Origin of the sequence: Butyrivibrio sp. VCB2006, from assembly GCF_000420945.1 — a bacterium.
In the GTDB taxonomy this organism is placed as follows: Bacteria; Bacillota; Clostridia; order Lachnospirales; family Lachnospiraceae; genus Butyrivibrio.
The window spans coordinates 1-57671 of the sequence record NZ_ATVX01000019.1 but is presented as its reverse complement, the minus strand read 5'-3'; the positions used below and the strand labels follow the sequence as shown (position 1 = coordinate 57671).

Annotated in this window: 46 protein-coding genes (1 of these 46 running past the window's edge); 3 read left to right on the top strand and 43 right to left on the bottom strand. The window is 38.1% G+C overall.

The window, feature by feature from the left end:
• The 5 genes in view from G613_RS0115170 to G613_RS0115150 are tightly spaced (at most 23 nt apart) and all read right to left on the bottom strand, a layout consistent with a single transcriptional unit that may run on beyond the window.
• Positions 1 to 841, bottom strand: partial view of an MBOAT family O-acyltransferase gene (locus tag G613_RS0115170; protein ID WP_029233432.1) — the 5' portion only. It extends 554 nt beyond the left edge of the window; the window shows 841 of its 1395 coding nt (coding positions 1-841); the start codon lies at positions 839 to 841; its stop codon lies beyond the left edge, outside the window.
• A gap of 23 nt (positions 842 to 864) precedes the next feature.
• Positions 865 to 1839 carry a glycosyltransferase family 2 protein gene (locus tag G613_RS0115165; RefSeq protein ID WP_029233431.1) on the bottom strand — a complete coding sequence of 325 codons (975 nt, stop codon included), beginning with the start codon at positions 1837 to 1839 and terminating at the stop codon, positions 865 to 867.
• A gap of 21 nt (positions 1840 to 1860) precedes the next feature.
• Entirely contained in the window at positions 1861 to 3132 is a 1272-nt protein-coding gene (locus G613_RS0115160; protein ID WP_029233430.1) for a glycosyltransferase, read from the bottom strand.
• Between the two features lie 12 nt (positions 3133 to 3144).
• Positions 3145 to 5244 (bottom strand): adenylyltransferase/cytidyltransferase family protein, encoded by a 2100-nt coding sequence (locus tag G613_RS18845; protein WP_029233429.1) that lies wholly within the window; start codon positions 5242 to 5244, stop codon positions 3145 to 3147.
• Positions 5234 to 7660, bottom strand: coding sequence for a hypothetical protein (locus G613_RS0115150; protein WP_029233428.1), 2427 nt, complete (start codon positions 7658 to 7660; stop codon positions 5234 to 5236). The genes G613_RS18845 and G613_RS0115150 overlap by 11 nt, the downstream gene beginning before the upstream one ends.
• A gap of 191 nt (positions 7661 to 7851) precedes the next feature.
• Between G613_RS0115150 and G613_RS0115145 the strand changes: the two genes are divergently transcribed.
• Both G613_RS0115145 and G613_RS0115140 read left to right on the top strand, forming a co-directional pair.
• Positions 7852 to 9768 carry a DUF6020 family protein gene (locus tag G613_RS0115145; protein ID WP_029233427.1) on the top strand — a complete coding sequence of 639 codons (1917 nt, stop codon included), beginning with the start codon at positions 7852 to 7854 and terminating at the stop codon, positions 9766 to 9768.
• Positions 9765 to 11312, top strand: coding sequence for a hypothetical protein (locus tag G613_RS0115140; RefSeq protein WP_155828111.1), 1548 nt, complete (start codon positions 9765 to 9767; stop codon positions 11310 to 11312). The genes G613_RS0115145 and G613_RS0115140 overlap by 4 nt, the downstream gene beginning before the upstream one ends.
• Positions 11313 to 11340: 28 nt before the next feature.
• Here G613_RS0115140 and G613_RS0115135 read toward each other — a convergent pair whose 3' ends face one another.
• The 3 genes from G613_RS0115135 to G613_RS0115125 all read right to left on the bottom strand — a co-directional run bounded on the left by G613_RS0115135 (position 11341) and on the right by G613_RS0115125 (position 15669).
• A complete protein-coding gene (locus G613_RS0115135) occupies positions 11341 to 13497 on the bottom strand; it encodes a hypothetical protein (RefSeq protein WP_029233425.1) in 2157 nt (718 codons plus the stop codon).
• A 37-nt stretch (positions 13498 to 13534) separates the two neighbouring features.
• On the bottom strand, positions 13535 to 14632 hold the full coding sequence (locus G613_RS18840) for a glycosyltransferase family 4 protein (protein ID WP_196805071.1): 1098 nt from the start codon (positions 14630 to 14632) through the stop codon (positions 13535 to 13537).
• A gap of 68 nt (positions 14633 to 14700) precedes the next feature.
• Complete coding sequence (locus G613_RS0115125) at positions 14701 to 15669, bottom strand: glycosyltransferase family 2 protein (protein WP_155828110.1); 969 nt, start codon at positions 15667 to 15669, stop codon at positions 14701 to 14703.
• Between the two features lie 146 nt (positions 15670 to 15815).
• On the opposite strand from G613_RS0115125, the gene G613_RS18835 reads away from it, so the two are divergent.
• Positions 15816 to 17831 carry an adenylyltransferase/cytidyltransferase family protein gene (locus G613_RS18835; protein WP_029233422.1) on the top strand — a complete coding sequence of 672 codons (2016 nt, stop codon included), beginning with the start codon at positions 15816 to 15818 and terminating at the stop codon, positions 17829 to 17831.
• Positions 17832 to 17858: 27 nt separating this feature from the next.
• Here the strand turns inward: G613_RS18835 and G613_RS0115115 are convergent, their stop codons facing one another.
• The 35 genes from G613_RS0115115 to G613_RS0114940 form a co-directional block, all read right to left on the bottom strand.
• Entirely contained in the window at positions 17859 to 19682 is a 1824-nt protein-coding gene (locus G613_RS0115115) for a hypothetical protein (protein ID WP_155828109.1), read from the bottom strand.
• Between the two features lie 46 nt (positions 19683 to 19728).
• The gene (locus tag G613_RS0115110) at positions 19729 to 21069 is read right to left on the bottom strand and encodes a hypothetical protein (RefSeq protein WP_029233420.1); all 1341 of its coding nucleotides are present in this window, start codon (positions 21067 to 21069) and stop codon (positions 19729 to 19731) included.
• Positions 21038 to 22525 (bottom strand): MBOAT family O-acyltransferase, encoded by a 1488-nt coding sequence (locus tag G613_RS0115105; RefSeq protein WP_029233419.1) that lies wholly within the window; start codon positions 22523 to 22525, stop codon positions 21038 to 21040. Before G613_RS0115105 ends, G613_RS0115110 begins: the two co-directional genes overlap by 32 nt.
• Complete coding sequence (locus G613_RS0115100) at positions 22525 to 23481, bottom strand: glycosyltransferase family 8 protein (RefSeq protein WP_029233418.1); 957 nt, start codon at positions 23479 to 23481, stop codon at positions 22525 to 22527. The genes G613_RS0115105 and G613_RS0115100 overlap by 1 nt, the downstream gene beginning before the upstream one ends.
• 18 nt (positions 23482 to 23499) lie before the next feature.
• Complete coding sequence (locus G613_RS0115095; RefSeq protein WP_029233417.1) at positions 23500 to 24960, bottom strand: glucosyltransferase domain-containing protein; 1461 nt, start codon at positions 24958 to 24960, stop codon at positions 23500 to 23502.
• A gap of 112 nt (positions 24961 to 25072) precedes the next feature.
• On the bottom strand, positions 25073 to 27016 hold the full coding sequence (locus G613_RS0115090) for a hypothetical protein (protein WP_029233416.1): 1944 nt from the start codon (positions 27014 to 27016) through the stop codon (positions 25073 to 25075).
• Between the two features lie 6 nt (positions 27017 to 27022).
• On the bottom strand, positions 27023 to 27973 hold the full coding sequence (locus tag G613_RS0115085; protein WP_029233415.1) for a glycosyltransferase family 8 protein: 951 nt from the start codon (positions 27971 to 27973) through the stop codon (positions 27023 to 27025).
• A gap of 44 nt (positions 27974 to 28017) precedes the next feature.
• Positions 28018 to 28719, bottom strand: a complete 702-nt coding sequence (locus G613_RS0115080) for a PIG-L deacetylase family protein (protein ID WP_029233414.1) — start codon at positions 28717 to 28719, stop codon at positions 28018 to 28020.
• Between the two features lie 36 nt (positions 28720 to 28755).
• Positions 28756 to 29196, bottom strand: coding sequence for a hypothetical protein (locus G613_RS0115075; protein ID WP_029233413.1), 441 nt, complete (start codon positions 29194 to 29196; stop codon positions 28756 to 28758).
• Positions 29197 to 29240: 44 nt separating this feature from the next.
• Positions 29241 to 30998: an ABC transporter ATP-binding protein gene (locus G613_RS0115070; protein ID WP_029674989.1), complete on the bottom strand. Its 1758-nt coding sequence runs from the start codon at positions 30996 to 30998 to the stop codon at positions 29241 to 29243.
• 15 nt (positions 30999 to 31013) lie between these two features.
• Positions 31014 to 32123 (bottom strand): glycosyltransferase family 4 protein, encoded by a 1110-nt coding sequence (locus tag G613_RS0115065; RefSeq protein ID WP_029233411.1) that lies wholly within the window; start codon positions 32121 to 32123, stop codon positions 31014 to 31016.
• Positions 32120 to 33664: a hypothetical protein gene (locus tag G613_RS0115060; RefSeq protein WP_029233410.1), complete on the bottom strand. Its 1545-nt coding sequence runs from the start codon at positions 33662 to 33664 to the stop codon at positions 32120 to 32122. Before G613_RS0115060 ends, G613_RS0115065 begins: the two co-directional genes overlap by 4 nt.
• A 39-nt stretch (positions 33665 to 33703) precedes the next feature.
• Positions 33704 to 35563: a hypothetical protein gene (locus tag G613_RS0115055; protein WP_155828108.1), complete on the bottom strand. Its 1860-nt coding sequence runs from the start codon at positions 35561 to 35563 to the stop codon at positions 33704 to 33706.
• A gap of 18 nt (positions 35564 to 35581) precedes the next feature.
• Complete coding sequence (locus tag G613_RS0115045; RefSeq protein ID WP_035774814.1) at positions 35582 to 36739, bottom strand: hypothetical protein; 1158 nt, start codon at positions 36737 to 36739, stop codon at positions 35582 to 35584.
• 14 nt (positions 36740 to 36753) lie between these two features.
• Positions 36754 to 38493, bottom strand: a complete 1740-nt coding sequence (locus G613_RS0115040) for a hypothetical protein (protein WP_155828107.1) — start codon at positions 38491 to 38493, stop codon at positions 36754 to 36756.
• Positions 38490 to 39584, bottom strand: coding sequence for an acyltransferase family protein (locus G613_RS0115035; RefSeq protein WP_155828106.1), 1095 nt, complete (start codon positions 39582 to 39584; stop codon positions 38490 to 38492). The genes G613_RS0115040 and G613_RS0115035 overlap by 4 nt, the downstream gene beginning before the upstream one ends.
• A gap of 61 nt (positions 39585 to 39645) precedes the next feature.
• A complete protein-coding gene (locus G613_RS0115030; RefSeq protein ID WP_155828105.1) occupies positions 39646 to 41190 on the bottom strand; it encodes a hypothetical protein in 1545 nt (514 codons plus the stop codon).
• Between the two features lie 5 nt (positions 41191 to 41195).
• Entirely contained in the window at positions 41196 to 42146 is a 951-nt protein-coding gene (locus G613_RS0115025) for a glycosyltransferase family 2 protein (RefSeq protein ID WP_029233403.1), read from the bottom strand.
• Between the two features lie 86 nt (positions 42147 to 42232).
• Positions 42233 to 43384, bottom strand: a complete 1152-nt coding sequence (locus tag G613_RS0115020) for a hypothetical protein (protein WP_029233402.1) — start codon at positions 43382 to 43384, stop codon at positions 42233 to 42235.
• A gap of 38 nt (positions 43385 to 43422) precedes the next feature.
• Positions 43423 to 44415 (bottom strand): NAD-dependent epimerase/dehydratase family protein, encoded by a 993-nt coding sequence (locus G613_RS0115015; RefSeq protein ID WP_029233401.1) that lies wholly within the window; start codon positions 44413 to 44415, stop codon positions 43423 to 43425.
• Entirely contained in the window at positions 44412 to 45338 is a 927-nt protein-coding gene (locus G613_RS0115010; protein ID WP_029233400.1) for a glycosyltransferase family 2 protein, read from the bottom strand. The genes G613_RS0115015 and G613_RS0115010 overlap by 4 nt, the downstream gene beginning before the upstream one ends.
• Before the next feature lie 7 nt (positions 45339 to 45345).
• On the bottom strand, positions 45346 to 45687 hold the full coding sequence (locus G613_RS0115005; protein WP_029233399.1) for a multidrug ABC transporter: 342 nt from the start codon (positions 45685 to 45687) through the stop codon (positions 45346 to 45348).
• Positions 45684 to 45977 carry a transporter gene (locus G613_RS0115000; protein ID WP_242826159.1) on the bottom strand — a complete coding sequence of 98 codons (294 nt, stop codon included), beginning with the start codon at positions 45975 to 45977 and terminating at the stop codon, positions 45684 to 45686. The genes G613_RS0115005 and G613_RS0115000 overlap by 4 nt, the downstream gene beginning before the upstream one ends.
• A gap of 99 nt (positions 45978 to 46076) precedes the next feature.
• The gene (locus G613_RS0114995) at positions 46077 to 47219 is read right to left on the bottom strand and encodes an ATP-grasp domain-containing protein (protein WP_029233397.1); all 1143 of its coding nucleotides are present in this window, start codon (positions 47217 to 47219) and stop codon (positions 46077 to 46079) included.
• A 46-nt stretch (positions 47220 to 47265) separates the two neighbouring features.
• Positions 47266 to 48399 (bottom strand): dTDP-4-amino-4,6-dideoxygalactose transaminase, encoded by a 1134-nt coding sequence (rffA, locus tag G613_RS0114990; RefSeq protein WP_029233396.1) that lies wholly within the window; start codon positions 48397 to 48399, stop codon positions 47266 to 47268.
• A gap of 64 nt (positions 48400 to 48463) precedes the next feature.
• Positions 48464 to 48889 carry a GtrA family protein gene (locus tag G613_RS0114985; RefSeq protein WP_029233395.1) on the bottom strand — a complete coding sequence of 142 codons (426 nt, stop codon included), beginning with the start codon at positions 48887 to 48889 and terminating at the stop codon, positions 48464 to 48466.
• A 5-nt stretch (positions 48890 to 48894) separates the two neighbouring features.
• Positions 48895 to 49947 (bottom strand): DegT/DnrJ/EryC1/StrS family aminotransferase, encoded by a 1053-nt coding sequence (locus tag G613_RS0114980; protein ID WP_330361467.1) that lies wholly within the window; start codon positions 49945 to 49947, stop codon positions 48895 to 48897.
• 44 nt (positions 49948 to 49991) lie between these two features.
• Positions 49992 to 50558 carry an acyltransferase family protein gene (locus tag G613_RS0114975; protein WP_029233393.1) on the bottom strand — a complete coding sequence of 189 codons (567 nt, stop codon included), beginning with the start codon at positions 50556 to 50558 and terminating at the stop codon, positions 49992 to 49994.
• Positions 50527 to 51039, bottom strand: coding sequence for an acyltransferase family protein (locus G613_RS0114970; protein WP_029233392.1), 513 nt, complete (start codon positions 51037 to 51039; stop codon positions 50527 to 50529). The genes G613_RS0114975 and G613_RS0114970 overlap by 32 nt, the downstream gene beginning before the upstream one ends.
• Positions 51040 to 51056: 17 nt before the next feature.
• Complete coding sequence (locus G613_RS0114965; protein ID WP_029233391.1) at positions 51057 to 52109, bottom strand: hypothetical protein; 1053 nt, start codon at positions 52107 to 52109, stop codon at positions 51057 to 51059.
• An 11-nt stretch (positions 52110 to 52120) separates the two neighbouring features.
• Positions 52121 to 53536: an MBOAT family O-acyltransferase gene (locus G613_RS0114960; protein ID WP_029233390.1), complete on the bottom strand. Its 1416-nt coding sequence runs from the start codon at positions 53534 to 53536 to the stop codon at positions 52121 to 52123.
• Positions 53537 to 53581: 45 nt separating this feature from the next.
• Positions 53582 to 54133 carry a GNAT family N-acetyltransferase gene (locus tag G613_RS0114955; protein ID WP_029674987.1) on the bottom strand — a complete coding sequence of 184 codons (552 nt, stop codon included), beginning with the start codon at positions 54131 to 54133 and terminating at the stop codon, positions 53582 to 53584.
• On the bottom strand, positions 54120 to 55046 hold the full coding sequence (locus G613_RS0114950; protein WP_029233388.1) for a glycosyltransferase family 2 protein: 927 nt from the start codon (positions 55044 to 55046) through the stop codon (positions 54120 to 54122). The genes G613_RS0114955 and G613_RS0114950 overlap by 14 nt, the downstream gene beginning before the upstream one ends.
• Before the next feature lie 2 nt (positions 55047 to 55048).
• On the bottom strand, positions 55049 to 55471 hold the full coding sequence (locus G613_RS0114945) for a sugar 3,4-ketoisomerase (RefSeq protein WP_029233387.1): 423 nt from the start codon (positions 55469 to 55471) through the stop codon (positions 55049 to 55051).
• 80 nt (positions 55472 to 55551) lie between these two features.
• Positions 55552 to 57405 (bottom strand): DUF2079 domain-containing protein, encoded by a 1854-nt coding sequence (locus G613_RS0114940; RefSeq protein WP_029233386.1) that lies wholly within the window; start codon positions 57403 to 57405, stop codon positions 55552 to 55554.
• Between the last annotated feature and the right edge of the window lie 266 nt (positions 57406 to 57671).

Genomic DNA, 57671 nt, shown 5'->3' with positions numbered 1-57671 from the left:
TATAGTCTCTAAGCCAGCTACTAAGGGAGATATGCCATCTTCTCCAGAACTCAGTAATAGTCCTTGCCATATATGGATGATCAAAATTCCTGTCGATATCAAAGCCAAGCACTTTGGAGCATCCAATAACTATATCTGAATATCCCGAGAAATCCAGGTATAGCTGAAGAGAATAAAAAATAGCTGCCGTTATCACTGCTAGTCCATGTACATTTCCCAGCGCAAACTGTTCATTGACGCTCTGAATATATAGGGCCAGATTGTCAGCCAGAACCATTTTCTTGAACAAGCCCAAACAGTACAGCTTCATGCCATCTGTCACCCTGTCATATTCGAAATCCTTAGGAGCTTTTAGCTGAGGAATTATCTTGGACGATCTTAGAATAGGTCCGGATGAAACCGCAGGGAAAAATGATACAAAGACAGCCACTGTCAAAAAAGATCTCTCCGGCTCTGCATCCTTCTTATAAACAGAATTAAGATAAGAATAGGCCTGTAACGTAAAAAATGAGATTCCAAGGGGAATGATAAAATCTCCCTGATTCCATTGCAAAAACTTGTAAGCTACTAATGGTGCAAACAGCAAAGTGCAAAATAAAGGAAAGAGTTTCCCCCTCTTACCAAGCAAAAGTCCGCCCAAATACGTAACAACAACCACATACAAAAGCGCCGGAAGAAAAGTCACTCCCGCATAAGCATAGAACACTAAGTCAGCACACAATAACAAGACTCTGCTAACCACAGACCTGTTAGCAGAATCTTTGATCAAATAAGCCAAGCTATAAAAGATCACACATATAGTCAGGAAAAACAATCCGTAAAGCTTAGTATAAACAGGCATACTTACCTCGCAGTCTCGATATTTTACTTAAGATACATCCTGATCAGCAGGTATTTTAGGTATAATGCCAATTTGTTCCCATTATAATAATTCATGGCTGATTGGCGCACTTTAGCACCATCAGCTGTAAAAATCTCATTCCATCTATACTTGTGGAAAAAGCCACTCTTAAAGCCTGACTTTACGTCAAGGCGTATCTGATCGTACATCTGCATTAGCATTCTTAGAGAAGCGTAATAATCGCCCTCTTTAGCTAATCCGTTTTGATGAGCTCTGTCACAAATCTTCCTTATTGTAGTTTTAAAATTACCAAGCTTAACATCATCAATGGTATGCACTACTGAGCCTGACATCTGATAATAGTCATAGATCTTATCAGGCACAAAGCTCACTCTACCACATGCGGAAATCGCACAGTACCACAGATACATATCAACAAAAGCCTTCTGCTTCTCTGGATATCTCAGGTCATTCTCCATAAGGATTGATCTTCTGACAAGCTTGTTCCAGGAAAAGCCCTCAATATTATATGTAGTGAGAAATTCTCTCTGTGCTCTCTCAGAATCAACACTATCACGGACGAGGGAAGGCTCACTCCATCCCAGCTTATTTCCCTGCTCATCTACATAGTTAAAAGAGCAGCACGCCATATCCGATCCGTCGGCGCAAATTGCACCATACATCTTCTCCATGAAATCAGAATGCATGTAGTCATCACAGTCCATAAAGGTTATGAATTCTCCGCAAGCTGCCTCAAGTCCTCTGTTTCTGGAATGGGCATGGCCAACATTCTCTTTATGAATCACCTTGACTCTCACATCAGCTACAGCATACTCATCCAATATCCCCGGTGTTCCGTCCGTAGATCCATCATCAACCAGAATCACCTCAAGATTCTTATAGGTTTGCTTTAGGATACTATCAACACACCTTCTTATGTACTTTTCTGCATTATAAATCGGCACAACCACCGATATCAGTTCATTTTTATTGTTCATATCAGATTTCTAATCTTTTCTTTATTTCGCTTCATATATTTCTTCAATCCACTGAGTGTATTCAGCAAGGTTTTTCCTACGATTTTGTACCTTGGCCAAATTGTCCTTGAACTTTGCTGCCACATCCGGGTTATCCCACAGATACTTGATCGTATCAGCAAGCTTCTCAGCATTTCTGCTTTCAAACAGCATTCCATCCTCGCCGTTTCGAATAAGCTCAGGGATTCCGCCGATATCAGCACCAATTACCGGCACAAGCCTCTCCTGGCTCTCCATGACAGAGAAAGGATTGTTCTCATACCACTCAGATGGATAAACCGTACATACAGCATTTCTTATCAAAAGATCTAAATCCGCCCCGGTTCTAAATCCAACCTCAGTAGCATACTGAAGCCCACGGATTTCCTCAACGTAATCTCCCTTACCTGCAAAGACGAAATCTATCTCAGGAAGCATATTGCAGGCTTCAATCATGGTTTGAATGCCCTTTTCAAGAGAATACCTTCCAAAGTACAGAACATATTGCGGTGGAAGCTTGGTTCCATCACTTAATACCACATCTCTATTTCCTGAAGCACTAAAAGAGCTATCATTTTGGTCCCCATTACCTACATGCTCCACAAAATTATGCTGTGCTACAGTCTTCCCTGCAAATAGCGGATTCCTATCCATCTGCTTCTTCATAAACTCAGAGGGACAGATAATCTTATCAATATACTTGTAAGTTCCGCGCTTCTTCCAGTAGGTAGCCTCCATAGCACCTACTACCGACTTGGCAGTAGAACCGTGAATACACTTATTCTTGACACAATTGGAGAACTTACCGCCTACACAGGCATCACAGTTTCGACCTGTTGATGGAATATTCATCATATGATTAGGGCAAATAAGCTGATAATCATGTGCTGTAAAGACAATCTTGCAGGCTTTCTTCTTTTCTTCTCTCCACTTCACCACTTCCAGAATAATAGAAGGGGTCAGCTGATAATTGAAGTTGTTGAGATGCACCACATCAGGCTTGAAATCTTCCAATACAAGACGAATCTTCTCCCTGGCCTCTTTGCTGTATATGGTCTTTATAGGGTAAGTTAACTTGGAAAGCTTACTGCCACCATGAAAATCCATGTCTGAAGTATAAGCATTTACTGCATTTCCCACGCATCTGCCTTCATGCTCCATGCCAAAATACTGAACTTCATGACCGCGCCTTATAAGTTCTTCACCCAATTTGAATATATATGTCTCTGATCCCCCATTGGGATACAGAAACTTGTTAACTATCAATACTCTCATATCTCTTTATTCTCATCCTTCAACAAGCTGTAATACATCCGCTAGATACCTGTATGTAGTCTCCGGTACAATCTTCTTAACACCCTCGTAGTCTTTCTCTTCTATGAGTTTTCTAACTCTGGATGCACTGATGACCACATCTGTGCCTGTTTCTACTGTTTTCCTTGGAATCTCTACAAACTCCAGGCCATACTTTGGTAGTATCTTTCTCATATTGTCATTGTACTGCCTTGTATAAAGATCTATAGGCTCTTCGCCAACAAACCTCACACTAATGCCAAGAGTTTCTGCCACCTGCATAAATAACTCAAGATCATCACTAGCGTTGAGATACGTATCTTTGAGTTCAGATTTATTAAAGTACCCAGGTAGCGTCTGCGCAGATAAGACATATTTCCCACTAGGAAGCACTTCAACATTTGGCAAATCAGCAGTCCCTTGTTTTACCATCTCAAATCTATCCTTGAATTTGAAAACGGACTTGTCTTCTTCTACTACGAACACATACAGATAATCTACCTTTTGAGCGGCTGTTTCAATTAAATACCTATGTCCCAATGTAAATGGGTTGCAATTCATTACAATAGCGCCCTTTTTTCCGGATCTTTTATTGGTGCTAAGCTCATCAAGATACTTGATAAAAGAACTATCGGCATTAAGTTCTTTACCGGGTATCCTCTTAGGGAGCTTACCAAAAGAAACATAACTCTTGCTATTGAATGAAGTATCTAAAGTCGCAGCCTTTGTTTGTTCTGCATCGAATTTCACTGCCTCTTTTACCGCAGAAACAATCTCCTTTACAACCTCATTCTTAACTGTCCTATCATAATGATTGATATCATCAAAGATATGCTTATGAAGCTCAGGGACTCTCCTGTAGGCCCCAGTCAGATCACAGTAGTGAGAATCCGGGAATATCTTATTCTGCTTCTTGATACTATCAAGAGACCACCATATCACCACGTCTCCTGGTTTGTAGTCCAGCGTTCTCATAATCAGGTTTGTAGCATGAATCTCACTGCCATAATTATGAACATTATAATCATCACCAATTTCCTTCTTGATAAGTGATGCCAGAGTGTTGTCGTCATCAGCCCCCAGGTCTCTGACAACACATGCGCCAAACATATAAATATCATGCTTGGCACCAGCCTTATTCCCTGTGGTAACTCTGAAACCATTCAGGAAGTTTATGTACTCACCATTACCGTGCATCTGAGAATAGCCCTTAACATAGCTATGAGTAAGGCTCTTCTGATTAGGCAAAAGATATGTTGTCCCCCTGGCCTCATGTCTCTTACGATTAAACTCTTCAGAATTCTTCTTGCGAAGTTCATTCCAGGAGTCTATTGTAGCCACCAGGTCCTTGTCACCCTTAAAGTCGTTGTAATCCACAGAGCAAACAGTAACAACTGTTACTCCATTATCCTGAAGCCTTTTCAAAATATGCTCTATATCAGCCCTATATGTCTCAACAGGCTTATAAAAGCTTCTAAACATGTTGTCTACAAAAAATGCATTAGCTTTTTTATCCGTATCACCATATACCACATCAAATTGAGGTATTGGATCCATTACCATAACAAGCTCGTCTACATTAGGTTCTGCATTCAAGTGATAACACTTATTATCAAAAGAGATGGCAGATCTATCCATCAGTCTTACATTAACACTCTTATTATCCCGGTAGTACCCCTTCATTTCCTTGGCAAAAGCAGAATCGCCAACTACGCAAATGGATGAATAGCAATTCTCCAGCGTGTTGTACACCTGAGTCTTTCGAACTAATCTCTCATCCTCTAACCTGAAAAGATCCACAAAGTCAGTTGTAGACATAGCATTTAAACCTTTTCCGGCAATTATCTCAAGTGACGCTTCAGATGCGATATACAATGTACTCAGCTGCGTATTTTCTCTAGATTTAACTCTCTCCACTGAGCACATATGAATCTTTATTCCAGCCATTCCCAGAACAGTCTTAATATAGCCAAAGATTAGCTTTTCCTTAAGGCTATCGTCGCATAAAGCCACATCTGTTATCTGAAATAAATCCATGTACCATTTCAGCTTATATGCACTTGTTTTCTTTATGTTGTCGTATCTACCTAGCATTAAATCTTCTCCAAAAACACATAAGTCCCACAAAACCTATAATAGAGATTATCTCACTTATTCTCCATAGCAAAGGTTCTTTATAGAACACACAGACTTCTCCATTATATCCACCACCTACGCGGAGGTTAGCAAATCCATCGTTATTCTTAACCACTTCTACAGCGCCATTGGTTACCACATCCTTCGCTCTATAACCTCTGTAGTAGATAAATGGCACTGAAATCTCAGCTATATCAGAAGACGGATTAGATACATTAACGTATATCTTACCTTTTTCCCTTCTCCAACCATTTACCACAGCTGTATCAGACGATGTTTCATTATAATTTGAATCGTAATCCACCGCTGTTCCACTTGGCAGATACTCTGCTCCCATGATTGTATCATCATTAAAATCATCCGCTATGATTGTGTAATCATCAGTAGTACCACGGTTTGTGTAGTAGTAACTAGCTGATACTATGCACATCATAACAATCGCCATGCTAAATATCGCTTTGAAGCTACCGATATTCTCCGGCCATAATTCAATCATGAGACCTGTTAAAAGAGCTATGCACAATACCGCAACACTAAGGAACCTGAATGGAAACTGGATATTTGTAACAATTGAATTAGTAACGCTTGATATACGTTTTATTCCATCCCATGGGAAATATGGCGATGCCATAAGAAGTGTTATCAATGACACAACAAACAGCTTATCAGCAATACCTATTCGCTTATTCTTAGATCTATTTTCATCTGTATTCCCAATCATTTCGATAGAAAGAAGTGCGTACGCTCTCATCAGTGCATATGCCCCAAGTACAATAACACCCGCTCCGATTGTTACCACCATCTCTTCAGTTCTGGCAACGCCTATTATCTCCTCAGAGCTGAGAGAAATTCCTGTTCTAGGGAACAATGATAACATCTGCCACAGATAGGTTCCGTTGGATCTAAATCTTCCATTCTGTCTAAGTCCCATAGCACCGATGCCATCCAACATAACCTGGACAAAAGGCACAATGTACCATAGGTTAATCAGCAGAACTGTTACAGCCGTAAATCCGTATTCACCTAGAACTCTCTTAGTAAACGTCTTTCTGAAATTTATAAGAGCAAAGCCTATGATAAAGAGGGCTAAGATAACGCCGGATAGAACATGACAATTAGTAATTCCTGTCACTCCAAGTATAAGTGGCAAGGTTCTACCTATTAAACCTGCCACTCCTGGCAGAAATCCAACTTTAGCTTTTTCATCACTGGATTCGGCATTAGCACCTTCATAGAGCCTCATAAGTCCCCAAAATACTAGCGGATAAAATACAATAGCTGTATATTCGCCAACTGCTGCCCTTGTATATAAACATACAAGTCTGTAAGGAGAAAGCACAAAAATCACGGTTGCTACTATTGCAGCCAATTGACTTCTGCCGCTCACTTTTCCCTCTGTAATACCATCTGTAGAATTCTTACCAAAATTCCACATTCCAAACACTCTTCTGAAACAGAAAAGGCTTACACAAGCGGTTGCAAGATTGATCAAGAATATATAAATCTTATAAGCAAACTGCACCGAACTGCCAAGAAGCCTTAAAAGCGCCGGAATTACAAGGAACAAATCTCCATAGAAAATGGAAGCCGCATATCCCTTACCATCAAGCCAGTAAGATGAAACTCTAGATGGAATCTGTCCATTTCTAAAACTTTCTGCCAAAGCCTCTATTCTTCCCAAATGGAAGCCAAGGTCATGTCCCCACATAAGATAAGGATCAAATAGCGGAAGTGAAGCGAAAAATGTCAGCAGCACAACTAATACCGCATCTCCCTTGAGCCTATTATCATTAGACTCAGTAATAGCAGTACATACATTAACAATCAAACTCAAACATATCACTACTAACAATAAATATACTTTCCACCAGTTGGTCTCCTGTATTTCCAGACCATATACATACAGATAACCATCACCGCTAAAATTGTACTGTACCTGATATCCACCCACATTCAAAGCTGAATTAAGGGTGATTACCATTGGCTTACCGGTATTATCATTTCTATCAAGCCCGTCCTTGGTTCTACCAAGCGTAACAGGCATTGTATTCCAGTCAGATACGCAAGAATAACTATTTCCGGTATTACTTGCAAGATATTTTAAAGTGACATTATAGCTGCCAAATCTAAGATTTGTAGCCGGAGTAACAACAACTCCCTCTGCTCCTGATTCTGCCACAGAATTATCTATATAAAATCCAGGTTCAGTCACATCCATCATGCTATCCATAAAGATTCCGCTGGGTGATTCAAGTTCACTACCTTCGTAACTATAATGTGATTTCGGAAGCACAAAAGATATCAAGCATATAACTATAGCTACTAATTCTATTCCGAAAATATATGTCTTCTTACTAACCGCCTTATATTTCAAAGTCCATCCCCCTAATACTCGTGCTATTAGTTTTTGGCAAACTAAACCAAATTAAATTATAGCGTTTTTGAGTGCTTATAGCTACCACAAATCCCTAATACTTCAATTTTACTTGCTTATAAAGTATACTGATATAAGGTCATCAGATAATTACTGACTTTTAACACGAAATAGAAGGAGCAATCCCTATAATGAACAAGAAAATTTGCAAATCCATCATAGCTGCGCTTTTTACTGCGTCAGCATTTTTCATAACTTTAGATACCCCGGATCCATATGAAGCTCATATTACCCGTTCACTAATCAATGCAATATTCAAGTTCTTCGAGCAGGTAAAGTATACTTTTGCAGGTAATGGCTTCTACATTCTTGTTGTTGCCAGCGCCCTTGCATTTATCTATTACAGATTCATGGAGGATTCAGAGCATACGCTTGCCGCAGTCAAAGGCGACAGGATTCTCGCCGGATTCCTTTCCATTATGTACGCCGGAGGCCGCGCATTTGCTTATAACGATAGCCTCAGCTCCATATGGACTCCCAAGTTTAATCTAATTAAGACTGCCATATTGGTCATCGGCTTCTACTTCCTGTATATCTTGGTAATTCGAGGCCTTAACTACATTTTTAACACCTACAACCTGGCTAAGCCCGCTGCCACAGAACCTGGTGCTAAGGTACATTTCACTAACCTCAAAAAGATGTATCACGCTCACCCATGGCTCTTTTCATTCGTCTTGATATATCTCTCCTGGATAATCCACCTGATCATGCGATATCCGGCGGCTCTAAGCGCAGATAACTGGTACGAGCTCAATCAATATTTCGGTGTTTATAGATACGACAACGCTCAGCCCATCTTCCATACCTGGATTACAAGCCAGTTTGTCCTCTTTGGACGAAATGTCTTTGGAGCAGGAAATGTGGGTATTTTCATCTATGTCTGCATCCAGTCAGCCATTATGGCCCTGGTGCTTGGATTTACTCAGGTCATGCTATATAAATGGAAGTCTCCCAAGTGGCTTAGGCTCCTTGTATTCTTCCTGTATTGCTGCACCCCGTACTTTATGGGCAATGCAGCCTGGGCCATCAAGGACTATCCTCACATGATAGGCTATGTCATTATCGCCCTGTGCCTTATCAGCATCGTAGTAGAGCACAAGACCTCATTTAGCGTAAAAAGAGATTGGAAGCTGATCCTGGTCTGGATAATAGGAACATTGATGCTCACTCTCTTTAGAAAGAACGGTCTTCACATCTACTACGGTACCTGCGCTGTTCTGGTGATCACCTACATAGTTCTTTTGGTAAAAAAGAAAGCGAAGTTCAGCCCAATCCCATTCGTTGTTATGGTTGTGGCCCTTCTGCTGTCAAACACAGCAGATCAGGCCGTAATTGTAAGCCACAACGTAACGATTGAGAGGCAAAAGGACGCTTACTCATTCCTCTTCCAGCAAACTGCCAGATATGTAAGAGACTATGGAAGCGAAGTTACCGAAGAGGAGCGAGCAGCAATTGATGGAATCATCGAATACGATAAGCTTGCTAAGGCCTACACTCCGCACTGTTCAGATAATGTTAAGAGCTTATTCCGCTCTAAATCTACTGACGAGCAATTAAGTGCCTACTTCAAGACCTGGTTTAAGATGTTCTTCAAGCACCCCATGTGTTATGTGGAAGCCACCTGGAATCAGAGCTATTACATCTTCATGCCGGATTTTGACAATATCGTGTATAATCAGGACGTTGACGCCGGCAAGGGCATCACAACCCCGGAACTCATAGATTACCTGCAGCTCTACGTGCCGGAATCCATGCAGGGTCTGCCTATTATGATATGCAGCTTCTACCGTATGGTTAACAGCCTGCCAATCATTTCATCTCTGAACAATCTGGCACTGTACGTAATCGTAATGCTGTCAATCATGCTATTTATGCTAAACAACAAGCTTGGCAGATACATTATCACCTTCGTGCCGGTACTACTGTGCATCGCCTTTATTTTCCTGGCGCCAATGATCAGAGACCAGCCAAGATACTCATGGGCAGTGTTCTACATCATGCCTACCCTGGTGGGAATGTATATGCATCTACTTAGGACAAACAAATGAAACTACTAAGAACTTACTTTAGCAAAGACAGGTTCATGGAGGACCTTTTCTGTATTCTGGCACTGATAATGCTAGTTCCCTTATTTTATCTGTGCCTTACGAAAATCGGAACCAATCCTGATCCGTCAATTGAATATATCACCATTAGTGATACACCTTGGCAAAAGAACCTTCTAAAGCTGGCACTTGCCCTTGGAGTCATTATTGTAATCGGACTTTTTTATGACAGCTTCCTATATCGCATTCCGGACCGTATACTTCTTACAATATCTTGCGTTATTGTTACAGTCATTGCTATCACCTGGGTTGTCCTAACCAAGACTTCACCGGAAGCTGATCAACAGGCTGCCTACATTTATGCAACTATGTATCTGGAGGGCGACCGTTCAATGCTTGCCCAGGGCGGTTATATGAGCCTTAACAGCCAGAATCTTGGCCTGATGTATGTATGGATGATACTAATCCGCCTGTTTGGCGAAGAACCTTATCTTCAGTTCAAGATCATTGTAGCTGCCATGCTTCCAGCCCTTGTGATCAGCGGCTACCATATCACCGGCTTTTTATCAGAACACAGTCGTAAGGCACAGTTCTTTTACCTGCTGTTTATGGTGACCAACTTCCCAATATACGGATACACGCCCTTCCTGTACGGAGATCTCATCTCCACCATACTGATCATGTGCAGCCTGTGGTGCTTTATGAGCCTTCTCCATAAGCCCAGAGTTTATAAAGCACTATTACTGTTCCTTCTATGCGCACTTGCAGTTTTCATGCGCATGAACGCTGTGATCATGCTGGTTGCTTACCTTGTAGTCATTGTAGGGCTATTTATTCGTAGTATCCTCAAAAAGAAAAATCACAAGCACACCTATTTATCCTTCATTCTGGCCACTATCGCCATAATATGTAGCATCCTTGCTTCCAAAATAGCTATTAACAAGCTTTTTGACATACCGGAGGATGCTCCCGCAACGCCGGCCCTTGCCTATATCTATATGGGCAACTACGACTGGGATTATCCCGGCTGGTGGAACGGAAGTCACGTTCAGATTTTTAGCTCCAATAATTACGACGTCAAAGCGACCAATAAGGCGGCGGTAAAAGAGCTGCAAGAGGTTTTCGAACATTGCAAGGAAGACCCGGAGTTTTTCAAAAGCTTTTATGGTTACAAGCTTATAGCTCAGTGGGAAACACCTATGTATCAGTGCCTTCCAATGTCCAGGCTCTACAACAAAGGCTCTTTTTCCTGGGTTTCAGACATATATAACAGACAGGGAATCGGCCTCCTCATAGAAAAATACATGAAGCTCTACCAGCTGCTCCTGTACTTTAGTTTGCTGGTATTAATACTAATAAGGCTATTTAAAAAGCAGTTTGACCTCATCTGGTATACGCCTCTTATCGGTGTTTTCGGAGGCTTTTTGTTCTCACTAATATGGGAAGCCAAGGGCAGATATGTTTTTCCTTACTTCGTATACGCTATTCCTTATATGGCATGTGTATGCGGCAGTATATTCCGTTACCAAAAAAATCGAGTTGGATAACCCCAACTCGATTTTTTCACTTTATATATCATAACCAGCTTTTCTTGGATTTACGTAACATAAATCCAAATCCCAATAAGCTCACAAGGGAAATAAGCTCACTTAGGCGCCACAGACTACGAACTCTGTATTTCACTGTAATATTCCCCTTATATTGACCAGACACATATATGCTGATTCTATTATTATCTCCGGTGTATACGTCAAGCTCATTGCCATTATCATCTACCGCAACATAACGGGGATATGCAAATCTTGGGATAACTATCTCCCCTGCTTGTGGCATATCCACAGCCAGCACCAGATCTGTGCCTCTCTCACTGGTTATCATGGCAGTACCTACATCAGTAATAACCTTGCTATCCAGCTTATCCACATCAGTTCCGGTTAGGAGATATTCGGCTCCTCCAACCAGAGGAATGCTTCCTCCGGTATGGGTCGTAAGTTCAGAAGTATCCAGGTAATTCACCTGTCTGGTAGCTTCACTATAGTTACTTACAAAGCTGCCCAGGCCTATCACAATACCAATTCCAACTACAGCACTTAGCTTCACCACATCATACCCATGCTCTACTGCATACTCCATGAGAAGCCCCAGCAATATCGCAAGGAAAACAGTCGAATATCCCACATATCTCCAAGGAAACTGAATAGCAGCAAAAGTATTAAAAAATGGAACTCTCAGAACCATCTGATTCCAAGGAAAAATATCAGTGGACACAAAAAGGAGAACGCATGAAGCTATAGTCATGGCCTTGATCTTACCCGTAGCCTTACATGCAATCATCATAAAGATTCCCACAAGAAGCGCAATCATAAGAACAAACCCGGGGCTTATCTGCATTCTCTCACTGGCATAAAGAGAATTATCTCCAAATATACCCCTGAAGAATGCAAAATAGTCGCTAATAAATGCCCCGCCTTCCTGGATATATTGCTTCTCACTTCCTAAAACCTTAATATAAACATCGGTATTAAGGTAATAATCCAGAAATGGCACTATAAAGGCAAGACCCACAAGGACAAATATCCCTATGGCCTTGACATAAACCAAAAGCACTTCTTTCTTAAAAGTCTTCTTATAGCACACAAGAGCTATTACAAGGAGCACTATCACCGTCATCTCAGTAGACAATACGTGTGAATACAAGAGACCCAGCATTCCAAAGGAAAGAGGAATAAAGCTGCGCTTAAATGCCTTGTCACCGACATCCAGTGTATAGATATTCCACACAGCCATCGCTATTACAGGCAGAAAAGCCATAGCAGTATATTCACCAAGGGACTGCCTTCCCCATACATTCACAAGTCTGTAAGCTGACAATGTGTAAGCTGCAGCTACAATCATAGCTATCTTGTCATCGGTAAATATACTGCAACCCAGTAAATAACTAAACACAGTCGTCAGAATGCTGATAAATATTATGTACGTCTTATAAGCTGTGGCAATGGAAAAGCCAACCACCCTCAGAACCGCCGGAATATATAACAAGAGATTTGGGTAAAAGACATCCACCGGATATCCATAGGAATCATTAAAAACAGTATTCATGATAACCGGAAACTGCCCAAGCCTTAGCCCCTCAGCAATTCCCTCTATCCTAAGAAGGTGAAAGCTCGTATCATGCCCTGTTCCAAAGCCATACATAAAAGCCGGAAGTGATGCTCCAAAGGCGATCGCCATCAGTATCATTATTGTCTTCTTGTTATACCTGCTCCAAGGGCAGAAAAGACATGCATCTACGAGAAGTGATAACAAGGCCATTACAAATATAAGAATGCGTAGGTTATTGTTATTCTCAGCTATTACTACCTTCTGAATGTTATACTCTCCTTCGGCAGAATTCGTAATTGAAAGCTTCAGATCATCTATAGCATGTGTCACATAGAAATCATAGGACCCCAAAGTTTTATTGTCACTAAGAATAAATGAGTTGGCATGAAGAAAATGGCTGCCATATTTAGAAGACAAGGTGGCATTTAACTGATCCTCAGACTCATAGTCAATAACAATTGTATAACTACCGGCCACTACAGAAACCTTTCCCACACAATCTTCAGAAAGGGCAATGTCATATGATTTTAAGTGGCTGCCATGCACAATAAGAGCTAAAATCACCGCTATTATCGCAACAATTTCCAGGGCTATGACCAATACTATCTTTTTATTCTTAGAACTCTCCATATTTATGTTCTCACCCAACTTTATACTCAAACTATCCTTAAACAAGCGCTTCCAGCTCAGCTACTGATTTCTCTATGCTAAACTCAGATGCCCTTGAAATAATCGCATCTCTATACTCCTCGTAAGCGCTACATCTCTTCTGGGCTTTCTCGATGGCATCAGCTAGAAGCTCCGGATCTCCTTTTTCAAAGAGAATTCCCTGATTATCTTCTGTAATTATCTCAGGAATTCCGCCAACTCTTGATGCAACGCACACAAGTCCCTGGCTCATAGCCTCGATAATTGAAATACCAAAGGCCTCCTGCCAAACAGATGGATAAACAAAGATTCCATCCCTGTCAAAATACTCCTGCTTGTCCAGTACAACCCCATGAAAAGAGACCTGCTCAGATATTCCAATATCCTCTGCTAATTTCTGCAGAGGTTGTCTAGCTTCTCCATCTCCAAGAATGTCAAGATAAACATAGATACCTCTGTCTTTCAAAAGAGCTATAGCCCTTATGAGCACATCAACTCCTTTAACATCTACAAGTCTTCCGATGTACAAGAGCCTATTCCCATCTAAGCATTTCTTAGTCGCAAGCTCAGCTATATCTCCAGTCTCTATTCCATTGTAGATGACCTTAATCTTGTCTTCATCAATTCCAAACTCATCCTCATAAGAACGTTTTGCGAACTCAGACACAGCTACTAGATTATCCGAATCTTCCAAAGTCTTCTCTAGTAAATAATGATGAAGCAAATCCACAATCTTATTTCCGGTATAGAAGTCATTCTCATCAAAAGTACAATGAAGATACTTGATAAAAGAAACATCAAGCATTTTTTCTCTCTCTGCAAATCTAATCAATGACTCATATAATAAATAGAGCTTAACGCCCTCATGGTGCACCACTACTGCATCATACTTACCATCTGCAAATATCTCTTGTAGCGCTCCAAGCTTCTTCCAGATAGACTCTCCGGTCAAATCATATGTAATTAATCCATTTTCTTTCATCCTGTCCGCTATAGCGCCCCCGGAAAAAAGAAAACAAAACTCGTGCCTATACTCTCCTCGGAGCCCTATCTGTTCGCACAAAATTTCTATTCCACCGGCTCCGCCGCCGCTAAGTAAATGAAGAACCTTCTTCATAGTAATCCTTTCAAAACTCATTTATCAATAGCCCGCAGTATTACTCTATCTTAATGCTGTCTGTATCTTCACTTTTGCTTAACAAGCATTCTCTTTAATCCAGGTGCATAAATTTCAAGGAAAAGAGATACCTTTTTCTTGAAGCTAATACTATCTGCACCAAACACCTCTTTAGCATTAACTTTCAAGTTCTTACTGATATCACCTATATACTTCTCTTTATCCTCTATATCTGAGTCCTTAAGTTTTCTCAAAGCCTCTATTTGCGTAGTACAAAGTCCCAATTTAGCTAACTGATATAGCTCCTTCTCACCAAGTTCCTTAAAGAACTCACATCGTTCCTGCCTTGCATACATTGCATCAAGGCGTTTTAAACTATACCCAGAATGAGTGATACTGCCTTTTCTCTTGGATCTGTAGTGATACACAATTTTATCAGTAAGGGCCACCTTACCCGAGTTCCAGTACAGCTTATAAACCAGATACTCATCCTCATGAATGTGTCCAAGTGGAAACTCCAGGTCATCAAAAAGGCTCTTATCGAACATCTTGGTCATGACGATTCCCCAGCCCATCTTGTACTCACTCATAAGAGTCTTGCACATATCATAGCCGCTCTGTACACTTCTCTTATCCTCTGATACGAAGCCTGCAATGTCCTCTTCCTTAAAAAAGTTCTTGGACCTTCCCTGGGCCATTCTGGCGCCGCTCTTAAGTATACAGTCATACAGAGTAGACACATAATCAGTTGCTATCATGTCGTCAGAGTCGATAAAAGATATATATTGGCCCTTAGCTACTCTGATACCTGAATTCCTTGCTCCTGACAGGCCCTGATTCTCCTGATGAATAACGCGAACTCTAGCATCACGCTGCGCCCACTCATCGCACTTTTCCCCCGTTCCATCAGTTGCTCCATCATCCACAAGGATAATCTCGATATTCTCGTAGTCCTGATGGCAGATACTATCTATGCACTTGTCTATGTAGTCCTCAACGTTATAGGAAGGAACTACAACTGAAATCAAATCACTCATCTGATACCCTACCGCAAAAAAGCCCACTTTGTGGGCTCATAGTTAAGATAAATTATAAAACACTTTATGCATAATATCTATGAAAACCTGATAATAAACAGTATACTAGTATAATCAAAAGATTAGATAATTGACCGGGAGTCCAAATGGGTATTAGATACAACATTTATAAATACTTTGCAGATAAAAAAGAACTAAACGAAATCACTCAGGAAAAGCTTGATAACCTCAAGACAATAATGACCCGTTTTGATATTAGAGAGATATCTTTTTCTGAGAATTACAAGGAAGGCCAGGCCCTTAAAAAGGCCCTTAATAGGCTATCTATTCCAACTAATTCTGACGGTAACAAACGTATTGTCATCTCTGGTGGAAATACAACAAGCTCTGGCACAGACTATCCCTACACAGCCAAGGAGTTCCTCTCTTTCCTGGATACTCCCGATTACATCGTGGAAACTGAAATTCCGCGCATATTTAGCACCTTAGAAAATGAGAACGATAGATTTCTTATTGTTGGAAATGGCGCCTATACAGATACTCTATACAACTATCTGTCTGCAAACTCAAATATAACTGTAACCAGAAACACAGATGACACTTTTAATCTCGACGCACTCGAACCCGATACCTTTATAATATTCGCTGACCTTCGTCCATATCAGGAGGTAAGAAACTCTGCCGGTACGCAGCTGCGTACCTTCTACCTCAGGAGGTTATATGCGCCCTTTAGTAAGACCTCAGAGTACCTTCTGGACCTCAATACCTTTATACTTCCAAAGCTCCGGGAGGGCGGTGTTAAAGTCATATGGATCTATATTCCAGACGAGAAAAGACTCACCCGCTATAGTGAGGTTCAGAAAAAGCTCCGCTACTGGGAGAGACTTCGCCGCTATACTCCGGATCTCTTTGACCGCATAAGGGCCAGACACGAGAGCAATCAGTATCTCCAAGCTGAGCTTAAGTCAATTATCAACGATAACACTCGTGGCTATAGCACCAATTATCATAACGGGCAGTACATCAATTTCGATAACGGTTTTAGACGCACTGTGGGCAACACAAGCTCCAAGACTAATAGCGTATATATCTACGGGCCATGCTTTGTAAGAGGCTCCAGCTATGAGGATGCAAAGACTATTCCATCACTTATTAAGTCGCAAATAGATGACCGCTACAGCGTCTACAACATGGGTAGTACCTTCAATACCATCAGCTACATCATGCGTGAAAAAGAGTACAAAACAGGCGATATCGTAGTAGTATTTAGCCCATCTACAGTGGCTTCTTCTACTACAACAGCGTTTGATGCTGCCATTGACCTCACCGATGTGTATAACGAAATTAGTGATGTAGAGAACCATGTATTTGATATCGCTGTACACTTTGATCACGTGATAGCAGAAAAGATATCCGAGAAAATAGCTGACGTTATCAATGAACTTGACACTAGCTCTGACGCAGCTACAGATCCAACCCTGGTTACCTTTGGCCCTGCTCTCAAGCGAATCACCTCAGTCAAGTCACTTCCTGATAAATCACTTATCTCCTGGCTTGAATCACAAAAATCCAATATCAAGACCGGAAGCGGCCGAAATGGCGCCATTGTCATGAACTGCAATCCATTTACCAATGGCCACAGATACCTTATTGAACAGGCCAGCAAACAGGTGGACAACCTATACATTTTTGTAGTTGAAGAGGATAAATCAGAATTTAAATTTGCAGACAGAATAGAGCTTGTTAAGCTGGGAACCGCAGACCTTGGAAACGTAACAGTACTATCAAGCGGCAAATACGTAATCTCAGCCCAGACTCTTCCCGGATATTTTGACAAAAAAAATCTGGGCAAGATTGACCTAAATGCCCAGAATGATCTTGAATATTTCCTTAGTATTGCTCAGTACTTTGGCATATCCGTGCGCTTTGCTGGCGAAGAACCAATAGATATGTTCACCAACCAGTATAACGTCAATATGAAACAGACCCTGCCTAAGTACGGCGTAGAATTTGTAGAAATCCCCAGAAAGCAAACAGGGGATATGGTCATCAGCGCATCTGCCGTTAGAAAAGCCATGCACGAAGGCAATTGGGAACTGGTCAAAGAACTAGTTCCGCCAACCACCTATGAATTCCTAAAGACAATGAATAACTCTAAATAATCATAAGCCAGATTATCCGTAAGGACATCACTCTACAGGTGATGTTCTTATTTTTCCGTTTACATTCTCTACTTTGTAAAGTTTACCAAGAGCAATTACGTCGGAGCCTTCAAAGGCATCAGAATATCTATCTATAAAGTCATCCTCGTAGGAAAAGAAGTATATATAGTCATGCTCTGCGCATTCCTTAGCAAACTCCTCTACACTATATCCGTCATCTAATCCTGTATCCACATCTGAATCAGAAGCAAATATACCCTCAGTAATTTCTATATTTTCACAATAAAACTGTACTCTTGACCCTGCATTTACATCTGCCGATGCGCTAACAAATAAGAGATCTGCCCCTTCAGGCAAGGTATTATTCAAATACTCAATATGGCCCTCATACCATATTTCATCATGGGTAAGTGTTCCTGGTAATAACTGCCCAGCCCCAAAGAAAACGGCTATATTCTCAACAAGGAATATCGCTGCCAGATACGGAGCAACCTTTCGACCGGCAGACATATAAAGCGAATAAGTAACTACGACAGCATATAGAGCCATCAACACATAAGTGGACATATACCTCTCAAGCCCCACAAACTCTACAGCTTCGCTTTCCACAATATTATTCTTGTAAACAAAATACATAATTACAGAATAATAGATGCCTGTTAAGAATACCCAAAGTCCTATCAGTACAACCTTTCTCCTATTATCCTGATTGTCTTCTATAAGGGCAAATATGATAAATAATACTGCCAGTGCTACCACAATCCATAAGTAAGATACATGAGCTACTATGCCCTTCATGGCTATAGCCTTCCAGTAAGAAGCTGTAATATCATTCTGATAATGAGGTGCTACGTTAACACCCTTAGCTCTGAGGAACGCTTGATATAAAGCCCATGGAATAACTGAAACAGCAGCTACTACGAATGAACTAATCCAAATTCTGATCCTGGAAACATTTTTATCACTAGCCAAATGATGCCATGCCCCATAGAACAAGAATAGAGCAGGTACAAAAGCAATTCCAACATTCTTGCATAACATAATTATGCTAAGTGTTAAACCTAGTAACCACAGGCTGTAGCCGTCAAAGTCCTCTGATATGGTTATCCAGATACAGTAGAATACAAGTACCCCCAGAATCAAATCCATATACAAGGTATGATAAAAAGGAACCGCAGAAAAAAGCGGAAGTGCCAAAACAATAAACAAATTCACCACAAACATTGCTATTTTGTGGCTCTTACGCTCTAAATTCTCCGATATTTTATTGTATATCCCTAATACTACCGGAAGAAGCATAGATATCTGCAGCATCTGAATTCCACGATAAGCATTTGGTTCGCTATATCTAAGGGATAATCTGCACCACAATGTTTCAAACAGAGAAACTCCCGGAACATAATCTTTATGCTCAAATGCTTTTGTAGAAATACTATATAGAAAGTCATTATTATAGGACTCTCTAACAAACCATCCCCAATGCGTGAACTCGCCAGACATGTTGAAATGTTTGCCGGCATTGAATACGAAAATAACTAAATATGCCACCACAAACAGACACACATCTACTCTAAGAAATTTACCAGGCAAAACAAAAACTGTAGACAGACTTGCAAGGGATTTCTCTCTGACGCAGAAGTAAAAAATAGCTCCTAAAGCCACAATAAACCCAATCCAAATCCCTACAGACAATCTGCCTATAGTTATCCCTGTTAACAGCATTAGTAGTATCTGCAGGAAAAAAGCAGGTGCCAAAGAATCAATAAGCTTTCTCTTAAAAACAAGGCTATATGCAGTTCCAACTGTCACGCAATAAACAAAAGGTAACAGAATCCTAACAATACTCATCATATAATCACTTACAATCCCACTATTAAGTCATCTTGCATTTCACATATCAAAATGACTTCTCTTCAACAGTTCTCTGATTCTTTGAATCATATACGGTTACTTTTGCTCTATAGCCTTCACTTGATTCAGAGATAACAGTATACTCTGCTTCAGATCCGTCTCTTAGAACTATCTCTGTGCCATCTGATATTCTACTAACATCTACCCCAAGATTTTCCAAGATAGGCTTGTTAGCTCCCTCCTGTAAAAAGGCTTCATCATAAATATCTACGGTAATGTCATAGTCCCAGCCATATAGGAGCTCTAAGTATTCATCAAAAGAGCTTATACCCTTTAGTGTATCTTCGATATAGCCGACATAGCTATTATAGTCATCGTGCCACTTAGCACATGAAGGATCTTCTCTATGATCTTGTATCTGATAGTTATTAACCAGTACATCCCCTATAAATTTGGAGAACTTAACACCGCCTGAAGCATTGACATGTGTATTATCACCCGTAGTCTGTAGATCACAGTCGAAGTTTATCAGATCCATATTAGTAAAGTCATAATACTCCAAGTTATATTTATCCGCTATCTCAGGCACAGAATCTGCAAACAGCTTGGCTGCTTCATTACAATCATAGCCTGTATTAACCAGCAGAACCTGACATCCTTTTTGACTGCACAACTCAATAATCTTCTCCAAGTACTCTTTAGAAGTTTCATCATACTTGGCATCTATTACTTCCGGATACACCTTGGCTTCTCTTACAGCAATCTCAGTAAGAGGCTTGGCACCTTTTCTTACCTCAGACTGTTCTTTAATCATCTGGTAAGTGTCAAAATCTGTAGGGCCAAGCTTGGACCATCTTTCATGATATTCAGCAATTTTGAATACCATATCCCACTTAACCTCTGTAGGTTCGCCCATTCCATCTACCCATTCAGGATTTCTTGCAAGGTCTCTGACCATCCTGATCTTATCAAGGCTAATCGGAAAGGCACCTGTAGAATCATGCACATGTTCCCATCTGTAGACAATTGCATTAGGCGCACAATCATACACATCAAGGACTATTACCTTGGGTACATGATAATGAAATGCCTGCTTCAAAATCCAGTAATCTACAGGGAGCGTACTAGCGTCTCCTGCAAGATTATATGAGGTGATTCCATATTGTTTCCATAACTCCATCGGATAAAAACCATATCTCACATGGCTGGATCCAACAAATAACACATCATAGTCCTCTTCCTTGGAGAAAAAAGATGCATAGTTCTTGTAGGAAGTCTTGTTTTCCAGTATAAAAGATATTTTTGAAACCATAAAAAGCGTGATAGCCACTACGGCTATCACACTTACAATGCGTTTAAAACTGGAAGTAAATAAAGTTCGCTTCATTATAACTTGGTCCCCATATTCCAAAAACTAAAATAAAACAAATTATAACCGGAATCACAATCCATCTAACCCAGTAATCCTGTTCTAATATAACCTTTCGGATCACGATTCCCTTCCTCTTGCACAAATCTGCTACAAACAAGATAAATATCGCAATCAGCATCATTCTGAAGTTCACATCAGATAGTCCGCACTGATACAGGGACTCGTGATCAAACAATATCCAGGGATTTCTAACTGCAAATATCTGACGCACTATAGCAAATGCATCACTAAGGCTATCTGCGCGGAAGAAAAGCCATGCGAAATCAACAAGCGCAAATGTAATAATAGCTCCTGCAACCTTGTAGCCAATCTTATCCTTGCTGATTCCTAGAATTCTACGTAGCTTATCTCTAATCGGCATGAGAAGGCTTCCAATCACCTGATATAAGCCATTAAGTCCGCCCCACAGCACAAAAGAAAGGCTGGCTCCATGCCACAATCCACTTACCAGGAATACTATCATGATGTTGATATATTTGCGAAGCTTACCCTTTCTGCTGCCGCCAAGTGGAATATACAGATAATCTCTAAACCATGAAGTAAGAGAAATATGCCATCTTCTCCAGAACTCAGCTACATTTGTTGAAAGATATGGTGCATCAAAGTTCTCCATAAGTCTAATTCCAAGAATCTGTGCAGCACCCATGGCAATTACAGAATATCCAGCAAAATCACAGTAAATCTGAACTGCGAACAGCATTGTTGCAACAACAATATACATTCCGCCAAACTGATCGTAGTCCTTATAAACTGTATCAACAAAAATAGCGATTCTGTCTGCAAGCACGAGCTTCAGGAAATATCCCCAGAGCATTAAAAGAAATCCATCTCTGAAATCCTCATAATTAAACTTATGAGGCTGGAGCTGCTTGAGCAAATTCTTACTTCTCTCAATAGGTCCAGCTACAAGCTGAGGGAAGAAGGATACAAACAAAGCGTATTTAAAGAAGTTCTTTTCTGCGTAAATATCGCCTCTGTATACATCCATGGTATAGCTAAGAGCCTGGAAGGTATAAAAAGAAATACCTACAGGAAGCACTATATCAAACACCGGAATGTTTACGCCTACTCCAACTCTGTTAAGCAGGCCTCCCATGAGTCCCAGTGCAAAGTTCGTATATTTGAAATAAAAAAGGATTCCAATATTAAGTATGAAGCTTACTGCAACTGCTAATTTAGCCTTAGACCTCTTCTCATTATCAGCTTCTTTGGCCTTTTCAATAACCATTCCGCTTCCAAAGGTAATAATGGTCGTTGTAAGGATCAGCAGTGCATATTCTGCATTCCAGCACATATAGAAATAATAGCTGGCAACAAGTAATAAATAGTTCTTGAGTTTATCCGGGCATACAAAATACAGTAATACCACTATTGGGAAAAATACCAAGAACTGAGCTGAATTAAATAACATTAGTTCCAGTCTCCCTCAACATAATGTACACTTCTGATCTCACCAAGGCTCTCTCTTACCCAATCCTTGAATATATAGTAGATTCCCTTAATTCCAGACTTCTCAACCTGCTCTCCAAGGTAATCCCAGTAGCTCTTTCTCTTAAGAGGCATATCCTTGCATGGTGATTTCTTGTAATACTCATACCACACATCATCATAAAGAAAACAAGAATACTTCCAAGGCTTAGCTGCTCCATCAAAATGGATTACAACAGCATCTTCAACGATCTCCTTATGGTTCTTGTAGTTAGTTCCGTAGAACTTATTAAGATCAGCAACCTTGTAGTACATTCTCTCGTAAACAAGCTTTCTGATAGGAAGATCAAATTTAATAGGCATCTTCTTGAAGCCATCTTTCAGATACTCATTGAATGTAGTATTATCCATGGATTTGCGATTACCAAGGCTTACTCTATAGTCAATAAGCTTCTGAGGAATATCATCCTCTATCATCTTCTTGGAATCATATACGTATGCTCCAGTAAGGAACTGTCCCTTTCCACGCACAATATCTACCGTGTTCTGAGGACCACCAAGATAGAAACCAGTCAGATCTTCCATGAAGAACTCTGTCAGATCCTGCATGATAAGTACATCTCCATCTATATAAAGGAGCTTATCATACTCAGTAACCAGCTGAGGAAGATTAAACTTAACAAGTGATGCCTGAGATACATGTGATACCTGGCTAATGCTAGCATACGCAGACATATCAGCATTTCTGAAATGAATATCTACATTTTTCTCATTTCTAAATGCCTCAAGACAGCTAAGGTCAGCATCTTCACAGTCAACACCAATAAGGAAGATATCGTAAAATGTATCTTCGTTCCTATTCTCAAGCATTGAAGTAATAGCAACACTTGTTGGCATTATAAAATTCTTGTCATATATGAAACAAACCGGAATAATCATCATTCTCTCCATATCAAATTAAAACTTAACTACTACAACCCCGTCGATAACCTTGATGGATCCATCATCAGGGTAATTTGGCATATTATCAATTTCAGTAGCATCACCTACTTCAGAAGCATCCACCAGCTGAGGCCTATATCCACACCAATTCTGCATAAAATCAAGCCATGCGTAATTGTTCACATAGGTCTGAACATTCCAATAAGGAATCTGATTGACATCTGCAAATGCCTTTTTCTTGACTGATTCTACACCAACAAGAGTTGCATCGCTTATCTGACATTCATTTACAAATGCTACAGGATACTCATCATCATAGCCTTCAGCACTCTTTATTCTAGTAATCAAGGTTGTAAAGTAACTAATCGCCTCTTGCTGAGCAAAATTGGCCAGAAGATAACATTTATTATCATATCTAGCGTACATCACAAGAAGCATACAACAAAATGCTATAAACACACGCTTTATAAGATTCTCAGCATTTACTTCACTACCTATTTTTTCTACCAGATATGCCGTCAAAACAAATGGCATAACAGCCCCATACATCATGTAAGAATGAACTTCACTTGTTCCTGTCATGACAATGATGAAATTCGTCGCAAGAGGAACTATTGCGTATAATGCCAATAAAGCTGCACATAACAATATGGACTGCTTACCCTTACGGTATATGCTATAGCCAGCTAGTATCATACCAAATATTCCAAACACATAGTACAATACTCGCACATTTGAAGGATACATATAAAACGAGGTGTCCTTAGATGGAAGAAGGAACTGCTTATATGCCACTAGCACTCTTACAAGGTATTGCACAAGAGAAACATTTCCAACCTGATCTACTCCCTTATAGCTAGACATCTCTGCCCCAAGAAAAGCTAAGTAAATCTTGTTTATAACAAAATACACCACCATAAAGCCAACAATATATATAGGCTTAAGCAGAATCTGGATTATCACTTTCTTTTCTTCATTCTTATCTGCCTTCAACACCATATGAATGCAATAAAAAACAATAAAAGAAAGCATCATAGGTATAAAAGCCTGGTATACTCCGACCGACGCTGCTGCAAGGAATACTCCGACTAGTCTCCACCATAAGTTATCACCAGCACATATCAAATATGCTCCCAGTATTCCAATGAACAGACCAAACATAATAATATGGGCACCGTAGATAAATCCAAATGCAGTAGTCACTGTTGGGAAGCACGCCATTACTGCGCCTATAAACCCACTTATATAAATGTTGTTAATCTCAAAAGCCCTAACCATAAGGCACGCAGTCAGCGCAATCAAAACCAAACTCAGCATTCCGTTATATAGAGGCAAACTGCAATTAACGCTTCCAAAGAAGGCCTGCTCCAGCTTGCCAAGAAGATCCAAAGCCCAGCGTCCAACATTAAACGTAGCTCCAAGTGCGAATAGGGAATTTCCATCATCGTGGACAGAATATTTATTAAATAAGCCCATCCCCTGGGATAACACTCCGACTATAATGCAGGAAAAAAAAGTTACTTTCTCCTGTATACTTATTTGAATCCTATTTTTATCTTTGTTCATAATTCTTACCTTTTACCGGTTCTCAATACGTAACACTATGAAGAGTTATATTATCATCTGTTTTATCCACATAATATAAGCGTCCATCTACAATCTCATCTGCAAACACAGCCCCATAGTCCCTTGCAAAGTCCTCATTAGTAGCTGCCACATATACATATGTGCAACGCCTTAAGGTGTCTTTAAACTCATCAAGGGTCATGTATCTTTCCTCAGCGCCTTCTCCCAATGTAAAATGGTTAAGCTTCATATCACTGTAGTAATAATTCAGCATATATCCTGGAGAAATATTGTAGTTGAAGCGAGAATAGTCTACACTGCCAGCTTCATCTATGCAATAAAAAACATCTGTATATTTAATATCAATGTAGTTTAATGCGCCGTATTCAAAATAATCATCCTGCGCTTTTACCTGCCCCACTAATCCGGAAACATTAGATATCATAAGTATAAAGACCAGTAAAAAAGAAAGTATAATCTTATAGATTTTAACATTAATCTTTTCGAAAAAGACAATCATGTAGACACATGTCAGAATATAAAAAGTGATATATGCCAGAATATATCTCTCACATTCCTTGGCTCTTGCTGCCTGGCTAAGATCTCTGGTCAGATAATTGGACAGGAATAAAAAAGCTGAAAATAGAATAAGTCCAACATTTATATATATAATTGTATGATTTGCCCTAGAATCCCTTTCTTCGGAGGTTATTACCATGATCAGCCAGACGAACACCAGTAGTGCCAGAGTCGCTGCATATGGAATCAGGAATCTATATCCATAGCCAAAGTCCCTACTGGGAGCATATGTGGAAAAAAGCACATTTACAAAATTCTTAACCGCATCCATGCGTATTTCTGCCGGCATGATAACAAAAGTTAAAGCAAATACAAATGCCGCACCAAGTATCAGAATAGCGATATATATACCACTATGACCATTATCTGCGATCCACTTAAATCCCCAGACTAGCAAAGCAATTATCAATACACATACAATTCCCAGATACCAATGCTTGGTAAGTATCCCAATTGCCTTGTAGGCAATATCTGAAAATCTCTCAATTCTTCCGTGTAACTTAACGAAAATAGTCCATGAAAGTTTAGCAATTAGAACAGCACATGTACATTTAAGAATATATGCCATTGATTTAATGCTTAGTTTCTCACTTTTTGAAACTACATCGATTCCAAATAGCATCAGGATTAGAATGGCAGCCAGTACCATTCCTGTTACCTTTGTAAGCGTCAGAAAAGCAAATCCCATGTATGAAGCATATTCATAGAACTTATCTTCATACTTCCTGGCTTTCAAATACATGCACACGATATAGGCCATGGTAATTCCCATGACAAAATCATTTTGCAAAACAAAGTATACTTCTCTAATCTTGGTACTAAGTGGGAAAAGAACTACAAATAGAGTTACAAACACGTATTGAAGCTTAGTCTTCTTTTCTTTGGATGAAAAAATAGCCAGCATCATGCCTACACACAGCATGGCCATAGCCCAGAACAAAACACTATCAGAAAAAACTCTCCAGAAACGCTCTGACAGATATTCCCACATCATCATGCCGGGAATATAGTCAAACCGATAAATTTTGTCTGCATGATAAAAATCAGATACATACTTGGCATATACCTGAAGATCATCCTGTTCTCCGACCATTCTGCCCCTGGCAGCCAGACCATAATATGCTCCAAGAATTACGTAAAGAACACCTCCAAAAGTTAGATATTTTCTAACAGAATGCTCTCTTACAATCCCCCAAGCGCAATAGCCCAAGCTAAGTGCAGCCAGAACACTAACCACAACAGGCGAAACTGTCAAAAAGCCAAACAAGCCGCATAGGTACGTAACAAAGGTAGCTATAAACATAGCTATCGGAATGCCTTCTTCTATTTTCTTGTCAAAAGCATATGCTATTGCTCCAGCAATAGGTAAGCACACCAAAAAGGCCATTTCCCGTTACTCCCATTTTTTTCTATTCTTATCTTTCTCTCTTCTCTTCTTCCTGTCAGCAACAATATCAAACATTCCGGCTAAGCCCTTATCCTTGATGTTCCTGCGAAGCTTATCAAATCTGTAGCTCCAGATGCCCCTGAGCTTAAACTCAACATTCTTGTAAGGAGACATCATGTAATATTTGTACCACTCTTTAGCCCAGGGTTTGAAAGTATACTTCCAAGGCTTTTCTCCGGAAGCATAGTGTATGATAACTGCCTTATCTACCACATCCTGAAGGCTTGTATAGCTGCTGCCATATAGTTCATTTATCTTAGCGACATCACTTTCCTGCATAGCAAGTACTCTTGGTGGTACGCAGTTATAACGAATATCCACATACTTATAATTCTTGCCAGTGGCTATATTGTAAGTCTGCTGATCCATAGAGGATCTGTCCCCGAGACTTCGTCTGATCTCACGCATCTTGATATTGAGCTTCTCATCACGGATGCGCTTTGCATTAAATAGCATTATGCCTGCGTTAACATTCCCTGTTTCCTCAGTGATGTTGTTAAGCTCCTTAACTCCGGCAGCGTAGCTGTCTCCAAGCTCCACATTATAAAGATCACTAAGGTCGCCCCTTACTATAATGTCGCCATCCAGATATAGAAGCTTATCGTAATTGGGAACAAGCTCACTTACATCAAACTTAAGGAGGCACGCTATAGATATATGCGCAAGCTGCTTGATATCTCTATATTCATCGAGAGATGCCCTTACAAGATTAACCGGAGTCCCCAGATCATTTAACTCTTTAATCTTGGCATAGGACTCATCGGAGCACTCAGCCATAATAATGTAAATATCATATTCCGTTTCGGGTTTCTTATTAACGATAAGTGATGTAATTGCCACACAAGTTGGCATTATGAAATTATCATCACTAATTAGTACTACAGGTATCTTACTCATTTTGTTATTACTTCCAATCACTAATCTTATTGCACATCGCAAACTCACCGAAACATAAGTGCAACGCTCTTTCCAGTGTTTCTGATAGAATCTTTCACTTTACTCTTAAATAGCGCAGTTCCAGATGGTTCCTGGTAAAAAAGCTCCGCATACTGACACTTCTTATCAAAAGTCTCAAGGACTCTGTAATAATCTCTTGCCTTTATTCTCTCGCAGTAAGGGATTCTCTCCTCCTGGCTCTTATAGCACAGCATTAACTTTTCTTTGTCTTCCATTACATCTGAAATATCAAGATAGTGCGTAGCACCTGGCATTGCTCCCCACATCTCATACTGGAGAACTATTGCGTTCTTTTTAAGTGTCTTGGCCTGTTTTACTGCCTTTAACACGCAGCTGTGATCCGGGTGAATATCCCTCTTATTCGGCAGAAATACATAATCATACTTAGAAAAATCCAAGTGGGAAATCTCCCTTAAATTCTCGTCAACCTTCTTGTTTGGAATTCCAAGCTCTGCCACAATCGTAGCTCCTGCCATTTCCATGGCAGTCCTGAATTCCTCCCGTCTGACGCGAAGTGTCCTATCCTTGGTCCAATTGGGATTCCCGGTCTCGCCATAGGCTAGCAGAACTACATCACACTGGCCTCTATGCTTTAACAGCACTCCTCCGCAGCCATAGGTTTCATCATCTGGGTGAGGTGCTATGATCAATATTCTGCTGTCTGAACTTATCTGTAGCTTCTCCATACCGTAGACACCTACTCCCCCATAATTCGTTACTACTTAATTTTCCTCTCCATAGAAAACATCTTCTATGGATACACTCTTTATACCTAACTTATCCAGCTTCTTTTCCCACTTTGCAAATCTGGAAATATCTGAAACCAGAACAATTTCGGCACCTTTACAGGCCTCAACCTCTGTTTCAGCTCTATAGGACACGCCTGCCTTATCAAGCTTACTCTTCATTACCTGAGCAATCGGATTATCCCCCAGGATAACAATATCCTTATCCATAGCCTTTATCTTATCAGCAACAGAAGCCCCATTTTCCTCAGCTTCCATCCACTTGCCCATGAATTTAAAGAGCCTTTCAAACTTATCGCGTTCTTCTCTTTCTATTTCCAGCTTCTTGTGTGTTCCGCTATAAGCCTTAGCACCTACAATAATAGATACCAATAGCAACATAGCCAGAACAATTATCATAACCATGCTAGTATTCATAATCGTCACTTTCCAATACTCACGCCACACCTATAACCAACAGATTACTGCGCGTTGTTCTCAAAGAGGTCTGCCTTATTCTTCAGTTCAATCTTGCCATCACCAACCTCATAGATATAGTCGCAGTTACGGATTGTAGAAATTCTATGAGCTATGATAATGAGTGTTGTCTTACCCTGCAGGTAATTGATTGACTCCATAACAGCGTTCTCTGTCTCAGTATCAAGAGCTGATGTAGCTTCATCCAGGAATAAAACTGATGGCTTAGTATAAAGCGCTCTTGCAATACCCACACGCTGTCTCTGACCACCGGATAACTTAACACCTCTGTCGCCAACAACAGTATCTAGGCCTTCAGGAAGTGACCTTACATATTCCTCAAGTCTGGCCTCACGAAGGGCTTCCCAAACCTTATCATCATTATCATTACCCTTATCGTTACTAAAAGTAATATTCGTCCTTATTGTATCATCAATCAGATAAATATTCTGCGGGATATAGCCAACAGCCTTATGCCAAGCCACATCATTTTCAAAAACATCCTTACCATCAACAGTAACTGTTCCATGATATGGTTCCAAAAGGCCAAGCATAATATCTGCAAGTGTAGTCTTTCCTGCTCCTGACTTTCCAACAAAAGCTACAGACTTATTCTTCTCTATAGTCAGATTTGCATTTTCAAATATGCTCTTAACGCCTTCAGGATACTTAAACGAAACGTCCTTTATTTCTATAGACTTTTCAAGTTTCAGCCTTTCGACTTCACTCTTATCAGTAACGGTACCAAAATTGAGTTTCTCGATCTGACGAAGATCCTCATATAATGCGTCTACAGAGGCCTTACCATAAAAGACATTTCCTATATACTCAGTGATTCTGTTAAAGCTCGGAAGCATCCTGATCGCCGCCAATGCAAACACAGAAAGCGTTGCTGCAAATTCAGTAACGTTGACTCCCATCAGCATTCTGATACATATAGTAATGAGAAGTCCTGACATCGCCAGCATCTCTGTAATATACTTAGGTCTAAAAAGATACAGCTTGTAATTCTTATTAGCTGTAGCATTTACATCAAAGGTCCTACTGTAATTATCCAGGAAGAACTTCTCACGTCCAAGAACCTTCAGTTCCTTGATTCCGCCAAAAGACTGAACAATCCATCTGTTCATCTCCGCATAAGACACTCGTTCAATCTCCCCGGCCTCGACTTGTCTCTTCTTATTCATCTTGTACATCACCACAAATGAGACACCAAAAAGTAATCCGACTAAAACCGTGGTAAAAATATCATTAACAAGAAGAAATGCCATCATACAAACACAGGTAAATGCCTCTACCACTATGCTTATAACCGCTGATATTACTGCCATGAAATTACCGGTGTCATTGTGGACATTTCTCTGTAAGTCAATTGGATTATGATCCACATGGAAAAGATAATTCTGCTGAAGGTAACATTCCATAAGCTTAAAGGATAGCTTTTTGCGATTATTGTACATAAAGTTCAGCTGAATTTTGTATCTCCATATCAGATACAAATTCTTGAGAACATACAAAACAATCAAAACCACCGAGAACAATACTACAAACTTGGTAACAGAATGAGCATCAAATGTATCTGCAAACAATGAATAATACTTATTAGCATCAATAGCTGTTGGATCCAAAATAACATTAACAAGTGGTAAAAGAGCTGACACTCCAAGTAGCTCGAATAAACCGGCAATCAGTGCCAGTAGCACATTTAATACCAGTTCCCATTTTTGTTTTCTATCAAAAATATAATTTAGCTTCTTTAACATTTTCATACACCTTTATTACTTCATCAAATTCAGCATAGCTTCTGCTCTGGATTTCCAGCTGTATCTAACCACGTCACCCTTAGCTCTTTCAGCCCTATCCACAGCATCACTCCCCTGCGCCTTAATCTCGTTAATGCATCTAATCCATTCACCTTCATCGGATGAACTTGCGAGATAGGCATTCTCTTCACTTAGTACTTCTCTGATAACAGGCAGATCCGATGCAATAATGCACCTTCCACTAGCCATATATTCAAAAAGCTTAAGGGGCGATGTGAACTTACCTATATCCTCCCCCATATTCATGAGCTTATCTTGGTTAGGAAGTATCAGCACATCCATACCGCACATAATCTCAGGAATTTCCTTGTTGTTAACCCTTCCATGGAAAACAACATTGTCAGAGAACTCAGCCCCTGTTTCCTTCACGGCTTCTTCCAATGTTCCGCCATAAATATCGAATACATCAGCCGAATCAGCAATAGCCATTCTCCTAATTAGGTCTATGCCCTTACCAACTAGTATTTTACCAAAATACCCTATATGTAGGCTATCTTTATTTAAACTAAGTTCCCTATCAGCAAAGGGTTCAAAATCCTCAAGGTCTGCCCCATCAGGAAGAACCGTTATACACTCAGCAGATAGTCCATAGCTTTCTACATAATAATCCTTAAGCCCCTGAGATATTGTCACAAGATGAAATTGCTTGTTATTCACAAACCATTTCCATTTCAGCATTCGGTATAATCTGCCTGTGAGGTGCTTAATATCTCCATGCAGGTCCAGCACCGCATCCAGGCCCCATATAACCGCTATCAACGCACAGAACGGATCTCTTGTTACTATAGCCTTGCAGCCCTGTTTCCTGGCAAGTCCCACTGCCTTTCTTGCCCATTTAATCTGGCTAAGTCTTGTATCCTCTCCCTTATCTATCCTATAGATAGGGAATTCATTTCTGACACCATAAACCTCACGCAAAGTAGCCTTTGTACCTCCTTCAAAGACTATAAGCCTAAAGTCTTCTGAAAGCGATGCAAAGGCGTCTGATATCTTGGCCACATGTATGCTGTTAGTTGAGCCGGAAGGCACTGTAGCCCTGGCTATATATGCTATTCTCGTATTCATATCTTCTTTTTGCTCTTATACATCATAACAGAGCAAAGCCATTCCAGTCCAGAAATAGCAATTATTATAAACACTGGGATAAAAACAATAAGATATCTTGCTCTTGCTTCAAATATCAGCACAAACAAAAACATCCCTATTGCCGAAGTTATAAACGCTGTATTAAGCTTACTCTTCTTAATAAAGGCACATAAACTCATAAGTGCCAGAGTTCCCAGCCACAATATCTGTTCTACCAGGAGTAAATACTTATAGTTACTTCCGGTATCGTAAAAGAGGTCACGAAGTCTCGGACACATTTTGCCATTCTTTTCTTCCAAAACAACGTTGTAGAAATTACCTTCAACTCCCCAGGCAAAAGAACCATCATTAAAATCAACCATTGCTTTTCTGGCTAAATGCCACAAAAAGCCTGACATGCCATAGGCTTCCATTCGCTCTTTTATAACTTCTATTTCAGCCCTCTCTCGTTCCTTGGGATCCTCGATAGATTTGGAAAATTTGACGTCATCCCAGAGATATGCACCATCTCTGCCATAATTAAGCCCCATCATTATCATGTGCATGGGTCCGAGTCCCTTACTATCATCCACTTCTATTCCAGTCCTGGCAAATGCCTTTGTAAAAAGAACTGATGAAATGGCAAAAATGACAACAAAAATCAGCGCCACAGATAACGCGCCTATCATTTTCTCTTTAATTCTATCCTTATCAAATCCCTTGATCACGTAAAGCAGTTCAGCAATTACAATGGCAATGGTAGCAACCAGTATCATAGGCTTAAGCTGGTATCCAAAGTATGAGAGTACCGCAATAGCTACCCACCCAACTAGACGGACTGCTCTTTTCTTCTCACCCATCACCTGATAAACTCTGAAAACCAGAACTGGCAAAAGTATACCAAGCTCATCTGTATATGGAACCACTACCCAGCCTGATATAGCAAACATCAGAACGAAAAGTCCCCATCCAGTCCAAGCAAAATAAACAATACCAAATAAATCGCAAATTACTGCATATAATACTCTTCCTGTAACAGCAAATAGAATACACTGAACAAGAACAATCATCATGAGTCCGTCCCTACTATCAAGGACTCCAAAATAATAATTCACCCTGCATATATAGTAATCAACTAACAGGAGCATCCGCTGATTGGGACACATGGAATAATAATCTCCGTCAGGTATTACGCCAAATATCATTTGCTTAGCATCATCTAATACCGCACCGGAATCCCACCCGGGAATAAAATATATGCTCAATGAAATATACAAGAGAATCAAAAAAAGCAACACTGATGCCATATTGATCCACTTGTTACTCTTACTGGTCACATTCTTGGACTTCAAAATAAAAGCAACAAGTATTATCACTAATGCAGCAATAATGAGCATCACTATTTCAGGTAATGCAAAACTCTTCTTGGCAAAATATGTTACTCTCTCCGCAACAAATACATTAAGAATAATTGCAGTAAACACCATTAACGCAAATAGTACATGTATGAAATTCAGTAAAAAATATGAAGCTTTTCTCATAGCCTTCTGATTAATGATATCCCTTCTACAACTGGCAGATCACCTGATTGGAATTGTTTCAATCAGTCCATCAACTACACCAATCTGATATAGTCCGCCTATCTGTATGTCCTCCGGATTCAAAAATGCATCCGCATAAATATCGTAAAAATCTTCTTCCATTGAAAAGAAATATATATAATCAAATTCTGAAACTATATCTACAAATTCCTCCAAAGAGACATCTGCGGAATATAAATCATCCTCATACTTCTTCTTGCCAAAAGCATATTCGCTAACTGATATAGCATCACAGTTATAAGTCACTCCAAGATCAGATCCCAAATCTTCCAATGCGATAGTCATTATAAGACTCGATCCGTCAGGAACATATTCATTAATAAGCGCAGTACAATCCTTGTAGTACTGTCCCTCTCCCGTTATAAAACTGGGAAGGAACTGGTCCATACCACTAAACATAACTATATTTTGCGCCAGCAATACCACCGCTAAATATGAATAATAAATATATCTACCTGAATAATATAAAAATAGCATAGCCTCAATAAGGAGTGCTACCAGAACGTACGTGGACATGTATCTGCCAAAGCTTGCAATTCCCGTTGCCTCATATTCTGAGAACATCAACAGATACATGAAGTACATCATGATCCCATAGTAAATCGCAGCAAGTCCCATCCAAAGAGTAGTTATACGTACGCGCCTTCTGTCCCTCTTATCTTCAATCATCACAGATAGTAAAATAGCCAAAACAACGCAAACAACAATTATCCACACATAGGATAATTTACCAACCAAAGAGTATGAAAAAAGCGCATCAAAATACTTACTTTCTACTTCAGACTGATACGCGATACTTCCGTCATGCTTAATTGCTCCAATTATAGACGCAAAACTCAATGAGCTATAGCTCTGTCCTCTTGACTCTCTGCTCATATATTTGTCGATGTAGGCATTATATATGCGCCAAGGTACTATAGACACAGCTGTCGCCAGCACGCCTCCAACAATAATCTTCCATTTCTGTATAGAAGCTTCAGAGTAATACATATGATATACAACATAGAATATGAGTAATATAGGCAAAAATGCGATTGCAGTCAGTTTGCACAGAATAAGATTGGCCATGGCCAAGGACACCGTAACCAAACTGAACTTATCAAATCCTTCTGAAATCGTTATCCATATGATATAAAAGACAATCACACCCATGATCAGATCCTGATATAGAGTATGATAAAACTGCAATGAAGAAAACAATGGTATGGAAAACATAATTGCAGTATTAATAATAATCTTTGCTACCTTCTGACCTGTAGTAGTCTCTTTGGTATTCTTCCCAAGAAATCCTACAACTACGGGCATTATCATAGATGCCTGCAATATATGCATTCCTCTGTAAGCATTGGGTTCACTAAAGCCAAGTGATAACCTGCACCACAGAACCTCAAATAATGAAATTCCCGGAGGATAATCCCTATGAATAAAATATTTATCTGAAGTGCAATATAAGGCATCCAGATTATATGATTCTCTGACAAACCATCCCCAATGTGAGAATTCATCCCACATATATAGAAAACTACCTATATTGGTCAAGAAAATGAATACATAGATAAAGACAAATAACCCAAATCCGAGATCAAATCTATCCGTCACAGATGCAAATGATTTCTTCTTCCAAAACGAATGTAACAAAACTATAACTGATACGAGAATACCAATATATAGCCCTATGGAAATCTTTTCAAACAAACACCCTGTTAGAGACATCAAAATCACCTGCATGAAAAATGCAGGTGCCAAAGAAACTATAAATCTCTTATTAAATACTATGCCAAAGGCCATTCCTATCAAAACACAATATATGAATGGCAATAGGGCGCTTACAACTATCATAAAAAACCTCAATCAAGCCTAGTTAAAATGTAAAAACATAAGAAGTCCAAAAACAGTCTGTGTACCAAGTAACAAATTACTTACCCAGTAGACTATCTTATTCTTATCCGCTAATGAATAAGCAACGCCTGCGGATGTAAAAAACAAAACATACATTGCTATGTTATATCCCCATAATGTATCAAGCGTCCACTTCTGCTCCGGAAAAATAAGAATGATCCATTCCAAAAGTCCAAATACAAAAGTCAGCGCACCAAGAGCATATATTCTCAATTGTTGGCCGCGGTTCTCTCCACCAATAACTAGTACGGCTACCAGAACAAATATCGCATATATTACTGCTCTGATTATTATAACGGGAATGCTGGTTCCATCAGTATTGTATAACATTACGCTCTCAAATGGCGAAAAGCCCAGTGGCGTTACATTATATGACATAGAATAGACTACCCATATAGTTGTTGGAATAAATGCAAGTGCAATAGTTATGCACCTGAGAAGTTCCTTGCATTTCTTATTAAAGAAAAAGCCAATTGTAAAGAATGTGCCAGCTGGTGCAAAACACTGATAAAAGCAGGGCTTAGCCAAGACAGACAAAAGCATTGCAATAGCCAATAGTATTGCCATTTTAATCTCCAACTTTTTGTCTGACCTCAATATAAGCACAAACAGAATCACAGAAACAATAGCAAAAGGCTTGACACATAAATATGTCAAGTTGTGGTAAGGAGCTGTTGCTCCGGATGTCAGATAAATCCCCAGCATCGTACTAGCATAACTTCCACCTGAACCAAATACCTTAAGCGTAACCGGCCAGATAAAACTCAGGGCTGATCCAGCCAAACATGCATACCAGTCAGATGTATCAAATATCTTCTTAATTCCTAGAATCTGAAGAATATTAGAGCATAAGGCAAATATAACCACATAAACAACAGTAGCAACAGTAAAGTCATTAAACACCTTAACCAATGCTGCTATTATATAAAAAAATAGCGGGTACGATCTTCTCGCAAACGGCAAATGCCCCTCATCTAAAAGCCTTCTAACATTATTAAGATGATCAAAGGTATCTCCCGAATCAGCAGTAATAAACGGATAAAAGTTATACACATATATCGTGGCAACTATAAGCGAAAATATTAAAGCCTTAATCGCAAAAGCATTTTTCTTCATAAAAGCTATTCCTCTCACGCGCTCTCTTTCATTTCATCATGTTTATCAACGAAAATAAACATTCCTAAAACTATACATGCCATAATCAAACTAATCACCAAAGATACTTTCTGGATCCATGTACCATTATAGCGTATAATCACATTTCCCACTTCGTATGGTGGAATAATATAAGATACCATTCCATCTTCATCTGCAATAATATCATATCTCTTACCATTATCTGCATTAATCGCAGAATAGCCCTCATACATCATGTACGGAACATGTATAACCTGGCTATCAGAACTATTATTTTCTGTAATGGACACACTAATCTTTCCATTATCATCATCTATCTGATACTCGTATACTATATCTTCACTGCTGCAAGTAACTGTTCTCTCTCTATTCCCTAGTTCATAAGGATTGATATTCTGGGGAACATATAAAATATCAGTAGTTTCAGATTGGTATTCATACCCTGCTGCATCCTTGCCCATCATCTGCGTCAGAGTATCCCTTACAAAAAAGTAACCAAAGCAAGTAATCAAAACATAAACTGATGACACAATAGTTATTAGCACTACTGCCATACTATACTGTGAATCGCGCTTAATAATCTCTGCCATAAAAGCGGTGCCAGCCAATGCACCTATAAAATATATTCTCCATGTAAATTGCATGAAACCGAATATCTTTTCAACAGGGCTCCAGATAAATCCAACACACATAAGTGCTGATAAGACAAGGAATACCGTAAGAAACAATATTTCTTTCTTAGACATGCTCCTAATTTTACCTTTTACAGCAAGGAATACTACCGCAAGCACAATAACAATTGGTGCTCCTCCCACCTCTGATAGCGGTATATCTCGCCCTGTTATTGCTGATAGTGCAATAGACACATGCATAGGAATAAATAAAGCAAAGAGATTCTGAGGAGCATGTGATAATGTACTGCCAATCTGCCCATGATACGTATACTCAACAAGCTGTTCCAGCATCGGCAAAATGTACCACAAAGATAAACCCGCACATAAAAGCGCTGCCATCACAGATCCCAAGATTACCTTGCTTCTATTGTTCACTTTTATCATGTCTACAGCAAATACAACAACCAAAGCGCATACTATCATTATTGTAGATATAACATGTGAGCAGATTACTCCGTTCATTCCTAGAGTCAAAAGAATTATCCCAGTTGTAAAATCTTTCTTTCTATCATATCTCTTTGATATAAGCATATAACCTAACACTATTACAGGAACAAACAAAAATGCAAAAGCCTCTCCTATAGATGCCTTTACAAATAAATCCATCAAAAAATATGGCTGCACGGCATAAATAAATGCTATTCGAAAAGCAAGTTCCTTATCATTACTCCAATACACGACGCAATATTTGCAAACAAAAAATGTCACCCACAAAAGAGTTAATACCATAATTTTGTAAGCCAGCACCGCTTCCAAACCACACCAAACTAGCGCAGCAAACGGATATAGGAATAAAGCGCAATAAAAGATAGGTATCGGATATCCATAGTGATAATAAACATCCCTGTACATATAAATCGGAAAATCCTTCAAGCTCCTGATTCTGCCGAGTTCCTTTCCCAGTTCGCCAATTCTCATAACGTGGAAATCCATATCCACGCCCCTGGGTGAGCACACCAAATAAGCAACGCTGATAAATAACATAAACAGCGTTGCTATTAGTTTCTCTTTACAAATTATTCTACTATTGCTAGTTACTGCAGTGTTCTTACCACTCATTTATTCTTATGAGTCCCCACTCTTTCTTTGGCCAGAACAGATAAAACAATCGTAAGTACCAATGATATCAAGCACCAAACATATAAGTTTACTGTCCCGAATCTCTTATATACGCCATGGACAAGATTGATTACCGGAACATGAATCAGATATGCATACGCTGATAAATTCCCTAAAATCACAATGCTTCTAAGGGCTTTATTCTTGCTAATCAAACCCTCAATCTGTTCATTCAACATTGTAAGAGAAAATATCAAAAGGACCGCTGGAATAGTAAAATAGAATCCACTATTTATAAACCATCTGATTGGTGACTCTTTTACCTGGCCAACACATAATAGCGCAAGCGAACCTATAACTCCCAGCCCCAGTAAAATCCATCCTTTACTAGTAGCTGCAGTGCTCTTCCCCTCTATACTCCAGCCAGAAGCATACAAATAGCCCATTTGTATACCGATCATATAATCACTGAGCCTTAATATCGGACATTCGTAAATATACCAAAATGCACTATCTGTTCCCAGAAAACTCACCAATAAAACATCAATAATCATGGTAAGTAAAAAAAGGATGCCTGAAATCAATAATGGTTTATTTATCCGCTTAGTTATCTTCACCAAAGCAGGTGTCAACAAATAAAAAAAGAAACTGGCAGACAAATACCATGACACTATATTATATTCGCTAAATATCTGACCTATAAAGCCACTACTTGGCAAAAAATCTGATATCAGCAATAGATTTGTTGCCAGCTTAATCACTGACAATACCACTTCCTTGGCCATATTCGCCAAATATTTATCTAAATCACTAATAACCCAAAGGAACAATGCTATAAACGTCATGATAACATGGAGTTTATATATCTTCTTGACCTTCTTAGTTGCATACTCAAAACTACTCTTTGCACTAATAACATCATCTTTACCAACATCATGTAAAGCATTCAGAAAGCCGCTAAGAATAAAGAAAATAGCAACTCCCCACCTTGAAAAAACGTCATCAGCAATAAGATTATGGGATGCAAATACACCTAAAAAGGCAAAAGCTCTCAGGAATTGGAGCGAAACGTATGTATTCTTTTTTTTCATATCAGTATTTATAACGCTCACTCTTTCCTAGTTCAACCTCCATTACATTTATAGCTACGCTCTACTGTCTCTCCATCATCACAAAATATTCATCCTGAAAAACAATATCATAATCAGCTTCAAGATTAGCCAAAAGATCGCTATAATCTAAGTTTTCAGTTCTAATGACCGCATATTTCATTCTACTATCAACCTGCATATTGTACATGTAGTTGATTCCAGAACCACCTGGCACAGACAAACACATTCTGTCAATTACACCATAATAAGCAACAGTATTGTCATATCTGTCCTTACTTTTAGAAATATCAGTCAGCTCATCAAATTTGTTTCTCTCAGCCACCAAATTTTCTCTAATTTCGTATGTATGCCCACCTTCTACCAGAGCATTTTTGTACATCTTCCATGCCCCACTTATAGCCAAGGTGCTCACTATAACAAATACTATCATCGTGCCAAGAGTTCTAGTATCTCCATTTGCTTCTTTATCTTTTAATATGCATTCTGATAATAATCCCATTATCAAACCTGTATTAATTAATCTAGCAACAGAATTTGGTTCCCCAGTATCCAAGAGGCATATACCTACCAAGAATCCCACAATATAATACATCGGTAAAAATGTTGAATACTTTGGCACTCGCAAAAAATTATATACAGTAACAGCCACCATCACAATGTAAACTATAAAAAACCAAAACATAGGTTTACTATCGTAATGAATAACATTGAACAAGTTTACTACTTCAAGATTATTGACCAGCCCATTGATCATTGACTTAATTAAAATCCAAAGCCCCATATTATCCGTGGCTTCAGCGACTCCAAATGGTGCCGAAGTAAAATGAAGTCCCGTCATAGCTATTAAAGTGCACACCGCACAAATACTGATTATAAAGCAAACTTTTATTATTATATTCCACTTACATCTTTTAAAATAGTCGTACATCAATAACGGAAGTACAATTAAAAACGGTAAAAAAACAGTTGATGAAAAAATAACAGCAATAAATATTCCAACTTCTTGCCAAATTATTCTTTTTCTCCCATTAGTTCCAGAAAAAATCGACTCATTCTTATGAACATATAATACTATTCCAACAAGTATCATTCCCAACGCATATCGTTCCCCCTCCGATGTTGCATACATGGAATAACCTACTGTATAAAAAGAGCACATATAAAAAGCTACTACTTTTACAATGTTAGCCTTTGTAGCGTTAGTTAATGTAAGAAAAGCAAACATAGCTACAGATAACATTGCCACGTTTGCCAAAGTCATAGAATATAATTTCCAGCCAAAAAGCTTTCCAAATACAAAGTAAGGAAAAAGCGGTGCTGCTCCCCAATTATAAAAACCGCCAAACGGTGCCACAGATCCGTTAAATCCGTAGTAACCGTGAATTCCCCCATAGTTAACTAGCGCATCTATCTGCATCCACCAAAAGGCTGAATCTCCACCTGAAGCGCATAATGTCCTAATAGAAACTCCATCTCCAATTATACTTGTCAATAACACTGGAAAGATAATAGGTATTAGTGAAATAATAAATACTATGAATATCTTTTTTATTTTGCATAAAAAAAAAGTTCCCTTTTTGTCCAATTTCATCATTCTTCCCTTGAAGTGCCTTGTTCGCGATTATCTATTACCTCTCTAATTATATACTGGGGAGCTTTATTTAACGAAATATAAATACGTCCGATATACTCTCCAATTATCCCCAGCATTAGTAAATTCAGCCCGCCTATGAAAGTTATTACTGCCATAAGCGCACTAAACCCCATAACATAATTTATCCCAACTATCTTCATCACTATGGTAAAAATACCATATAGAAAGCTTATCAAAGCCATTATTCCACCAATTGCAGTAGCCATTCTGAGCGGTTTAACACTGAATGCAGTAAAACCATTCATCCATAAAGCTATAAGCTTTCTAAACGTGTACCCGGATTCACCCTCCATCCGATCTTTATGGTTTATCTCAATATTGCTTATACTTTTGGTAGATCTCAGCACCAAACCTATTACATATGGAAACGGATTAGTATACTTAATTACTTCATCTGCAATTAACCTTCTCATAGCAAAATAGCTGGAAACTTCCAATTCTTTAGGCTTATTAAGCATAAATCTAAGCATCCAATCATTCACTCTACTCCCAAAATTCCTAAAATTGGAATGCTTTTTGTGAGTGTATTTTGCATACACAACATCCTTTCCACGTTTAATTTCATCTATAAGCTTAAGACATTCATTTGCTGGAGTCTGCCCATCATCGTCAAGGCAAACAACTATGCTACCATGTACGTGATTAAATCCCGCCATCAATGCCGCATGTTGCCCAAAGTTCTCATTTAGATTTATTCCTACGATGTATTTATCCTTACTACACAATTTGGCAATAGTACCAAATGTATCGTCAGGAGATGAGTCATTTACTAACACTATTTCGTAATCGTAATTCGCCATAGTCTGCTTAATTTCATTAACAACTATTTCAATAGTCTTGCTAGATTTATAGCAAGGTATGACGAAGCTAATCAATTCTCTGTCCATATAAAATCCACCATAAATAAAATATTCTCTTGTTTTACTTCGTTAGCCTATACAATTGTATCCTGCTAACATTCTCAGCAAATAAGCTACCCCCCAAAAACATGCCAACAGTATATTACATTCCCAACCATATATACTATCTTATTAATATTCTTTGTTTTATATATGTATATCCATTCTGTAATAATAATCAAATATAGAAGCATTCCCATTCCATATACTCCCCAAGCAAAATTACCATCTAATTTTCTAGGCCCATCTTCAGCCAAAAACAATTGCTGTAAATGAGAAATAACAAACATTAAAAATGCACATGTTATCCTAGAAAAATCAATATTATTTTTTTTACCAAAATGAAGATATAATAGGGTAATTAGTACAAACATCGGAAACAGAAGATTGCAAAACTCGTATATCAAAAAGTTTCCTTGGACATTTCCAAAAAGATAATCTACAAAATTCTCTGCAGAGATGACTATTGATGCCTTCTCACTTTCGTCAAATACAACTCTCGTTTGAAAGAATACAGGTACCATCGAAAGAATTCCCATCAATGAAACTAATAATACACTTCGTATGCTCTTGCCATGACTAACTAGCAATACATGGATAAACACAAATGCCACCATTGGAGCAAACGCCAGCACGAAATTTGGCTTACTCCAATTACACATTATCAAAAGCACCAAAAATAGCAGCAAATATCTAGCTCTCAACTTTTTCGACATTTGAATATCATTAAGTATTTCAAACCACAAACATAATACACCAATGCTCCATAACCGCATAACCAAATACGTAATATTGTGCCATGGTTGCGATACAACTGTATAATGAGTATAAAAATAAGGAAAAACTACTGGCACATACAAGCTATTCACAAAAATACTCGAAATAGCCACGAACAATATCACACTACTATCTAATATTGAATTAAGTCTTCCATATACGTATATATATGAAGCGCCAATAGTACAAGCAATAATTACCACCATTACTATAGTTAGTACTTCATTCGTATGACCGCTTAAAGAACATATCTTAATTATCAAATGCGCCAATGAATATCCCTTATTTCCGGATATTACGGTGCTTATATGCGCCACGAAATCACTTGAAAACTTACCAACAATAAAATTAAAAAACAAGCTCCCAGATAATACGCAAATTAAACTGATAATTATTCCATCTATTATCCATAAACAATTGTTTTTTCCTGTAAAAGTCCCTTTATTCAAATCGTTTTTCCCCTATTTTTTTCGACCATATAATACTGTCATTTCCACAACATATCATATTTTTTCTTGTCACGCTCTATCATGTAATCCATCAAATACTCTTTATATCCATACTGCGGATCATACCCTAATTCCAGCCTTGCATTTTCTATATCCATAACAAAGCTAACAAAGTTAGCTTTCTCAGGCCTGTAAATAATTTCTGATTTACGAGAAGCTGGAGAAAAGACATCTATGATTCCTTCTATCTGTTCCTTTAATGTGGTCTTAATACCCGTTCCCGCATTATAAAGGCCGCAATCTCTCTCAACAAATAATGCTTTAAACATCATTTGACACAAGTCCTTAACATATAAAATATCTTTATACGCATCTGGTGATCCCCATAATTCGATTGGCTCTCCTTTTATTGCTCTTTCAATCATATATCTATAGGCAATAACATGCTTCTCACCATCAACATAGTACTCTGTTTCCGGATTATATAGGTATACATTGGGCAATCTAAATACAAAGCTTTTAATCCCAAATTCCTGCCTATAGTATTCCATGGTTTCAACCACCGTTGTTTTTGTAATCGTATAAAAAGCATGGTCACCAGTATATAACAGCTTTCTAGGCATATCCGGGGATAATATATCCTTTTTCCCCCAATACCCTGCTTGCTCTGCCCACGTTTGAGAATAAAGAAATCTATCAGCATTATTTTTTCTAGCATATTCAAGCATTCTCAACGAGCCTAGAATATTAGTATTCGCATAAACAAAAGGATTATTATCTTTTAAATAAGCAGGCAAAACCCCCGCCAAATTAACTATTGCATATATATCATCTGCTGGAAGGCTATTGAAATCCTCATCTTTGGTAATGTCTACTCTGCAATATTTTATGCCTTTATTCTTGTAATAATCAGTTTCTTTTCGGCCAACCGCAATAATTTCATATTTTGAAGAATCTAAATGTTCTATGCAATAATCAACAAAATATGCACCAATATTCCCAGTAGCTCCAAAAATAATTATTTTCTTCATTCTTTTTCTCCGTTAATAACCTGTCTAATGACATACAGAGGCCTTTTCTTCACTTGAACAAAAATGTTTCCAACATACAATCCAAGTACTCCAATTACCATTATTTCAATGCCACCTATTAATACGGTCGTAGCTATAAGGCTAGTCCATCCTACAGAAACTTGAGCTACTTGATGGTAAATTACCAGTATGATAATCGAAATAAATGCCACTGCACTCATAAACATTCCCAATTTAATGAATAACTTTAGAACTTTGTCAGACTGCGATGTTAACAATTCAAGTGCCAAATCAATACGCTTTTTCAGTGTATACCCCGACTTTCCAGCATATCTTGCATCATGCTCTACGTCTATAGCTGTTTGTTTGAAGCCAAGCCATTTCAAATACATCACATATGCTCTATGTTCTTCCCTCATTTGGCAATAACTATCTATAACTTTCCTATTAACAATACTAAAGTTACATAGCGCTCCATCGTAATTACCGTCAGTTGCAAAACGATAAATACCATAAAAAAGATTTGCCAACAAAACCTTGGTTTTTTTATCCTTTCTGTCTTTTCTTCTGCCAAATACGATATCATATCCTTCTTGCGCCTTATTCCACAATCTTATTATTTCTTCAGGTCGATCCTGCAAGTCGCAATCCATTACAACAATCCATTCTCCAGAAGCAAATTCTAATCCTGCCAAAATAGCTTTCATCTGCCCAAAATTTCTGGACAACTCTATACCTTTAACTTTACCATCTTTTTTGCACAGATTCTCGATTTCTTCCCATGAATTCTGTGGACAATTATCGTTTACAAGTACTATCTCATAATCATCCGTTATCTTAATGAGTGTATTGCTCAATCTTCTGTATAATTCTGGCAAAGCCTCTCTGCACCCATAAACAGGTATTACTACAGATAATCTCATTTCTTATTCACCCCAACAAAGAATATACACATATTCCCAAAATAATAACTGCTAAAGCCAGCAATTTCTGAACATTAACCTTTTCCTTAAAAATCACCACACCAAAAACAGTAACATAAAAATAGCTTGAAGCTTCCAAAACTGGTCCCATCGACAACGGAATTCCCTTGTATGCTAGTATAGACATAAAAGTAGTAAAAACAAATAAAACATAGGCTGTGATAACAAGAGGATTATTATACTCGGCTATCTTTGAGTCGTAATGTCTGTTAGCCGCAATCTTTAATAACACCTGTGAGATAGCTCCTATGAAAACACCTAACAGCAATAAAACAGCGTATTCTATCATGGCTTATCAGCTCCCCTTTTTGAGTTGACATCTGAATATACAAACATAACGATACCGATAATAATAATTAGTGCACCAATTATTTTTCCATAAGATAAATGTTCATGAAAAAAAATAAAGCCCCATACAATTCCCCATACTATAGTAACAGCTTTATTTGCATATGCTGTTGTAAGTGGAAGATACTTTATGATCTGCTGCCATCCAATAGCATATATCCCAAGTAGAAATATAATTCCTGCATATTTCAAACAGAATCCTGCACTCATAAAGTTTTCTCCAGCAGCCAATTTGCTAAGCACTCCGCTCAAAGAATATACCATCATGAGAACATTTAATAAAACAACTGTCTTGAGTCGACTCATTTATTACCCTCCACCACAATAGTCTTATTCCATTATAATGGGCATATATTTTTCAATTCCTGAAACAGAATCTGCAGCCATTATAAAGTAGCCATGTCTCGTGGCACTATCTTTTATTTCCCCATCAATGCTATCGGGAATATCAGCCTCAACTAAGTATTCAGGATGCTCGTCTGAAACCCTATTATACATATCTATGTCCTCTTGGGTGCATATATAATGTATACCAACAGCAGACACTTTTCTATCAGGTTTTAAACTAGGTTCTTCGCCCAACGCAATATTTATAACGGCCTTCACAAAATCAATTCCAGTCGAATAATGGACCAGAGTACTTCCAATAAAATCACCGCCCATCCTCGCTCCAATCTCAATTATTACTATGTTTCCATTACTATCGATTTTTAATTCGGAGTGCGATGCTCCATTCTTTATTTGCAAGCTGTCTAATGCATGTGAAACAACTTCTTTAACCCTATTGATTGTTTGTTCATCTACTCCCGATGGTTGAATATGTCCAGTTTCAATAAAATTAGGTGAACCTGTAGTATACTTTTTAGTCATAGCCAAAAACGTATGATGGCCTTTCCAAGAAACACACTCGACACTATACTCGTTCCCTTCAACAAATTCCTCGACAAGAGCCTTTTTTATAAAGCCTTGTTCTTCAGCAGTCTCTATTGCTTCATCAAGTTTGCTTGGATCATAAACCTTTACAATTCCCCTACTGCCAGATCTATCTAATGGTTTAACAATAACTGGATAGCTTAGTTCACAATTAATATCCTTAATACTATTAACCATTATACTTCTAGGCGAAGGATCATTGTTTTGAGCAAATGCCTCTCTCATCAAGTGTTTGTTCGTCGATAATAATGTGCTATTCTGCGAATTTCCAACAAGATTCATTTGTTGTGCAACGTAATTAACCGTTACAACAGCCAAGTCTGATGCTATGCTACAAATTCCATCAACATTTATTTGTTTACACTTATCTAGTATTTCTTCTTTCTCAATAATACTAATTGGATAAAAGAAATCTGCTAAAGTTTCCCCTATATCTCCCGCTTTCCAGGCAAATACATGTGTTTCTAACCCCATTTCTTTAGCTTTTAAAATCAATGGCGCCTGTAAGTATGAGGCGCCTATTATTGCTATCTTTTTCATCTCAGTATTCTCCCACTCCTATATTCTCAATTTATCTATGAGACCATTATTTTCTACTATAAAATAGCTTTACAAGTTCTATAACTTTGCTCTGATCTTCATAGTTCATGCCATAGTATAAAGGCAAACGTAGCAATCTTTCACTCTCTTTTGTAGTGAACTTGTCTTCGCCATGAAATACACCATACTTTTTCCCAGCAGGAGCACTATGCAACGGAATATAGTGAAAAACAGCCATCACGCCATTCTCTTTTAGGTAAGAAATAAGTTCTGTTCTTTCATATAAATCTTTGGATTTAATATAAAACATATGCGCATTATGTTTACAATTTGTAGGCACAAATGGCAATGAAATAATTCCTTTATTTTCTAATGGTTTCAATTCTTCATAATATCTATCCCATATAGCCATTCTATTGCTGAATATTTCATCTGCCTTAAGCAGCTGTGCCCATAGATATGCACAATTTAATTCGCTTGGCAGATATGAAGATCCTGCTTCTACCCAAGTATATTTATCAATTTGCCCTCTAAAGAACTTGCTTCTGTTAGTTCCTTTTTCTCTAATAATCTCAGCAAGTTCAAGTTTATCCTTATCTTTGATAAGAATAGCACCGCCTTCACCCATGCTGAGATTCTTGGTTTCATGAAAACTATAGCATCCAATATCACCGATAGTTCCCAAAGCCTGTCCCTTATACTCAGACATTACTCCCTGTGCAGCATCTTCAACAACAAACAAGTTATGTTTCCTCGCAATGTCCATTATCCTATCCATCTCGCAAGAAACACCCGCATAATGTACTGGTACAATAGCTCTTGTTCTATCAGTTATTGCTTCTTCTATAAGGTTTTCATCAATATTCATGGTATCCGGTCTAATATCCACAAATACCACTTTTGCACCGCGAAGGACAAAAGCATCTGCCGTAGATACAAAGGTATAAGAGGGCATAATAACTTCATCGCCCGGTTGAATATCACATAACAAAGCAGCCAATTCAGTCGCATGTGTACATGATGTCGTCATTAATACTCCACCAGCGTTTGTGTGCTCCTTAAACCACTGATTGCAGAGTTTAGTATATTTACCATCTCCACATATTTTCCTATCCTTTATTGCATCTTCTATAAATTCTACTTCGCCACCAACTACAGGTGGTACATTAAAATTAATCATGCTTATTTCCTTATACCATCAATATTCTTTCTTCAAAAACAAGAGATACCTTGCGCCAATGCCATCATCTACGTCCACTTGAGGTCTTACGAAAAACCCAATACTTTTGTATAACAAAATTAAGCGGTACTGTAATTAACAAACTTAGAACAGGCGCAATGTACTCATTTATATGGCATACTTCAACCCATACCATCAGAAACATCTCACTCAGAAACAAACTTGTAAAAGCGTACGAAGCATAAGTTTTCAAAAGCGCCAATATCACATTTCTCTTCTCACACAAGCCTTCTTTAAACACGTATTTGTTATTCCAATAAAAAGACCAGGCAACACTGAGTACAAACATCACAAACTGTGCAACGTAAACATCAATGCCGGGCACCAAGCCAAAATGCTTCAAAATAAATAAAGTCACAGCATAGATGATATATCCTATAACAGTATTGCTTAATCCCACAATTCCAAATTTAATAAACTGTTTTATCATAATTCTCAAAACTCATTTATAGCTTTTATAACATAATCCTGTTCTTCCACCGTCATTCCATTATACATAGGAATTGAAAGAACTGTCTTGGCATATTCTTCTGTTATAGGAAAGGAGCCTTCCCTAAAACCAAGGTATGCGTATGCCTCTGACAAATGTGGCGGTATAGGATAATGAATTATAGTTCCTATCCCTTTCTTATCCAAATATTCAACCAGCTCATCCCTGTAATCCGACTTAACCACAAACTGATGCCAGGTATGTGTCGCCCCATCACGTATTGTTGGTAATTGAATCTTATCATTGGACAGCTGAGAAAGATATCTATCCGCTATCTGCTTTTTCTCATCTAGTAGCTCATCTAGATGCCTCAATCGCACTCTTAATAAGCCAGCCTGAAGCTCATCTAATCTGGAATTGGCACCGACAACCTTGTTATAGTATCTCTTTTCAGATCCATAGTTTCTGAAAACCCTCGTATCAATATCTATTTGATCATCATTAGTAACGATAGCTCCTGCATCACCAAAAGCACCAAGATTCTTGGATGGATAAAAAGAGAAGCAACCAATATCTCCAAATGTTCCTGTCTGCTGTCCATCAAATTTCGCTCCATGAGACTGTGCGCAATCTTCAACTAATCTTAGATTATGCTTTTTACACAAGTCAACTATAGGTGCCATATTAGATGCCTGGCCGTACAAATGCACTACCAGAACCGCTTTAGTCCTGTCTGTAAGCTTTTCTTCAATCTTGGATGCATCAATATTGTAATATTCATCAGGCTCTACAAATACAGGAGTTGCTCCATTCATGGTTATACCCATGACTGATGCAATATATGTATTTCCCTGAACGATTACCTCGTCCCCCTTACCAATTCCAAGTATTCTAAATGCAATCCATAAAGCATCTAGTCCACTGGCAAGCCCTACACAATGCTTCGCTCCAACATAAGCAGCAAACTCATCTTCAAATGATTTCACTTCATTTCCCAATACATACCATCCGGAACGAAGAACTTCTACTGCTTTTTCTTCAAATTCCTTTTGGTACATATAAAAACCTCTATCTAAGCGATTAGGCATTATTCTATCCATAATCAGCATTCCTTCCTATATAGGTATCCCTTAACAATAATCTTTTTGCATTGCGCCAAGAGCATTTCAATACATATTGGAACAACAATCATTGTTGCATAATAAAGCAGAGCCTTTATCCAACTTGAGCTTATATCCACATACCTATTTAATATAGTCATAAGCAAAATATGATATAAGAAAATATACAACGTATGTTTCCCTATAAATTCTAATGGCAGAAAAAGTATACCTGTTCCAGCTCCAACATTCCACAAGCATAGCGTTAGCATTATTGTAACAGCAAATAATAGCAGCGTAACTCCCGGAGGATTTATATCTGTTCCTAATAGTGCAGGCTTATCCATGAAAAACCCTTTTGTAATGATAATGTACATAATTGCAATCATTGAAATCGTACAAACAAATCCCAATAAATTTCTCTTGAGTTTGAGCATATTCTTAACTTTATCGTAGTACAGTCCAACCAACATTCCAATATACATACATAAAATATACGAGCCACCAAACAATTTACTTGCATATATTCCAGAAATATCAGTGTAAAGATTGGAAACACGGGCAAACATGCCCAATACTACCCCCCCCTAAAATTTCGAGTGATATTTTCCTATAGCCTGATAAATGATCCAATTCTTTTATTAGCAAAAACATAACTGGCGATATCAGTAGTAACTGTATATATAACAAAACATAATAATAAGGACCAGCAGCATTGAAATGCCAAATAGAATTATAAAATGAGTCCCAACTAAAACTACGATCAAAAAAACAGCGTACAAAAAAAGTTGCAACAACGTATGGCACAAAAATACCACTAATTCTTGCTACAACCTTTTTATACAAAGGAGTCTTTGAATTATTATATGACCAGTATGTCGTAACTCCCATGATCAATATAAATAATGTTACAGAGAACCATGAGATTCTTTGTATTCTATCATTTGAATATAATGTATTTCGTGAATGATCTGTAATAACAGCCAAAATAGCTAATCCTTTAGCTATATCAACCCATTTTTCTTTATATACAGCGCCGCAACATCCCATAATTTTTCCCCAACATACTATTCCCATTTTTCCCAAAAACCATCTACATATTCTTTCATAAGCTTATAATCTTCATCCCATTGTTTGTACTTAACATCACCTCTTTTGTCTTTAAAATCATAATTATTTACGAGAAATTCCCCCAAATATAGTGATAACTTCTTCTGACCATTCCAGTTCATATGGCCCCAATCAGCATAATCACACAAAAAATCTAATCCAATCTCCTCTGTGTATTTATTTAAATTCAAAAATGTAACATTTTTAGACTTACAGTAATCATCAACTGCATTATAATACGAAAACCATTCCTCATAATAAAAAGTATACGGTGTCTTAATAAAAACACATTTACAATCATTCTCTTCGCATAATTTTATTATAGAGTCTAACCAAAAAATTGTTCTTTCTGGCAATTGTGAAATAGGAATATCATCCGGAATCTCAGGCGTCTCCATTTCATTTTCCACCATATATATAAATGATCCATTTAGGATGTTGTGCTTATTTTTTTTATATTTGTAATCATTGTCTGTCAGTTCTTTCCATCTTCCATGATAAGCAATAATGGGAAAATATAATTCCATTCTAGCTTCTTTTGTTCGATTCCAAATAGCTTGGATTCTATACCAATCGTTTTTCATGTGATCAAATGCAAAATGTGCTTGAGTAGTACCAATTTCGCTCCCTGCCCCATTTGACATCACATCGATTACCACGGCTTTAGGCGACTGTGTTTCAAACACTTGCTTCAAATAATAAAAAGTAGTTCCAAGTTCCTGCTGATCACATGAATAGTTATAACTAGTTATCCCATAGTCATTCCAAATAACATTAGGATTAATATTACAATGAATATTACTAGACCCTAAAAAAACAACATCCAAAGAGTTATCATCTAAACTATAGAAGCCATCTTGTTTCTCGCATAACATATTTTTATTTATCAATACATTTACATTAGGGCCAACTTCGTATTCTTTGAGTGTCAGTATCGTAGTCAAACGGCCTATTATCAAGGCTAGTCCACTCAAAAAAAGAATCAGTTTTATCAATTCTTTTCTCGTCATTTCAGATTCTCTCAATATTGAAAATAGATAAAATTACTTGCATCAAATATAGATCCATATATTCCAAAAACTAGAAGAAAAATTATTATTGCGTAATATGCTATCCACCGGACAACTATGCATTCATTTTGCATCTTTTCATATATGCTTATTCCATGCTCTTGCAATAATGCAATCATAAAGGCCAGGACCAGCGATACGATTAATACAATCCATTCCTTCAAATCCACACCTTGATTAACCAGCGTTCCATCTGTTAATACCCATGGATTCCATTCAAATATTTTTTTTATAAAAACCAACGCACTCCTAAGAGATGGTGCTCTGAAGAAAATCCATGCAAAACTCACCAATCCAAAAGTCATTAAAACATTACATCTTTTTGACATCTCTTTTCGAAATGGAAATAATTTTTCTATTATCTGAAAAAAGCCGTGAAGGGCACCCCAAATCAGATACTTAAATCCACTTCCATGCCATAATCCACTTATCAAAAAAGTAATTATCAGATTCAGATATTGCCGAGTCTTCCCCTTTCTATTACCGCCCAATGGAATATACACATAATCTCTAAGCCAATATGACAACGAGATATGCCACCTTCTCCAGAAATCAGAAACACTGTCCGCAAAGTATGGGTGATTGAAATTTCTAACTATTCTTACCTCCATAGCATATGATAATCCATAAGCTATAAGTGAATATGCAGCAAAATCAAAATAAATCTGAATTGAATAAAGAATCACAGCTATAACCAATGTAATCCCACTATAAGATGATAATTCAGACCATATGCCATCAACAAACATTCCAGCTCTGTCTGCAATAACTATTTTGTAAAAATATCCTAGTGCGCATATGAGCATTCCACGTTTTATACGCTCAAAGTTTATTGATATATTTTTTACTTTTTCAAGTTCATGCTTTATTTCTTTATGCCTCTCAATAGGTCCGGCTATAAATTTGGTAAAAAACGCAAGCCATAAAGCTACGTCCAGAAAATTTCTGTCAACTTCATCGTTTGAATTGTATATATCGGTCAAATATGAAATTGCCGAAAACACATAATAGGAGACTCCAACCATGGATAATACTGATATTTCATCTGCATTAATACATGTATATTTCGCCAAAACCGATACTATATAATTGAAATATTTATTATATATGATAATCGAAACAAGTAATATAATGCTCATAATGAAAAACAGTTTCTTATGAGTAGAAGAAGCTAATAGCATTGATAGTACATAAGTAAAAACAGTAACTGCCAATAGAGTAGTTACTGTCCATACACCACCAAGTAAATACGCAAAATAATAGCTAAATACAAGCAATAACGGTTTCTTAAAAGTATTAGGCAGCACGTACCAACACACTATGGTCAAAACTGCAACTAAAACAAATAATGGAGAATTAAATAGCATGTTCTACAATCCCTCACCCACCGGTTAATTATTTTATCAAAATAACTAGACATTTATCTGTCTGTAATACTCATCTTTTAACATTCCGTACCACTTCCAGCCTACTAACCGTCCATCTATTACAAAATGCTCTCTAAATTCTCCTTCATATCTAAAACCAGCTTTCTCATAAAGCCTTATAGCAGAAGTATTGTCGGAATGCACACTCAAAAACACTCGTCGCAGTCCCAGCTCCTGAAATGCTTTTTTCAAAATAAGCTGAGTAGCTTCAAATGCAATCCCCTTACCCTGGGCAGCCTTCCTTATAGTAATCGCGTATTCTGCAGTTCCATTTTCAATATCTATATCCTTTAGACTAATAGTACCAAGATACTGATCATTGCTATCCACGATAGCATAGTGTAAGCACTCTCCAGTTATAACCTGCTCAGGTATTTTAGAAGACATAATAAAACCAATAACGTCTTCTTTGGTTGCATCAAGCATACGTTTTTTAAAAGCCTTCTGAAAATCAGGATCATGCATCCACTCTAGCATTAATGGCGCATCTTTTTCCTCTAGCTCTCTAAGAGCGATAGCACAATTACTTTTCTTCATACCTATCCTCAACAATATATGGAGGACGATTTCTAGAAGCGTCAAACGATCTCCATAGATATTCGCCTAGTATTCCCATAGATGACATGGTTATTCCAAAACTAAGAAGGTTAAAAATAAATAATGTCGTAAAACCACTAACAGAAATACCCCCACTCAGTTTAGCAATCAGAACAACCAATGCCCAAATAATTCCAATTACAAAAGACAATACGCCCACAATCTCAAGCATTCTTATAGGTAACGTCGAAAAACTAAAAAGAGTATCCGATACGAGTCGAATTTTTTTCTTAAGAGTCCACTTACTTTCCCCTATTTCTCTAGCTTTTCTAGTATAATACACGATTCCAGTTCTGAAACCACTCCACAAAATCTGACCGGTAATCGCACTGTTCTTCTCATCAAGACCATTTATGACATCAATGGCCTTTCGATCCAGCAAATAAATATCAAAGCCGTTTTTAGGCATTGTTGGAAGCGATGTTTTCCTGACTAGCCAATAGTAGAGATTTGCAAACCCAACCTGCGACTTGCTCTCTTCTCGTCCTTCTCTACATGCCAGCACCACATTGTTGCCTTGCTTCCAACTCTCTACCATATCGAGAATAAGTTCAGTTGGTTCCTGAAGATCAGCTGCCTTTATAACAGCACAATCTCCCGTAGCATGAGCTAATCCGCAAAGGCATGCAGCATGGGATCCAAAATTTCTTGATAAGGAAACCGCTTTTATATTCTGATCCTTCTTGGCTAGTTCACACATTACCTCATAACTCTTATCTTTAGAACCATCGTTAACCATGACGATTTCATAGTCATAGTCTATCTTATCTATAAACTTTTCCCTCAGATCCGAATACAATGGAATCAGATTGTCCTCATTGTAATAAACCGGTATTACTATAGATACCTTCATCTCTACTTCTTTTCTCCATTCACAATTTTTACAAACTCGTCATAATCTCTAATATACTCACTAGGATCATAATGCGTACTAGCAAGACACAGTAATACAGAATCTTCACTAAAATCATACATATCTTTCCATATCATTTTGGGCAGATATATTCCAGTATGCGGTCTATTTAGAGAATAAACCGCTTCGTTACCTTTACCGTCTTTAACTCTTACTTTGCTTGTCCCGGCAACATTAATCAGCACAAACTCTGTATTCTTATTAGCATGCTGACCTCTTACCACATCCTGATCAGATCCAAATATATAAAAAATTCTCTTAATATCGAATGGAATATCGTCCATCCCTTCAACTATGACAAGGTGGCCTCTGTCATCACCTTTTTGAGAAAACTCAAGCATTTGTGCCCGACTCAATACATTCATCCTTAACTCGTCCTTTGTTATTTTCAATGATAATTACTTATAAAAGCATTCTACCAATCAGAGTTCTAGATTCATCACATTTACATTTTAGACAACAATAAGTAGTGTATTTCACCACCAAAATTATCTAAGGTTTCTTCTGCTTTAATATTGTATCTTCCATCTATATCTTGTTTTATCTTTTCGTTATCTAAATCCGAATAATCAAAGTAATATAGCAAATACATTTTATCATCTGTCTCAAAATCAGTAACCATTTCACTGTATGAAATGGCATTTATTTTTATAGCATCATTACCTAATTCATCATCCACTACACGACATTTCTTTCCTCTATCCCATCCAGCATAAATACACTCCGCTTTTAAGCTATCTTGTGTAAAAATATCAATCCTATTTATGCTATCATCATCTGCAAATACTGCAATCATGCTGTCATTATAATCAATTGTACTTAACATCTTATCAATCAAATCATCTATGTAGGCATATTTATAATTATTTATAATATTATCTCCATACATCACCTTTTTCATATCTGTTGCTACAAGATACCCCTTTCCAGTTGGATACTTATTAAACATGTATTCCGATAAAACATCTGTATTACAGAATGTTTGTATAGAAAGCAAAATTAGTAAACATAGATTACATATAATGGCCACTATTCTTTTGGGAAAAGTTTTATGTACCAGTATCATACACAATAGCCATAACATAACAACAAAAAATACGTTATATCTATAAAGCGCATATGTGATATAAAAAGAATTGAATGTTGCAAAAATAACCAAAGCTCCTATCAGTGGGATTAGTACCTCCCATTTAGTAACTTCAATCAAGTGTTGCCTGTACATATATACTATGCAAAAAGCAATAATCAGAGAAGCTATCCAACTATAATTTAAACTAAACATATGAACAATCTTGCATACTACATATTTTGGATAAACCCCAAACGCGTTCACATCAGTTCCCTTTTGTGACACTTCACTATATCCTACAATCCATTTATGGCTTTCTTTATCGGGTAATTGCCACGTCAGCACATCGCCTTGTGCCAGAAATATTACTCCCTGAGTTATGGCTATCAAAAAACATGTAATAACAAACGGATCCTTAATAACGCTTATCAGCTTATCACCAATATTATCATGCTTATGACACATGATGGTAATAGCGTAAGCCAATGCATATCCAAACACTATAACTACACCCGTCTCCTTGGTCTGAAACATGCAGAATATCCAAAAGAAACATAGTATATATTTTTCTCTAATATGCGTATACCACATATAAACAAAAAATATTAGCAACATATAGTCTGGATTAACATGTGAAAAAGTACCCCAAAATATAGGAACGCACTGAAGAGTAACGCACAGTAAGAATGAGGCCAAATTATCAATGCCTAGCTTTTCCCTGCAAATCCTATAAATACATAGAACAGCAAAGGCACTCATTACAGTATTGACCATGCAATATCCAATCGAACTTCCTAATGTGAGAAACTCCCCTATTATACTAAAAAAAGAAAACATAAACGTGGTATGTCCCCATATTTTAAAATTCTCAAAGATATAATCCAAAGAAAACTCAAAGTTTCTGGCGCACTTATAAATCGCCCCCCAATATATACCGCCATCATATTTCTGCATATAATGAAACAATGGAAATCTAGCTATCAACACCAATATAAAGAGTAGCAACTCATATATGGATTCTTTATTTATCTGTATTTTGTCATTCACCGCCAAATTAATACCATAAGCAAGTAAAGAAACTACTAAGATAACAGCAAGAGCAATAGCTAATGATGAACTTTGCCCTACTATGCTTTGTCTATAAATTACCGCCCCCAAAAAGCAAGCAAAAACACCAATCAGTACTAGAAATTGATCTATAACACTATTTAAAAACTTATTATTCAACATAATCCGCTTGTCTCCCTATCACCACTTCAAAAATTCACACCATATCAGCAATAATAGCGGTGTTGAATAACCACACCGCACACTTTCGATAATATGCATCATAATACTTATCTTGAGAACATGATTCCATGATCCAGGAGCATCAAAAAGATGTTCCCAAGTCCAAAGAAAGTAAGCCCTCAAAAGCTCGTACCTGTCCATTGTAACAAAAATCTGAGATGATTTCTCCAAATACTTTTTTGGAGGTTATCTCATGAATTCTTCTA

Bases quoted from the DNA above. Each gene is read 5' to 3' on its own strand.
- G613_RS0115070 (WP_029674989.1), bottom strand. From the start codon at position 30,998: ATGTTAAAGAAGCTAAATTATATTTTTGATAGAAAACAAAAATGGGAA.
- G613_RS18840 (WP_196805071.1), bottom strand. From the start codon at position 14,632: ATGAAGAAGGTTCTTCATTTACTTAGCGGCGGCGGAGCCGGTGGAATA.
- rffA (WP_029233396.1), bottom strand. From the start codon at position 48,399: ATGATTAATTTTAATGTACCACCTGTAGTTGGTGGCGAAGTAGAATTT.
- G613_RS0115090 (WP_029233416.1), bottom strand. From the start codon at position 27,016: ATGGCCTTTTTGGTGTGCTTACCTATTGCTGGAGCAATAGCATATGCT.
- G613_RS0115165 (WP_029233431.1), bottom strand. From the start codon at position 1,839: ATGAACAATAAAAATGAACTGATATCGGTGGTTGTGCCGATTTATAAT.
- G613_RS0114965 (WP_029233391.1), bottom strand. From the start codon at position 52,109: ATGACGAGAAAAGAATTGATAAAACTGATTCTTTTTTTGAGTGGACTA.
- G613_RS18845 (WP_029233429.1), bottom strand. From the start codon at position 5,244: ATGCTAGGTAGATACGACAACATAAAGAAAACAAGTGCATATAAGCTG.
- G613_RS0115080 (WP_029233414.1), bottom strand. From the start codon at position 28,719: ATGGAGAAGCTACAGATAAGTTCAGACAGCAGAATATTGATCATAGCA.
- G613_RS0114995 (WP_029233397.1), bottom strand. From the start codon at position 47,219: ATGAAAAAGATAGCAATAATAGGCGCCTCATACTTACAGGCGCCATTG.
- G613_RS0115005 (WP_029233399.1), bottom strand. From the start codon at position 45,687: ATGATAGAATACGCTGTTTTATTGCTGTTAGGTGTTTTCATAGGAGCT.
- G613_RS0114940 (WP_029233386.1), bottom strand. From the start codon at position 57,405: ATGTTGAATAATAAGTTTTTAAATAGTGTTATAGATCAATTTCTAGTA.
- G613_RS0115145 (WP_029233427.1), top strand. From the start codon at position 7,852: ATGAACAAGAAAATTTGCAAATCCATCATAGCTGCGCTTTTTACTGCG.
- G613_RS0114975 (WP_029233393.1), bottom strand. From the start codon at position 50,558: ATGTTTGCCCGTGTTTCCAATCTTTACACTGATATTTCTGGAATATAT.
- G613_RS18835 (WP_029233422.1), top strand. From the start codon at position 15,816: ATGGGTATTAGATACAACATTTATAAATACTTTGCAGATAAAAAAGAA.
- G613_RS0115035 (WP_155828106.1), bottom strand. From the start codon at position 39,584: ATGAAAAAAAAGAATACATACGTTTCGCTCCAATTCCTGAGAGCTTTT.
- G613_RS0115135 (WP_029233425.1), bottom strand. From the start codon at position 13,497: ATGGAGAGTTCTAAGAATAAAAAGATAGTATTGGTCATAGCCCTGGAA.
- G613_RS0114955 (WP_029674987.1), bottom strand. From the start codon at position 54,133: ATGAAGAAAAGTAATTGTGCTATCGCTCTTAGAGAGCTAGAGGAAAAA.
- G613_RS0115085 (WP_029233415.1), bottom strand. From the start codon at position 27,973: ATGAGTAAGATACCTGTAGTACTAATTAGTGATGATAATTTCATAATG.
- G613_RS0114945 (WP_029233387.1), bottom strand. From the start codon at position 55,471: ATGAATGTATTGAGTCGGGCACAAATGCTTGAGTTTTCTCAAAAAGGT.
- G613_RS0115055 (WP_155828108.1), bottom strand. From the start codon at position 35,563: ATGATAGTTGTAAGCGCCCTATTGCCATTCATATATTGTGTTTTGATA.
- G613_RS0115100 (WP_029233418.1), bottom strand. From the start codon at position 23,481: ATGATTATTCCGGTTTGTTTCATATATGACAAGAATTTTATAATGCCA.
- G613_RS0115060 (WP_029233410.1), bottom strand. From the start codon at position 33,664: ATGAGAAAAGCTTCATATTTTTTACTGAATTTCATACATGTACTATTT.
- G613_RS0115115 (WP_155828109.1), bottom strand. From the start codon at position 19,682: ATGATGAGTATTGTTAGGATTCTGTTACCTTTTGTTTATTGCGTGACA.
- G613_RS0115095 (WP_029233417.1), bottom strand. From the start codon at position 24,960: ATGGGCTTATTTAATAAATATTCTGTCCACGATGATGGAAATTCCCTA.
- G613_RS0114970 (WP_029233392.1), bottom strand. From the start codon at position 51,039: ATGGGATGTTGCGGCGCTGTATATAAAGAAAAATGGGTTGATATAGCT.
- G613_RS0115065 (WP_029233411.1), bottom strand. From the start codon at position 32,123: ATGAATACGAGAATAGCATATATAGCCAGGGCTACAGTGCCTTCCGGC.
- G613_RS0115140 (WP_155828111.1), top strand. From the start codon at position 9,765: ATGAAACTACTAAGAACTTACTTTAGCAAAGACAGGTTCATGGAGGAC.
- G613_RS0114950 (WP_029233388.1), bottom strand. From the start codon at position 55,046: ATGAAGGTATCTATAGTAATACCGGTTTATTACAATGAGGACAATCTG.
- G613_RS0115010 (WP_029233400.1), bottom strand. From the start codon at position 45,338: ATGAGATTATCTGTAGTAATACCTGTTTATGGGTGCAGAGAGGCTTTG.
- G613_RS0114985 (WP_029233395.1), bottom strand. From the start codon at position 48,889: ATGATAAAACAGTTTATTAAATTTGGAATTGTGGGATTAAGCAATACT.
- G613_RS0114980 (WP_330361467.1), bottom strand. From the start codon at position 49,947: ATGTACCAAAAGGAATTTGAAGAAAAAGCAGTAGAAGTTCTTCGTTCC.
- G613_RS0115045 (WP_035774814.1), bottom strand. From the start codon at position 36,739: ATGAAGAAAAATGCTTTTGCGATTAAGGCTTTAATATTTTCGCTTATA.
- G613_RS0115160 (WP_029233430.1), bottom strand. From the start codon at position 3,132: ATGAGAGTATTGATAGTTAACAAGTTTCTGTATCCCAATGGGGGATCA.
- G613_RS0115075 (WP_029233413.1), bottom strand. From the start codon at position 29,196: ATGAATACTAGCATGGTTATGATAATTGTTCTGGCTATGTTGCTATTG.
- G613_RS0114960 (WP_029233390.1), bottom strand. From the start codon at position 53,536: ATGCTATTTAATTCTCCATTATTTGTTTTAGTTGCAGTTTTGACCATA.
- G613_RS0115105 (WP_029233419.1), bottom strand. From the start codon at position 22,525: ATGTTATTTAATTCAGCTCAGTTCTTGGTATTTTTCCCAATAGTGGTA.
- G613_RS0115040 (WP_155828107.1), bottom strand. From the start codon at position 38,493: ATGAGTGGTAAGAACACTGCAGTAACTAGCAATAGTAGAATAATTTGT.
- G613_RS0115125 (WP_155828110.1), bottom strand. From the start codon at position 15,669: ATGAGTGATTTGATTTCAGTTGTAGTTCCTTCCTATAACGTTGAGGAC.
- G613_RS0115015 (WP_029233401.1), bottom strand. From the start codon at position 44,415: ATGAAGAAAATAATTATTTTTGGAGCTACTGGGAATATTGGTGCATAT.
- G613_RS0115110 (WP_029233420.1), bottom strand. From the start codon at position 21,069: ATGAAGCGAACTTTATTTACTTCCAGTTTTAAACGCATTGTAAGTGTG.
- G613_RS0115025 (WP_029233403.1), bottom strand. From the start codon at position 42,146: ATGGACAGAGAATTGATTAGCTTCGTCATACCTTGCTATAAATCTAGC.